At 71.7% G+C, this 55117-nt stretch carries 58 protein-coding genes and 3 tRNA genes (2 of these 61 running past the window's edge); 32 read left to right on the top strand and 29 right to left on the bottom strand.

Annotated elements, in window-relative coordinates; translation table 11 throughout:
- Both ACFYPS_RS22995 and ACFYPS_RS22990 read right to left on the bottom strand, forming a co-directional pair.
- Positions 1-173, bottom strand: the 5' end (the start) of a protein-coding gene (locus ACFYPS_RS22995; RefSeq protein ID WP_354967032.1) for an acetolactate synthase. It extends 1450 nt beyond the left edge of the window; only the first 173 of its 1623 coding nucleotides appear in the window; the start codon lies at positions 171-173; its stop codon lies beyond the left edge, outside the window.
- A 115-nt stretch (positions 174-288) separates the two neighbouring features.
- Positions 289-1062 carry an enoyl-CoA hydratase/isomerase family protein gene (locus tag ACFYPS_RS22990; protein WP_387326907.1) on the bottom strand — a complete coding sequence of 258 codons (774 nt, stop codon included), beginning with the start codon at positions 1060-1062 and terminating at the stop codon, positions 289-291.
- Positions 1063-1160: 98 nt separating this feature from the next.
- Between ACFYPS_RS22990 and ACFYPS_RS22985 the strand changes: the two genes are divergently transcribed.
- The 4 genes from ACFYPS_RS22985 (at position 1161) to ACFYPS_RS22970 (ending at position 3429) form a co-directional block, all read left to right on the top strand.
- The gene (locus ACFYPS_RS22985; RefSeq protein ID WP_354967034.1) at positions 1161-1640 is read left to right on the top strand and encodes a DUF6232 family protein; all 480 of its coding nucleotides are present in this window, start codon (positions 1161-1163) and stop codon (positions 1638-1640) included.
- A gap of 143 nt (positions 1641-1783) precedes the next feature.
- A complete protein-coding gene (locus ACFYPS_RS22980; RefSeq protein WP_387326905.1) occupies positions 1784-2266 on the top strand; it encodes a DUF6232 family protein in 483 nt (160 codons plus the stop codon).
- Positions 2263-2634, top strand: coding sequence for a hypothetical protein (locus ACFYPS_RS22975; RefSeq protein ID WP_354967036.1), 372 nt, complete (start codon positions 2263-2265; stop codon positions 2632-2634). The genes ACFYPS_RS22980 and ACFYPS_RS22975 overlap by 4 nt, the downstream gene beginning before the upstream one ends.
- A gap of 66 nt (positions 2635-2700) precedes the next feature.
- On the top strand, positions 2701-3429 hold the full coding sequence (locus ACFYPS_RS22970) for a hypothetical protein (protein WP_387326902.1): 729 nt from the start codon (positions 2701-2703) through the stop codon (positions 3427-3429).
- A gap of 128 nt (positions 3430-3557) precedes the next feature.
- Here the strand turns inward: ACFYPS_RS22970 and ACFYPS_RS22965 are convergent, their stop codons facing one another.
- Together ACFYPS_RS22965 and ACFYPS_RS22960 are read right to left on the bottom strand one after the other, a co-directional pair.
- Positions 3558-4454 (bottom strand): ribokinase, encoded by an 897-nt coding sequence (locus ACFYPS_RS22965; protein ID WP_354967038.1) that lies wholly within the window; start codon positions 4452-4454, stop codon positions 3558-3560.
- A 23-nt stretch (positions 4455-4477) separates the two neighbouring features.
- A complete protein-coding gene (locus ACFYPS_RS22960; RefSeq protein ID WP_354967039.1) occupies positions 4478-5320 on the bottom strand; it encodes an ABC transporter ATP-binding protein in 843 nt (280 codons plus the stop codon).
- Between the two features lie 131 nt (positions 5321-5451).
- Here ACFYPS_RS22960 and ACFYPS_RS22955 point away from each other — a divergent pair, with 131 nt between their 5' ends.
- Positions 5452-6459 carry an ATP-binding cassette domain-containing protein gene (locus ACFYPS_RS22955; protein WP_354967040.1) on the top strand — a complete coding sequence of 336 codons (1008 nt, stop codon included), beginning with the start codon at positions 5452-5454 and terminating at the stop codon, positions 6457-6459.
- On the top strand, positions 6456-7469 hold the full coding sequence (locus tag ACFYPS_RS22950) for an ABC transporter permease subunit (protein WP_354967041.1): 1014 nt from the start codon (positions 6456-6458) through the stop codon (positions 7467-7469). Before ACFYPS_RS22955 ends, ACFYPS_RS22950 begins: the two co-directional genes overlap by 4 nt.
- A gap of 121 nt (positions 7470-7590) precedes the next feature.
- Here ACFYPS_RS22950 and ACFYPS_RS22945 read toward each other — a convergent pair whose 3' ends face one another.
- Positions 7591-8766 carry an ROK family transcriptional regulator gene (locus ACFYPS_RS22945; protein ID WP_354967042.1) on the bottom strand — a complete coding sequence of 392 codons (1176 nt, stop codon included), beginning with the start codon at positions 8764-8766 and terminating at the stop codon, positions 7591-7593.
- A gap of 166 nt (positions 8767-8932) precedes the next feature.
- On the opposite strand from ACFYPS_RS22945, the gene ACFYPS_RS22940 reads away from it, so the two are divergent.
- A complete protein-coding gene (locus tag ACFYPS_RS22940; protein WP_354967043.1) occupies positions 8933-10387 on the top strand; it encodes a glycoside hydrolase family 3 N-terminal domain-containing protein in 1455 nt (484 codons plus the stop codon).
- A 254-nt stretch (positions 10388-10641) separates the two neighbouring features.
- Here the strand turns inward: ACFYPS_RS22940 and ACFYPS_RS22935 are convergent, their stop codons facing one another.
- Both ACFYPS_RS22935 and ACFYPS_RS22930 read right to left on the bottom strand, forming a co-directional pair.
- Positions 10642-11304, bottom strand: coding sequence for a GNAT family N-acetyltransferase (locus ACFYPS_RS22935; RefSeq protein WP_354967044.1), 663 nt, complete (start codon positions 11302-11304; stop codon positions 10642-10644).
- Between the two features lie 71 nt (positions 11305-11375).
- A complete protein-coding gene (locus ACFYPS_RS22930) occupies positions 11376-11855 on the bottom strand; it encodes a DUF4396 domain-containing protein (protein WP_354967045.1) in 480 nt (159 codons plus the stop codon).
- Positions 11856-11991: 136 nt separating this feature from the next.
- On the opposite strand from ACFYPS_RS22930, the gene ACFYPS_RS22925 reads away from it, so the two are divergent.
- Positions 11992-12189 (top strand): DNA repair protein, encoded by a 198-nt coding sequence (locus ACFYPS_RS22925; protein ID WP_354967046.1) that lies wholly within the window; start codon positions 11992-11994, stop codon positions 12187-12189.
- 115 nt (positions 12190-12304) lie between these two features.
- Positions 12305-12820 (top strand): hypothetical protein, encoded by a 516-nt coding sequence (locus ACFYPS_RS22920; protein WP_354967047.1) that lies wholly within the window; start codon positions 12305-12307, stop codon positions 12818-12820.
- A 10-nt stretch (positions 12821-12830) separates the two neighbouring features.
- Here ACFYPS_RS22920 and ACFYPS_RS22915 read toward each other — a convergent pair whose 3' ends face one another.
- Together ACFYPS_RS22915 and ACFYPS_RS22910 are read right to left on the bottom strand one after the other, a co-directional pair.
- Positions 12831-13562, bottom strand: coding sequence for a Clp protease N-terminal domain-containing protein (locus ACFYPS_RS22915; protein ID WP_387326894.1), 732 nt, complete (start codon positions 13560-13562; stop codon positions 12831-12833).
- A gap of 127 nt (positions 13563-13689) precedes the next feature.
- The gene (locus ACFYPS_RS22910; RefSeq protein ID WP_354967049.1) at positions 13690-14154 is read right to left on the bottom strand and encodes a carboxymuconolactone decarboxylase family protein; all 465 of its coding nucleotides are present in this window, start codon (positions 14152-14154) and stop codon (positions 13690-13692) included.
- A gap of 146 nt (positions 14155-14300) precedes the next feature.
- Between ACFYPS_RS22910 and ACFYPS_RS22905 the strand changes: the two genes are divergently transcribed.
- Positions 14301-15167 (top strand): sigma-70 family RNA polymerase sigma factor, encoded by an 867-nt coding sequence (locus ACFYPS_RS22905; RefSeq protein ID WP_354967050.1) that lies wholly within the window; start codon positions 14301-14303, stop codon positions 15165-15167.
- Positions 15168-15265: 98 nt separating this feature from the next.
- Positions 15266-16093: a DUF72 domain-containing protein gene (locus tag ACFYPS_RS22900; RefSeq protein WP_354967051.1), complete on the top strand. Its 828-nt coding sequence runs from the start codon at positions 15266-15268 to the stop codon at positions 16091-16093.
- A 14-nt stretch (positions 16094-16107) separates the two neighbouring features.
- Here ACFYPS_RS22900 and ACFYPS_RS22895 read toward each other — a convergent pair whose 3' ends face one another.
- Positions 16108-17937 (bottom strand): glycoside hydrolase family 15 protein, encoded by a 1830-nt coding sequence (locus tag ACFYPS_RS22895; RefSeq protein WP_354967052.1) that lies wholly within the window; start codon positions 17935-17937, stop codon positions 16108-16110.
- 144 nt (positions 17938-18081) lie between these two features.
- Here ACFYPS_RS22895 and ACFYPS_RS22890 point away from each other — a divergent pair, with 144 nt between their 5' ends.
- The 3 genes from ACFYPS_RS22890 to ACFYPS_RS22880 all read left to right on the top strand — a co-directional run bounded on the left by ACFYPS_RS22890 (position 18082) and on the right by ACFYPS_RS22880 (position 19553).
- The gene (locus ACFYPS_RS22890; protein ID WP_354967053.1) at positions 18082-18504 is read left to right on the top strand and encodes a VOC family protein; all 423 of its coding nucleotides are present in this window, start codon (positions 18082-18084) and stop codon (positions 18502-18504) included.
- Between the two features lies 1 nt (position 18505).
- Entirely contained in the window at positions 18506-19057 is a 552-nt protein-coding gene (locus ACFYPS_RS22885; protein ID WP_387326889.1) for a YdeI family protein, read from the top strand.
- Between the two features lie 82 nt (positions 19058-19139).
- Positions 19140-19553, top strand: a complete 414-nt coding sequence (locus ACFYPS_RS22880) for a nuclear transport factor 2 family protein (protein WP_354967055.1) — start codon at positions 19140-19142, stop codon at positions 19551-19553.
- Here ACFYPS_RS22880 and ACFYPS_RS22875 read toward each other — a convergent pair.
- Complete coding sequence (locus tag ACFYPS_RS22875) at positions 19550-20281, bottom strand: hypothetical protein (RefSeq protein ID WP_387326885.1); 732 nt, start codon at positions 20279-20281, stop codon at positions 19550-19552. The genes ACFYPS_RS22880 and ACFYPS_RS22875 overlap by 4 nt on opposite strands.
- A complete protein-coding gene (locus ACFYPS_RS22870) occupies positions 20230-20658 on the bottom strand; it encodes an FUSC family protein (RefSeq protein ID WP_387326882.1) in 429 nt (142 codons plus the stop codon). Before ACFYPS_RS22870 ends, ACFYPS_RS22875 begins: the two co-directional genes overlap by 52 nt.
- A gap of 206 nt (positions 20659-20864) precedes the next feature.
- Here ACFYPS_RS22870 and ACFYPS_RS22865 point away from each other — a divergent pair, with 206 nt between their 5' ends.
- Both ACFYPS_RS22865 and ACFYPS_RS22860 read left to right on the top strand, forming a co-directional pair.
- Entirely contained in the window at positions 20865-21365 is a 501-nt protein-coding gene (locus ACFYPS_RS22865; protein WP_354967059.1) for an HIT domain-containing protein, read from the top strand.
- A gap of 254 nt (positions 21366-21619) precedes the next feature.
- On the top strand, positions 21620-22636 hold the full coding sequence (locus ACFYPS_RS22860; protein WP_387327033.1) for a J domain-containing protein: 1017 nt from the start codon (positions 21620-21622) through the stop codon (positions 22634-22636).
- A 1303-nt stretch (positions 22637-23939) separates the two neighbouring features.
- On the opposite strand, the gene ACFYPS_RS22855 is transcribed toward ACFYPS_RS22860, so the two are convergent.
- Positions 23940-24015, bottom strand: a tRNA-Lys gene (locus tag ACFYPS_RS22855).
- Between the two features lie 187 nt (positions 24016-24202).
- Between ACFYPS_RS22855 and ACFYPS_RS22850 the strand changes: the two genes are divergently transcribed.
- Positions 24203-25465 (top strand): Ig-like domain-containing protein, encoded by a 1263-nt coding sequence (locus ACFYPS_RS22850; RefSeq protein ID WP_387326879.1) that lies wholly within the window; start codon positions 24203-24205, stop codon positions 25463-25465.
- Between the two features lie 251 nt (positions 25466-25716).
- On the top strand, positions 25717-27003 hold the full coding sequence (locus tag ACFYPS_RS22845; RefSeq protein ID WP_387326876.1) for an Ig-like domain-containing protein: 1287 nt from the start codon (positions 25717-25719) through the stop codon (positions 27001-27003).
- Between the two features lie 137 nt (positions 27004-27140).
- Here ACFYPS_RS22845 and ACFYPS_RS22840 read toward each other — a convergent pair.
- Together ACFYPS_RS22840 and orn are read right to left on the bottom strand one after the other, a co-directional pair.
- Positions 27141-27213, bottom strand: a tRNA-His gene (locus ACFYPS_RS22840).
- A gap of 111 nt (positions 27214-27324) precedes the next feature.
- The gene (orn, locus tag ACFYPS_RS22835; protein ID WP_354967990.1) at positions 27325-27915 is read right to left on the bottom strand and encodes an oligoribonuclease; all 591 of its coding nucleotides are present in this window, start codon (positions 27913-27915) and stop codon (positions 27325-27327) included.
- 72 nt (positions 27916-27987) lie between these two features.
- Between orn and ACFYPS_RS22830 the strand changes: the two genes are divergently transcribed.
- The gene (locus tag ACFYPS_RS22830) at positions 27988-29256 is read left to right on the top strand and encodes a glycosyltransferase 87 family protein (RefSeq protein ID WP_387326873.1); all 1269 of its coding nucleotides are present in this window, start codon (positions 27988-27990) and stop codon (positions 29254-29256) included.
- Positions 29257-29377: 121 nt separating this feature from the next.
- Here ACFYPS_RS22830 and ACFYPS_RS22825 read toward each other — a convergent pair whose 3' ends face one another.
- The 4 genes from ACFYPS_RS22825 to ACFYPS_RS22810 all read right to left on the bottom strand — a co-directional run bounded on the left by ACFYPS_RS22825 (position 29378) and on the right by ACFYPS_RS22810 (position 33602).
- The gene (locus tag ACFYPS_RS22825) at positions 29378-30346 is read right to left on the bottom strand and encodes a hypothetical protein (RefSeq protein ID WP_387327031.1); all 969 of its coding nucleotides are present in this window, start codon (positions 30344-30346) and stop codon (positions 29378-29380) included.
- A 150-nt stretch (positions 30347-30496) separates the two neighbouring features.
- The gene (locus tag ACFYPS_RS22820; RefSeq protein ID WP_387326870.1) at positions 30497-31237 is read right to left on the bottom strand and encodes a YcnI family protein; all 741 of its coding nucleotides are present in this window, start codon (positions 31235-31237) and stop codon (positions 30497-30499) included.
- 17 nt (positions 31238-31254) lie between these two features.
- On the bottom strand, positions 31255-32919 hold the full coding sequence (locus ACFYPS_RS22815; protein WP_387326867.1) for a copper resistance CopC/CopD family protein: 1665 nt from the start codon (positions 32917-32919) through the stop codon (positions 31255-31257).
- A gap of 47 nt (positions 32920-32966) precedes the next feature.
- Positions 32967-33602, bottom strand: a complete 636-nt coding sequence (locus tag ACFYPS_RS22810) for a zf-HC2 domain-containing protein (protein WP_387326864.1) — start codon at positions 33600-33602, stop codon at positions 32967-32969.
- 107 nt (positions 33603-33709) lie between these two features.
- Here ACFYPS_RS22810 and ACFYPS_RS22805 point away from each other — a divergent pair, with 107 nt between their 5' ends.
- Genes ACFYPS_RS22805 through ACFYPS_RS22790 form a run of 4 tightly spaced genes read left to right on the top strand, consistent with a single transcriptional unit; the run spans position 33710 to position 36639 of the window.
- Positions 33710-34300: a sigma-70 family RNA polymerase sigma factor gene (locus ACFYPS_RS22805; RefSeq protein ID WP_354967985.1), complete on the top strand. Its 591-nt coding sequence runs from the start codon at positions 33710-33712 to the stop codon at positions 34298-34300.
- A gap of 32 nt (positions 34301-34332) precedes the next feature.
- Positions 34333-34857, top strand: coding sequence for a MauE/DoxX family redox-associated membrane protein (locus tag ACFYPS_RS22800; RefSeq protein WP_387326861.1), 525 nt, complete (start codon positions 34333-34335; stop codon positions 34855-34857).
- A complete protein-coding gene (locus ACFYPS_RS22795) occupies positions 34850-35566 on the top strand; it encodes a DsbA family protein (protein ID WP_387326859.1) in 717 nt (238 codons plus the stop codon). Before ACFYPS_RS22800 ends, ACFYPS_RS22795 begins: the two co-directional genes overlap by 8 nt.
- Positions 35563-36639, top strand: coding sequence for a hypothetical protein (locus tag ACFYPS_RS22790; protein WP_387326856.1), 1077 nt, complete (start codon positions 35563-35565; stop codon positions 36637-36639). Before ACFYPS_RS22795 ends, ACFYPS_RS22790 begins: the two co-directional genes overlap by 4 nt.
- Positions 36640-36650: 11 nt before the next feature.
- Here the strand turns inward: ACFYPS_RS22790 and ACFYPS_RS22785 are convergent, their stop codons facing one another.
- Genes ACFYPS_RS22785 through ACFYPS_RS22770 form a run of 4 tightly spaced genes read right to left on the bottom strand, consistent with a single transcriptional unit; the run spans position 36651 to position 39335 of the window.
- A complete protein-coding gene (locus ACFYPS_RS22785; RefSeq protein ID WP_387326853.1) occupies positions 36651-37409 on the bottom strand; it encodes an energy-coupling factor ABC transporter ATP-binding protein in 759 nt (252 codons plus the stop codon).
- Positions 37406-38176, bottom strand: coding sequence for a cobalt ECF transporter T component CbiQ (gene cbiQ, locus ACFYPS_RS22780; RefSeq protein WP_074317458.1), 771 nt, complete (start codon positions 38174-38176; stop codon positions 37406-37408). The genes ACFYPS_RS22785 and cbiQ overlap by 4 nt, the downstream gene beginning before the upstream one ends.
- A gap of 17 nt (positions 38177-38193) precedes the next feature.
- Positions 38194-38622 carry a PDGLE domain-containing protein gene (locus tag ACFYPS_RS22775; protein ID WP_354967980.1) on the bottom strand — a complete coding sequence of 143 codons (429 nt, stop codon included), beginning with the start codon at positions 38620-38622 and terminating at the stop codon, positions 38194-38196.
- Entirely contained in the window at positions 38619-39335 is a 717-nt protein-coding gene (locus ACFYPS_RS22770; RefSeq protein WP_354967979.1) for an energy-coupling factor ABC transporter permease, read from the bottom strand. Before ACFYPS_RS22770 ends, ACFYPS_RS22775 begins: the two co-directional genes overlap by 4 nt.
- Before the next feature lie 194 nt (positions 39336-39529).
- Between ACFYPS_RS22770 and bcp the strand changes: the two genes are divergently transcribed.
- The 4 genes from bcp to ACFYPS_RS22750 all read left to right on the top strand — a co-directional run bounded on the left by bcp (position 39530) and on the right by ACFYPS_RS22750 (position 41329).
- A complete protein-coding gene (gene bcp / locus ACFYPS_RS22765; protein WP_354967978.1) occupies positions 39530-40006 on the top strand; it encodes a thioredoxin-dependent thiol peroxidase in 477 nt (158 codons plus the stop codon).
- A gap of 31 nt (positions 40007-40037) precedes the next feature.
- Positions 40038-40634 carry an HNH endonuclease signature motif containing protein gene (locus ACFYPS_RS22760; RefSeq protein WP_354967977.1) on the top strand — a complete coding sequence of 199 codons (597 nt, stop codon included), beginning with the start codon at positions 40038-40040 and terminating at the stop codon, positions 40632-40634.
- A tRNA-Leu gene (locus ACFYPS_RS22755) sits at positions 40625-40698 on the top strand. The genes ACFYPS_RS22760 and ACFYPS_RS22755 overlap by 10 nt, the downstream gene beginning before the upstream one ends.
- Positions 40699-40792: 94 nt before the next feature.
- Positions 40793-41329, top strand: coding sequence for a GNAT family N-acetyltransferase (locus ACFYPS_RS22750; RefSeq protein ID WP_354967976.1), 537 nt, complete (start codon positions 40793-40795; stop codon positions 41327-41329).
- 4 nt (positions 41330-41333) lie between these two features.
- On the opposite strand, the gene ACFYPS_RS22745 is transcribed toward ACFYPS_RS22750, so the two are convergent.
- The 3 genes from ACFYPS_RS22745 to ACFYPS_RS22735 all read right to left on the bottom strand — a co-directional run bounded on the left by ACFYPS_RS22745 (position 41334) and on the right by ACFYPS_RS22735 (position 44140).
- The gene (locus ACFYPS_RS22745) at positions 41334-42338 is read right to left on the bottom strand and encodes an expansin EXLX1 family cellulose-binding protein (RefSeq protein ID WP_354967975.1); all 1005 of its coding nucleotides are present in this window, start codon (positions 42336-42338) and stop codon (positions 41334-41336) included.
- Between the two features lie 145 nt (positions 42339-42483).
- Positions 42484-43302 carry an MOSC domain-containing protein gene (locus ACFYPS_RS22740; protein WP_354967974.1) on the bottom strand — a complete coding sequence of 273 codons (819 nt, stop codon included), beginning with the start codon at positions 43300-43302 and terminating at the stop codon, positions 42484-42486.
- Positions 43303-43306: 4 nt separating this feature from the next.
- The gene (locus tag ACFYPS_RS22735; protein ID WP_354967973.1) at positions 43307-44140 is read right to left on the bottom strand and encodes a class I SAM-dependent methyltransferase; all 834 of its coding nucleotides are present in this window, start codon (positions 44138-44140) and stop codon (positions 43307-43309) included.
- Positions 44141-44278: 138 nt separating this feature from the next.
- Here ACFYPS_RS22735 and ACFYPS_RS22730 point away from each other — a divergent pair, with 138 nt between their 5' ends.
- Positions 44279-45364, top strand: a complete 1086-nt coding sequence (locus tag ACFYPS_RS22730; RefSeq protein ID WP_354967972.1) for an LCP family protein — start codon at positions 44279-44281, stop codon at positions 45362-45364.
- A gap of 109 nt (positions 45365-45473) precedes the next feature.
- Here the strand turns inward: ACFYPS_RS22730 and ACFYPS_RS22725 are convergent, their stop codons facing one another.
- From ACFYPS_RS22725 to ACFYPS_RS22715, 3 genes are all read right to left on the bottom strand, one after another.
- Positions 45474-46931 carry a sugar transferase gene (locus ACFYPS_RS22725; protein ID WP_354967995.1) on the bottom strand — a complete coding sequence of 486 codons (1458 nt, stop codon included), beginning with the start codon at positions 46929-46931 and terminating at the stop codon, positions 45474-45476.
- Positions 46932-47282: 351 nt separating this feature from the next.
- Positions 47283-48068 carry a glycosyltransferase gene (locus tag ACFYPS_RS22720; RefSeq protein WP_354967971.1) on the bottom strand — a complete coding sequence of 262 codons (786 nt, stop codon included), beginning with the start codon at positions 48066-48068 and terminating at the stop codon, positions 47283-47285.
- 667 nt (positions 48069-48735) lie between these two features.
- The gene (locus tag ACFYPS_RS22715) at positions 48736-50709 is read right to left on the bottom strand and encodes a hypothetical protein (protein ID WP_354967970.1); all 1974 of its coding nucleotides are present in this window, start codon (positions 50707-50709) and stop codon (positions 48736-48738) included.
- A gap of 144 nt (positions 50710-50853) precedes the next feature.
- Here ACFYPS_RS22715 and ACFYPS_RS22710 point away from each other — a divergent pair, with 144 nt between their 5' ends.
- The 4 genes in view from ACFYPS_RS22710 to ACFYPS_RS22695 are tightly spaced (at most 19 nt apart) and all read left to right on the top strand, a layout consistent with a single transcriptional unit that may run on beyond the window.
- A complete protein-coding gene (locus ACFYPS_RS22710) occupies positions 50854-51705 on the top strand; it encodes a MurR/RpiR family transcriptional regulator (RefSeq protein WP_354967969.1) in 852 nt (283 codons plus the stop codon).
- Positions 51706-51724: 19 nt separating this feature from the next.
- On the top strand, positions 51725-53374 hold the full coding sequence (hutU, locus tag ACFYPS_RS22705) for a urocanate hydratase (RefSeq protein WP_387326842.1): 1650 nt from the start codon (positions 51725-51727) through the stop codon (positions 53372-53374).
- A gap of 11 nt (positions 53375-53385) precedes the next feature.
- Positions 53386-54606 carry an allantoate amidohydrolase gene (locus tag ACFYPS_RS22700; protein ID WP_387326839.1) on the top strand — a complete coding sequence of 407 codons (1221 nt, stop codon included), beginning with the start codon at positions 53386-53388 and terminating at the stop codon, positions 54604-54606.
- On the top strand, positions 54603-55117 hold the 5' portion of the coding sequence (locus ACFYPS_RS22695) for a formimidoylglutamate deiminase (RefSeq protein WP_354967994.1). The gene runs 841 nt beyond the window's last position; only the first 515 of its 1356 coding nucleotides appear in the window; it begins with the start codon at positions 54603-54605; its stop codon lies beyond the right edge, outside the window. Before ACFYPS_RS22700 ends, ACFYPS_RS22695 begins: the two co-directional genes overlap by 4 nt.

Below are 55117 nucleotides of genomic sequence, written 5' to 3'. Positions count from 1 at the left end.
AAGACGGCGGACTGCTCGTGCCGGACGTCGTAGATCGGGAAGCCGGTCTTGTGCGCGGCGTCGTAGAGCGGGAAGACGTGCCCGCCGGAGAGGGTGAACATTTCGCGCACCCCGTGCGCCCGCAGCGCCGCGAGCGCCAACTCCCCGCCGTGACCTTCGACCCGCTCCGTCATCGCCGCTCCCCTTCGTCGCTTCAGACCGGAGGCCCACGCTACTGGCCGGTAGGCAGAATGTGAACCGTTCTCGGCTCACCGTCGGGGCGGCGGCACGGACCGCGGCCCCGGCCGGTCAGCGGCCCGTGAAGCCCGGCTTGCGCTTCTCGACGAACGCCGCCATGCCCTCGCGCCGGTCGTCGGTGGCGAACAACGCCGCGAAGAGCTGACTCTCCCAGGCCAGGCCCGAGTTCAGGTCCATGTCCAGGCCACCGTCGACCGCCAGCTTCGCCGCGCGCAGCGCCTGCACCGGCCCGGTCAGGTACGGCTTCACCAGCGCGACCGCCGCCTCGTACACCTCGGCTGCCGGGACAACCCGGTCGGCCAGGCCGATGCGCAACGCCTCCTGCGCGTCCACCATCCGCCCGGACATGATCAGATCCTTGGCGCGGGCCGGGCCGACCAGCCGGGCCAGCCGCTGGGTGCCGCCGGCGCCGGGGATGATGCCCAGCTTGATCTCCGGCTGGCCGAGCTTGGCATCCTCGGCCACCACCCTCCAGTCGCAGGCCAGGGCCAGCTCACAGCCACCGCCGAGGGCGTAACCGGTGATCGCGGCGACCACCGGCTTGGGGATCCGGGCGATCGCGCCGAGCGCGCTGGACAGGTCCGCGGCCCGGTCAGCCATGTCCACGTAGGACATCTCGGCCATCTGCTTGATGTCCGCGCCCGCGGCGAAGACCTTCTCCCCGCCGTACACGATGACGGCGCGGACCTCCGGATCGGCGGTCGCCGCCGTCGCGGCGGCGCGCAACTCCTCCTGCACCTGGGTGTTGAGCGCGTTCATCGGCGGCCGCTCCATCCGGATGGTGCCGATGCCGTCCTTGGTCTCCAGCCGAACGAACTCGCTCACGCTGCCCTCACTTCCTCGTCGAAGTCGCGTGCCAACCTTACGACCCGGCTCGTTGGGGTAAGTAGTCTGGTGTCAGCCCCGCGGGCGGGAGTCCAGCCATGATCACCTATTACGACGACAGGTCGGTGCAGGTCACCTCCACCGCCGTCCGAGTGGACGGCCGCAGCTACGCGCTGGCCGACATCACCATGATCTGGCACCGCCGGGGCAGCCGCTCCTGGCGGGTGCTCGTCGGGCGGGGTGCGATCGGCGCCGCGCTGGCCGGTCCGCTGGTCGCGGCCGTGCTCGGCATCGCCGTGGCCGTCTGGCTGCACCGCTCGCCCACCGTGACGATCGCGATCGTCGGCGCGTCCGTGCTGGTGGGGCTGGCCGTCGGCCCGATCGCCGACTTCCTCTTCGAACACCTGGACCGCTCGTACGCCCGGGGCAGCCGGCAACTGGAAATCTGGGCGCGCTGGCGCGGCCAGCCGGTACGACTGCTGCGCACCGGCGACGCACTGCGCTTCGGTCAGATCTACCGGGCGGTGCAGCGCGCGGTCGAACGCAACCACCCCGCCCGCCCGGCCACCCGCCGATAACGGCCAACCTAGAACGAGATCTTGGACAGTTACCGTTCGGCGTGGACGGTAACTGTCCAAGATCTCAGCCGATCGACCGTCGGCGCTGTCGCTGGCCGCCGTCGACGCGCTGCCGGGTTGCCGGCGGGTGGTTAGGCTTGGTGATGACCCTCTATTACCGGGACGACGCGGTGCAGGTGACCTCGGAGTCGATCCGGGTGGGTGGTCAGGTCGTCGCACTTCCCGACGTGACTTTCGTCTGGCACGCACGCGGCCCGAAGACGCTCGCGGTACGCGGCCGGGTGCTCGGTCGCGGAGTCCTGGTCCTGCTGCTCTCCCTGCCCCCGCTGGTCGCGCTGGTCTGCGTGCTCTCGCTCGCCTACACGGCGCAGGACCGGGGCAACTGGAAGATGGCGCTGATCATCCTCGCCGCCTGTGCGGTGGGGGCGCTGGCGTTGACCCCGTTTCTGGAAATTCCGCTCGGCTGGCTGGACCGCTCGTACGAGCGCGGCAGCCACGTGCACGAGCTGTGGATACAGCACCACGGGCGGGAGCAGTTGATGCTGCGCACCCCCGACGCGTTACGGTTCGGGCAGATCTACCGGGCCGTGCAGCGCGCCGTCGAGCAGCAGGGGGAGCATCGATGACCAGTCGCCGTGGCGAGGCCGCCGCCCTGGCCGGGCTGCTCGCCGCGGCCGGCGTCACCCACCTGCTTCGCCCCGGCGTCTACGACCCGATCGTGCCGCGCGCGCTGCCCGGCCCAGCCCGCTTCTGGACGTACGCCAGCGGTGTCGCCGAGCTGGCGGTGGCGGCGGCCGTGGCGCACCCGGCCACCCGGCGCTCCGGTGGTCGGGCCGCCGTCGCGCTCTTCATCGCCGTGCTGCCGGCGAACGTGAAGATGGCGGTGGGCTGGCGGCACCGGCGTCCGACGAAGCGGGCCATCGCCTACGGCCGGGTACCGATGCAGGCGCCGCTGATCTGGTGGGCGCTGCGCGTCGCCCGCACCGACCGCTGACGCCGGAACCGGCCGCCGTCGAGCGCCGTCGGGCGGTTGTGGTGCGGGCGGCGCACACTTGATCCCATGGCGATTCCCCTCCCCACACCCGCCGCGGTGGTCGGCCTGACCCGCTCCGCCCTCGACCAGACGCTCGGCTCGGCCGCCTCGCTCGCCGCCGTGCCCGCCCGCGCGTTCGCGGTGCTGGACGGGGTGGAGGCGCTGCTGGCCCGGATCAACGGCGTCGTCGATCGGATCGAGACGACGTTGGACCGGACCGACCAGGTGCTCACCGACGCCGAGACGGCGGTCCGTGAGGTGGCCGTGATCAGCGCCGCCGCGACCACCGCCATCGACACCGCCACCGAGGTGGCGACGGCCGCGGCCGTGGTGGTCCGGGAGGCCGATCAGGTCGCCCGCCGGGCCGGGACGGTGGTCGCCGAGGCCGAGACGGTCGCCGGCCGGGCCGCGGCCACCGTGGGCACCGCTTCCGAGGCGGCGGCCACGGCGGCCGAGTTGCTGGCGGCGTACGAGCCGGCACTGCGGCGGGCCGCGCCGATGGCGGGGCGGTTCGTCGGGGAGCTGAGCCACGAGGAGGTCACCGCGGCGATCCGCCTGATCGACGAGCTGCCCAAGCTCAAGCAGCACCTGACGGCGGACATTCTGCCGATCCTGGCCACCCTGGACCGGGTTGGACCGGACCTGCACGATCTGCTCGACGTCACCCGCGACCTCAAGCTCGCCGTTGCCGGTATCCCGGGCCTGGGCATGCTGCGCCGGCGGGGCGAGAAGCTCAGCGACGATCTGGTCGGCTGAGCCTCGCCGGCCCGCCCGGTCAGCAGTCGCAGGTGATCGACGCGCGTGGCGCGGTCAGGTCGTCGAACTGGGCGCCGAACCTTTCGCACCGGGGCGGCGGCCGACCGGCCAGCGTAGCGCGGGTGGGCTCAGCCCGGGGCGTACAGCTCGTCGATCTCGGCGCGGCGGGGCAGCGCCACCGAGGCGCCGAGCCGGCGGACGCAGGCCGCGCCGGCCGCCGACGCCCAGCGCACCGCGTCGACCAGGTCGCGTCCCTCGCCCCAGCCGACGGCCAGCGCGGCGGTGAACGCGTCGCCGGCCGCGGTGGAGTCGACCACGTCGACCCGGACGGCGGGCACGTGCACCTCGGTGCCCTCGCGGTCGACGTACCAGGCGCCCTCACCACCGAGGGTGAGCACGGCCCGGGGCACCAGGTCGAGCAGCGCCCGTGGCTCGTCCCGACCCCGGCCGGTGAACGTCTGCGCCTCGCCCTCGTTGACGACGAGCACGTCCACCGCGGCGAGCAGCTCCGGTGGGAGGTCCCGGGCCGGGGCGGCGTTCAGGATGACCCGGGTGCCGGCGGCGCGGGCGGCCACCGCGGCGGAGGCCACGGTCTGCACCGGGATCTCCAGCTGGGCGATCAGGACATCGGCCCCGCGTACCGTGGCCAGTTCGTCCTCGGTCAGGCCGGTCAACGCGTCGTTCGCGCCGGGGGTCACCACGATGGCGTTCTCCCCCTGCGCGTTGACCATCACCAGCGCCACCCCGGACGCGCCGTAGACCACCCGCAGTTGGCCGGTGTCCACGCCGGCGGCGGTAATGCGGGCCTTGAGGGTGACGCCGAACGCGTCGGAGCCGATCGCGCCGAGGAAGGCGCTGGAGGCGCCGGCCCTGGCCGCGGCGACGGCCTGGTTGGCGCCCTTGCCGCCGGGCACCATCACGAAGTCGGTGCCGAGCATCGTCTCGCCCGGCCGGGGCAGCGCGGGCGCCATCGCGACCAGGTCCATGTTGGCGCTGCCCACCACGACCACCCGGGTCTGCGGCACGGTCACCTCCGCCCTGCCGGCGCTCAGGCGGCGCGAGCGGTGTAGCGGTCGCCGGACCGCTCGACCACCAGCGGCAGGCCGAAGGTCTTGGAGAGGTTGTCGCCGGTCAGCGTCTCGGCGAGCAGGCCCTGCGCGACCACCCCGCCCTCCCGCAGCAGCAGCGCGTGGGTGAACCCCGGTGGGATCTCCTCCACATGGTGGGTGACCAGCACCAGGGCCGGGGCGTCCGGGTCGTACGCCAGCTCGGCCAGCCGGGCTACGAGGTCCTCCCGCCCGCCGAGGTCGAGCCCGGCGGCGGGCTCGTCGAGCAGCAGCAGCTCCGGGTCGGTCATCAGCGCGCGGGCGATCTGCACCCGCTTGCGCTCACCCTCGGAGAGGGTGCCGTAGCGGCGCTCGGCGAGACCGCCGATGCCGAGCTGGCTCAGCAGCGCCCGCGCCCGCGCCTCGTCGCCGCGGTCGTAGCTCTCCCGCCAGCGGCCGACCACCGACCAGGCGGCGGTCACCACCACGTCGCTGACCCGCTCGTCGGCGGGCAGGCGCTCGGCGAGCGCGGCGGTGGAGAGCCCGATCCGGGTACGCAGCTCGTTGACGTCGGTGCGGCCGATCCGCTCGCCGAGCACGTGGGCGACACCGGTGGTGGGGTGCAGCCGGCCGGCGGCGAGGTTGAGCAGGGTGGTCTTGCCGGCCCCGTTGGGACCGAGCACCACCCAGCGCTCGTCCAACTCGACCCGCCAGGTCAGATCCTGCAGCAGGGCGGTGCCGGACCGGCGTACGCCGACGCCGTCGAGGCTGACCACCAGATCCGGGTCCACGGGTGCGGCGGCAGGCGCGGCGTTGGCAGCGCCGGGGATCAGGTCACCAGTCACCGGACCATCCAACCACGCACCGCCGTGGTGCCCCCCATGGGCGGCGCCCCGGTCATAGGGTGAGGCGCCGTGTCGTTGATCACCACACCCGGAGGACGGCCCATGCCCCGTCGAGGTACGGAGCCGCGCGGATGAGCGCGGTCATCGAGATCGAGGGTCTGCGCAAGACCTTCCGCAGCCTGCGGAACGGCCGGAGGGTCGCGGTTGACGGGTTCGACCTGCTGGTCGAGGCGGGTCAGATCCACGGGTTCCTGGGTCCGAACGGTTCCGGCAAGACCACCACCCTGCGTGCCCTGCTCGGCCTGGTCCGGGCCGACGGTGGGCGGATGAGTGTGCTCGGTGAGCCGTCACCACAGCTGCTGCCGCGGGTGGCCGGTCGGGTCGGCGCCATCGTGGAGAGCCCGCAGTTCTTCGGCAACTTCACCGGGTACCGCACGCTGCGGCTGCTGGCCAGGGCCGGCGGGGTGCCGATCGCGCGGGTGGACGAGGTACTGGAGACGGTGGGCCTGCGCGACCGGGGCGACGAGCGGGTGAAGGGCTACTCGCTGGGCATGAAGCAGCGACTCGCGGTGGCGTCCGCACTGTTGAAGGACCCGCAGTTGCTCATCCTGGACGAGCCGGCGAACGGGCTGGACCCGGCCGGCATCCGGGAGATGCGGGACCTGATGCGGGCGCTGGCGGCGGCCGGGGTGACGGTGCTGGTGTCCAGTCACATCCTGGGCGAGATCCAGCTGATCTGCGACCACGTCACGATCATTTCCCGGGGCCGGCGGGTGGCGACCGGCCGGGTGGACGAGGTGCTGGCCGGCCACGACCGGCACGAGTTCCTGGTCCGGGTGGCCGAGCCGGAGCGCGCCGTGGAGCTGCTGCACGAGGCCGAGCTGACGGCGAGCGTGGATGGCGCGGCGCTGGTGGTGGGCAGCGTGACCGACCCGACGGTGATCAGCCGGGTGCTCGGTGAACAGGGGCTGTGGGTGGGCGAGCTGACCCCGCTGCGGCCGGATCTGGAGAGCGTCTTCCTGGAGCTGACCGGCGCCGGCGGCCATCCGTCGGTGCCCCGGCAGGTGGACGACTCGGGGCTGCCGCCCGGTGCGGGCGATGCTGTGATCGATCTCGACGTACGGGGAGTGGACGCGTGAACCTGGTCCGTGCCGAGGTGGAGCGGCTGTCCGCGCGTCGCTTCGTGCAGCTCATGGTCGTCCTGCTGGTGCTGGCGTTCGGCGTCACCGCGGCGACCACCCTGGCCGGCTCGCACAAGCCGAGCGCGTTGGAGCTCAGCTCTGCGCGGAACCAGGCCGCCGAGGCGCGGCAGAGCATGGAGAACGAGTACCAGCAGTGCCTGGCCCGACAGAACGGGCTCCCGTCGAGTGACAGCGAGCGGTACTACCCCTCCGACTGCTCGGAGATCGACCCGACGCTGCGGGACCGGCTGCCGATCGCCGCCGACTTCCTCCCCGGAGTGTTCAGCTTCGCCCAGCAGGCCCGCCCGCTGCTCTACTTCCTCATCGCGTTCCTGGTGCTGTTCGGGTTCCTGGTCGGGGCCTCCTACATCGGCGCGGACCTGAATTCCGGCGGCGTGGTGAACCTGCTGCTCTGGCGGCCGCGCCGGATGACGGTGCTCGGCGCGAAGCTGGGCACCCTGCTCGGCGCGGTGCTGGCGCTGGCCCTGGTGGCCTCGGTGGTCTATCTGGCCACGTTCTGGGTCATCGGGCAGACCGCCGGGCTGGGCGGCCCGCTGGGCGGTGACTTCTGGCGCTCCCTCGGGGCGGTGCACGGCCGCGGCCTGGTGCTGGTGTTGCTGGCCAGCGCGCTGGGCTTCGCCATCGCCACGCTGGGGCGGCACACCTCGGCGGCGCTCGGCGCGGTCGCCGCGTACGCGGTGGTCTGGGAGCTGGGCGCCCGGCTGGTGCTGGAGATCGTCGACGCCCGCCGCCCGGACCAGCTGATGCTCTCCAGCTACATCGGGGCGTGGCTCAGCGGTGAGGCGCGGTTCTACGACAGTCAGCTCTGCTCCGGCACAAGAATGGGCATGTACTGCGAGGGTTTCTACTCGCTGACCTGGGCGCCGTCGCTGGTGGTGCTGCTCGTGCTCACCGGCGGGCTGACCGCGGCGGCGTTCGCCGTGTTCCGTCGCCGCGACCTGATCTGAGTCGCGGCCCGGGCCGTCCGCGCTGGTCGGGCGGCCCGGCAGGCCGGGGGTGGTCACGGCAAGAGCTTGCAGCATGCCTGCCAGCGGTGAAATATTTCTTCACATGACCGCTCCAGCGGGCTCAGCCGACGGTGGAGCCGAACACCTCGTCGCGGACGGCGTCCAGTGCGGTGCGCAGCGCACCGCGCAGGATCGGCTCCTCGGTCAGCCCCGTGGGCACCACCCGGGGCCGCACCAGGGTGATCGCTGCGACCTCGTGCTGCACCCGGTCGGCGAGCGCGGCGCAGCCGGCCTGGCCGACCTCCCCGGCGAGCACGACCAGCGGCGGGTCGAGCACCACGCAGGTGCTGGCCACACCGAGCGCGAGCCGGCGGGCGAGTTCGTCGAGCATCGGGGCGCCGGCGTCGCCGGCCGCGACGGCCGCGCGGACCGCGTCGGCGGCGTCGGTGTCCGGGTAGCCGTGCTCGCGTGCCACCGCGCGCACCGAGTCCCCGCCGATCAACTGCTGGAAGGCCGGCTTGGCGCGACGGGAGACGTCACGCGGGATGGGCGCCCCGGGCACCGGCAGGTAGCCGATCTCACCGGCCGCGCCGCTGCTGCCGTGGTGCAGCCGCCCACCCAGCATGATCGCCAAACCGACGCCGGCGCCCACCCAGACCAGCACGAAATCGGCCAGCCCCTGCGCGGCGCCGGACTGCGCCTCGGCCACCGCGGCCAGGTTGACGTCGTTCTCGAAGACCACCGGAGTGTGCAGGTCGTCGCGCAGGGCGGCGAGCAGGCCGCTGTGCCAGCGCGGCAGGTTGAAGGCGAAGGTGATGTCGCCGGTGTGCGGGTCGACCAGACCGGGCGTGCCGAGCACGATCCGCCGTACGCTGCTCAGCTGCGCCTGGGCGCTGCTCGCGGCCTGCACCACGGCGTTGTGCACCACGCCCACCGGGTCGTCGGTGTCCCGGGTGGACTGTTCCACCCGGCCGATCACGGCACCGGTGATGTCGGCGCAGGCGGCCACCACCCGGTCCGGCCCGACGTCGACACCGACCACGTGTGCGCTGCCCGGGCGTACCGCGTAGAGCTGCGCGTTCGGGCCGCGCCCGCCGGCCTGCTCACCGACCCGGGTGACCAGGCCACGCTCCTCCAGTCGCTCGACCAACTGGGAGGCGGTGACCTTGGACAGCCCGGTCAGCTCACCGAGCCTGGCCCGGGTGAGAGGCCCCCGCTCGAGGAGCAGTTCCAGCGCGGCACGGTCGTTGAGCGCCCGCAACAGGCGGGGGGTGCCGGGCAGCCGGGTCGCACTCATGCCACGTCCTCTAGTTTTAGTAAACTTTGCTAACTGTAAACCGACCTGCGAACGGGTAGCCGTAGCGTATCGGCCACCCGGAGGCGGAGCGCTCGGCCGACCCGGCAGGGCGACGACCACCGCCGGTACGACATTCGTACCCGTGGGCACCGAAGGGGGAGATCACGTGGGGCTCGATCCAGGACTGCGCCGGCTCGCGCTCGGCACGCTGCTCGCCGCGTACCCGGGACCGGTCCCCCCGGACTGGGCCGTCGACCTGGTGTCCGACGGGCTGGCCGGGCACACCCTGTTCGGCACCAACGTGCACGACCCGTCCCAGGTGGCGGCGAGCACCGCCGCGCTGCGCGCCGGCCGGGCGGACGTGTTGATCGCCATCGACGAGGAGGGTGGCGACGTGACCCGGCTGGCCCATGCCACCGGCAGCCCGTACCCCGGCAACGCCGCCCTCGGCGCGATCGGCGACGTGGCGCTCACCCGACGGGTCTACCAGGCGATCGGCACCGAGCTGGCCGACCTCGGCATCAACGTCAACCTCGCCCCGACGGTGGACGTGAACAGCGCCGACGACAACCCGGTGATCGGCACCCGGTCGTTCGGCGCGGACCCGGTGCGGGTGGCCGCCCACTCGGCCGCCGCCGTGGCCGGCCTGCAGGCCGCCGGTGTCGCCGCCTGCGCCAAGCACTTCCCCGGCCACGGCGCCACCGTCACCGACTCCCACCACGAGTTGCCCACCGTGGACGTTCCACTGGCCCTGCTGCGCCAGCGGGACCTGCCGCCGTTCGCCGCGGTCGTCGCCGCCGGGGCGCGCGCGGTGATGACCGCGCACATCCGGGTGCCGGCGCTGACCGGCACCGGTCCGGCCACCTTCAGCCGGGCCGTCCTCGTCGACCTGCTGCGCACCGAGTACGGCTTCACCGGCACCGTCATCACCGACGCGCTGGAGATGAAGGGCGCGGCAGTGGCGGCCGGCGGCGTGGGCCCCGCGGCGGTGCGGGCCCTGGCGGCCGGCGCCGACCTGCTCTGTATCGGCGCGAAGGTCGACGCGGAGCTGGTCGAGCGGGTGGTCACCGAGATCGTCGACGCGCTCACCGACGACCGTCTGGCCACCGCCCGCGTCGAGGAGGCGGCCGGCCGCGCCGCCGCGCTCGCCGCCTGGACCCGGACCGCCGGCGAGACGCCGGCCAGCCCCGAAACCGATCTGGGGTACGCGGCGGCGCGCCGGGCGGTCCAGGTGGACGGGATCCTCACCGGCCTGGGCCGGCCGCTGGTGGTGCAGCTGCACACCGAGTCCACCATCGCCGAAGGGCGGGTGCCCTGGGGCCTCGGCCCGCACCTGGACGGTGTGCAGGAGATCCGGGTGATCGCCGCCGAGACCGACAGGGCGACGCTGCGCGAGCTGGCCGGTGACCGGCCGATCGTGCTGGTCGGGCGGCACCTGCACCGGCTGCCCGGCGGCCCGGAGCTGATCGCCGGGCTGGCCGCGGAGCATCCGGTGACCGTGGTGGAGATGGGCTGGCCCGCGCAGTGGCGCCCGGCCGGCGTACGCGCCTTCGTCACCACGTACGGCGCGAGCCACGCCAACGGTCGGGCGGCGGCAGAGGCACTCGGCCTGGCGGGCTGAGGCAGACCAATCTGCACTCTGCGTGACCACGCCTCACCGAGCACTCGATGAGCTCCGATCCAGGTCAAGTCCGCTATTCGACACTCCGAACCGACAGCTCGCACCTTGCACCGAGCCTGCTCGATACGTAGCGTGATCGGCACGTACCGGCCCGTTCACCGCGCGGCCGGTCACCCGTCAACCGGGACCTGGGGGAAGGTTGCGGACCGTGGGTCCGGCCCGGGATCCACGGTCCGCGCCCTGCGACGGCAGCCTCAGCGCGGATAGACCCCGTAGGCACGCCAGCCCCGGTCCGGGAAGCCGGCTGCCTCCGCGACCCGGGCCGAGGCGTGGTTGTCCCGCTCGTGCAGGTAGGTGGGCACCGCGCCGTCGTCGAGCACCCGCCGGGCCGCCTGCGCCGCCAGCCGGCGGGCGAGACCGCGACCACGCGCGGCGGGCACGGTGCCGATGGCCAGCTCGTGCCCGTACGCGTCGTGCCGCTTTATCCCGGCCCCGGCCAGGTAGTTGCCGTCCGGGTCGCGGACCACCAGCACCGGCCGGTCGAACAGCCGCAGCCAGGGCGGCAGCCCGGGGGCCGTCGACTCGGTCCACTCCCCCACGTCGGACAGCGGCGCGGGAGCCAGGGTCCACCGGAAGGGGCCGTCGTGCACGCACCAGTCGGGCAGCCCGACGGTCTCCGGCAGCGCCGCAAGCAGCCGGTTCGGCGTATGGCGGGCCAGAGCGCGGCTCGCCGCCAACCGGTCCGGCGGCACGGAGAGCACGGCGCTCTGCCCGGTGTCCACGGCGAGCGCCGGGCGCAGCCGGCCATCCCAGGCCGGTTTCGCCCGGCGGTGCGAGGCGATCACGTGCAGCCCCGCGGGGGCCGGCCACTGGCCGAGCCAGGTGGCCAGGTGCAGCTGGAGCCGTCGGTCGAGCACGTGCACCTCCCCCGTCAGCCGGCCCGTCGTGGATCACCGTACGCCGGGCGGCCTCGGCGGGCGGACGATCCCTACGACGCCGCCGGGGCGTTGGGGTGATGTCCGCCGTGGTGGTGCTGGTGCACCGCCGCGTGGCCCCTCCCGCGGACGATCAGGGCCCGGTTCACCGGCACCGTGACCACGAAGGCCACCGCCAAAGCGCCGGCCAGGCTGCCCCAGAACAGCGGGTCGGTGAGGCCGGCCCGCATGGCGCCCGGCACGGCGAGCATGACCCCGTTGTCCACCAGCTCCATCACGGCGATGCTGACCGTGTCGGCGACCAGGGCCACCCGGATCGCCCGCGCCAGCGGCAGGCCGGAACGGAGCACCGGGCGAACCGTCAACGCGTAGCCGAAGAGGAACGCCAGCGCGACGGCGAGGGCGATGGTGGCCAGGTCGGACCAGCCGAGCGCGGTGCCGACGACCATGCCGAGCACCTCACCGATGGCGCAGCCGGTGAGGCAGTGCAGGGTCGCGGCGATGGCCAGACGGGTGGGATTCGCGTTCTCCATGCTCGGCATCGTATACCCCTAGGGGGTATCAAATCCAGCGACGCGGATCACTTCGCCACGACCCGGAACCAGTCAGACTGATCGACCGTCATAGGTATTTCCATACATGGACACCTTTGTTTGGGACGGTATGGTCATGCCGATTCAGCCGAACGACCGCTACCAGCAGGACCCCGAGCGACTCTGGCGGGCAGCGGAGGCCGCCGGACGTTTCCCGGCCCAGCCGCGGTACCGCGGGACCCGCACGACGGGTGTCGCGCGGGCCGTGCCGTGGGCGGTGCTGAACAAGTTGCCGGCCGGCAGCTCCAGCCGGCGAGGCCTCAACACCCGCTGACCCGGTCCGCACCCGGTTGCGACACACCCGGGCCGTCCAGCGCTGGCATTCGCACACCTGTCGGGTAATTTCTTCTGGTCCGGCACCCCGGCCTACGACAGGAGAAGCTCCGCGCATGGGCAAGAAGACGATCCACGTCTCCGACTTCACCGGTACGGTCCTGCAGGACGACGACGAGGTGGTCCGCGTCGTCGTCCTGGAGCACCCGGACATGGTCGCCGGGCCCGTGCAACTGGACGCCACCCCGGCCGAGGTGGAGAACATCGACGACGCCGCGCTGGACGTCGCGGTGGTCGAGATCCACGACCGGCACGGCGACGGCGAGCCGCGCCGGGTGGTGCTGACCGCCAGCGAGTTCGACGCGATGGCGACCGACGTGCCGATGGCGCAGCTGCTGAAGACGGCCGAGCGGGTCCGCCCGCCGAAGGCCCGCAAGAGCGCCGAGAGGATCGACTACGGCACGCTGGAGCACGCCGGCAAGCCGCACCGGGGACGGGTCACCGAGGAGGAGGCCCGACTGGTACGCGAGCAGCTCGACGAGGTCAACAAGCGCCTCGCCGACGCGGGCGTGCGCCAGATCGACCCTGCCGATCCGGAGCACGCCCTGCGTTACGGCTTCCCGACGCCCTGATCGCGGGAGGTCACTTCTGCGCGACGGCCGCGGCGAGGGCGGCGGCCAGGTCGGCCTCGACGGTCGCCTTCTCCAAGCCGAGGTCGGTCAGCACACCCGCGCCATCCTCCTGCTCCAGCAGGGCGAGCAGGATGTGCTCCGTGTCGATGTAGTTGTGCCCGAGCCGCAGCGCCTCCCGGAAGGTCAGCTCCAGGGCCTTCTTGCCGCGCGCGTCGTACGGGATGAGGTCCGGGACCTGGTCGGCCGGGGGCGGTAGGGCGGCACCCACCGCCTCCCGCACCGCCTCCGGGGAGGCGCCTCGACCACCCATCACCTTGGCCGCCAGCCCGTCCGGCTCGGCCAGCAGGCCCAGCACCAGGTGTTCGGGGCCGATTTCGGCGTGGCCGCTGGCGCGGGCTTCCTCCTGCGAGGCGACCACGACGTTGCGGGCCCGGGTAGTGAACCGCCCGAAGCCGGCGTTCGGGTCGAGGGCCGCCGCGTCGGTCGAGGCCTTCGGCACGAAGCGCTTCTGCGCGGCCTGCTTGCTGACCCCCATGCTGCGGCCGATGTCGGTCCAGGAGGCGCCCGAGCGCCGGGCCTGGTCGACGAAGTGACCGATCAGGTGGTCGGCCACGTCACCCAGGTGGTCGGCGGCGATCACCGCGTCGGTGAGCTGGTCGAGCGCGTCGGTGTGCGCCTTCTTGATCGCCTGGATCAGGTCGTCGAGGCGAACCGGATTGGTCATCTGGAGAGGATCCGTCATGCGTCAACCATAGGTTGACGCATCCTCATCGTCAACCTCAAGTTGACGACCAACGCACCCTCGACCACCTGATGCTCGGCAGCCGCTCGGCGACTGCTGAGCATCAGGCGATCAGGCTCGGCGTCTGTCAGCCCCAGTTCTGCGGGGCCAGCTGCCGCGTGGTGACATTGATCCGGTTGAAGAAGTTGGTCGTTGCCACCCAGAGCACGATCGCCGCGAGCTCCTTCTCGCCGAAGTGCCGTGCCGCCTCAGCCCAGATGGCGTCGGGCACAGCGTCGGCCTGGTCGGCGAGCCGGGTGGCGGCCTCCGCGAGCGCGAGCGCCGCCCGCTCCGCCTCGGTGAAGTACGGGGTCTCCCGCCAGGCGGCCACCGCGAACAGCCGCTCCTCGGTCTCCCCCGCCTTCCGGGCGCCCCGGGCGCCGGCGTCGACGCACGGGCCGCACCCGTTGATCTGGCTGGCCCGCAGGTGCACCAGCTCCAGAGTGCTGCCCGGCACCCCGGCCGAGTGGGCGGCCCGGTAGAGCAGGTTGATCGCCTTCACGGCGTCCGGCAGCAGACCGGCGGGGTTCTGGATGCGCGGTTCGATGATCATGTCGGTCGTCCCGTCTTGTTAGGCTGCCCGGCGTGCGTCGCGGTACGACGTCCCCGGCTGTCACTGGGATGTCGGCCGGCACGTCGCTGGTGTGACAGATGTGGCGGCGGTCACAGGACGCCCAGGTGCACGGGGGTGGGAAGGTCATGATCGAGGCGGATCTGCTGGCCCGGCGCTTCGAGGAGAACCGCTCGCGGCTACGGGCGGTCGCCCACCGCATGCTGGGCTCCGACGCGGAGGCCGAGGATGCCGTCCAGGACACCTGGTTGCGGCTCAGTCGCGCCGATGTCGCGGGCATCGACAACCTGCCCGGGTGGTTGACGACCACGGTCGGCCGGGTCTGCCTGGACCGGCTGCGAACGCGCACCGCCCATCCGGAGCAGCCATGGGACACCGCCGCACCGGAGCCCGACCCGACCGACGCCGCCCCGGTCGACCCGGAGCGTGCGGCCATGCTGACCGAGTCGGTCGGCCGGGCGCTCCTGGTCGTCCTGGACACCCTCGCGCCGACCGAACGGTTCGTGCTCGTCCTGCACGACATGTTCGCGGTCTCGTTCGAGGAGATCGCCGCGGTGGTCGACCGCAGTCCCGCAGCCGTCCGCCAGATCGCCAGCCGGGCACGCCGCAGGGTGCACCAGGGCGGCACGGTTCGGGAGACCGACCCGGCCCGCCAGCGGCAAGTGGTCGAGGCCTTCCTCGCCGCCTCGCGTGAGGGCCGCTTCGACGACCTGGTCAGTCTGCTCGACCCGCACGTCGTGATGCGCGCCGATCCGGTGGCCGCGAGCATGGGTTCGGCCGCCGAGACGCACGGCTCGGCCGTCATCGCCGGCTTCTTCAACGGCCGCGCCCAGGGAGCGACGCCGGCGTACGTCGACGGCCTGCCAGGGGCGGTCGTGGAGCGCGGCGGAGGTGTCCGGCTCGCGCTCAGCTTCATCGTCACCGACCGGATCATCGGCATCGAGGTGGTGGCCGACCCGGCACAGCTCGCGACGCTCGACCTGGTCGTCGGATAGGCCGAGCGGCGGCAGGTGGGCGCGTCGTTTACCGTGGGCTCCGGTCTGGCGGTTCACCTGGGAAGGGGGCGGCTGTGCGTCTACACGTGGGATGCGCGATGTGGACCCACAGGTCGTGGCAGGGCCGTCTGCTGGCGCATCCCCTTCCGCCACAGGAGCGCCTACGGCACTACGCCAGTTGGTGCGACGCGGTCGAGGGAAACACGACGTTCTACGCGACTCCGGCCCGGGACACGGTGGCGTCCTGGGCCGCGCAGACGGATCCCGACTTCCGGTTCGTCCTGAAGCTCCCCAAGATCGTCACCCACGAAGGCCGGCTCACCGGTGCCGACGAGCCGCTGCGCGCCTTCCTGGACGCCATCGAGCCGCTCGGCCCACGCGCCCATGCCCTGTGGATCCAGTTGCCGGGGTCGTTCTCGCCCGCCGACGTCCCGACCCTGAGCCGCTTCCTGAGCCGGCTCCCCCGGTCCCACCGGTACGCCGTCGAGGTCCGCCATCCCGCGTTCTTCACCGACCCCCGCGCGACGCGGCTCCTGGTGGAGACCCTCACCGCCGCGGCCGCGGAGTGGGTCCCCTTCGACACCACCGCGTTCTTCGCCAGCCCGCCCACCAGCGACGCGGAGCGGGACGCCTGGCTCAAGAAGCCCCGGGTGCCGCTCCGTTCGCTCGCGCTGACCGACCGTCCGATCGTCCGCTACCTCGGCCGCGACGACACCACGCGGACGGTTGAGGGGTGGCAGCGCTGGGTCGACGTCGTCGCCGGATGGCTCCGCGAGGGGCGCTCGCCGACGATGTTCGTCCACACCCCGGACAACGCCGACGCGCCCGTGCTCGCCCGCCGCTTCCACGATGAGGTCCGAGCGCGCGTACCGGAGCTCGACGCGCTACCCGAGCCGATACCGGTCGAGCCCCTGACCCTGTTCTGACCCGGCGGTCGTGGTCATTGCTGATCGTCGAGGAGACCGTCGAGGTGGACCGCCGTGCTGATCAGCGAGAGATGGCTGAACGCCTGCGGGAAGTTGCCGATCTGCTCACCGTCGGGGGCGATCTCCTCCGAGTAGAGGCCCAGTGAGCTGCTGTAGGTGAGCATCTTCTCGAAGGTCAGCCGTGCCTCGTCGAGCCGTCCGGAGTCCGCGAGGGCCTGGACGTACCAGAAGCTGCACATGCTGAAGGTGCCCTCGGTGCCCGCCACGCCGTCCGGCGAGGCGGTCGGGTCGTAGCGGTAGACGAGGCTGTCGGAGACCAGTTCGGCGTCCATCGCCCGCAGCGTCGACTCCCACATCGGGTCGGTCGGCGAGATGAAGCCGACCGTGGGCATCGCGAGCAGCGACGCGTCCAGGATGTGCGTGCGGTAGTGCTGCACGAACGCGCGACGGTCGGTGTGGAAGCCGCGCGCCATGACCTGCTCGTAGATGGCGTTGCGTTCGGTCGTCCAGCGGGTGGTGTCGCCGGGCCGCCCGAGGCGGTGCGCGAGGCGGATGGCGCGGTCGAGCGCCACCCAGCACATCATCCGCCCGTAGGTGAAGTCCTGCCGGCCGGACCGGGTCTCCCAGATGCCGTCCTCGGGCTGGTTCCAGTTCTCGCAGAGCCAGTCCATCAGCCCTGCGGCCTTCCGCCACCCCTCGTGCGGGGCGATCAGCCCGTTCCGGTCGGCGAACTCCAACGAGTTGAGCGCCTCGCCGTAGATGTCGAGTTGCAGCTGACCCGCCGCGTCGTTGCCCACCCGCACCGGCGCCGAGCCGCGGTACCCCTCCAGGTGGTCCAGCACCTCCTCGGCGAGGTCCGGTGAGCCGTCGATCCGGTACATGACCTGCAGGGGCACATCGCCGTTCGTGGCGTCGCGGATGCGCGCCTCGAGCCAGAACAGATACCTCCGGGCCTCGTCGGTGAAGCCCAGGCCGAGTAGCGCGTACACCGAGATGGACGCGTCCCGGACCCACGTGAAGCGATAGTCCCAGTTCCGCGGCCCGCCGACCTGCTCCGGCAGCCCCGCGGTGGGCGCGGCGACCAGTGCGCCGGTCGGGGCGTACGTCATCAGCTTGAGCGTCATCGCCGACCGCTCGACCATCTCCCTCCAGCGGCCCGTGTAGCGGGATCCGCCCACCCACCGCCGCCAGAAGTCGCGGGTCTCGGCGAGCAGTTCGCAGGCCTCGTCCGTGCTGATCGCTCGGGGCGCGTGCGGGCAGGCGGTATCCAGGACCACGCCGCCGACGTCCCCCTCGTGCAGCGTGTACACCGCGGACACACCCTCCCCGTCGCGCCGGATGTCCCTGGCGTCGACCAACCGTTCCGTGTTCTTGAGAGGGGTGAGGGTGAGGGTGAGAGTCGAACTGCGGAAGACGTCGCCCTCCGGGTGCACTTCGAGCTCGTACGAATCGCGCCCGTAGTTGAAGCGGGGGCGGCAGTCGAAGCGGAACGGCATGCTCCCCCGGACCATCCGGATCAGCCGGACCAACCGGTGCCGGTCGGTGACCTGCTCGCCGGTGACGGGCATGAAGTCCACCACCTCGCCCACACCGTCGGCGCTGTGGAAGCGGGTGATCAGGATCGCCGTACCGGGCAGGTAGAGCTGTTTGCTGGTGTACGCGATGCCGTCCGGTGAGAGCTGGAAGTGGCCGCCCTTGCGGCGGTCCAGCAAGGCGCCGAAGAGGCTCGGCGAGTCGAAGCGCGGCGCGCAGAACCAGTCGATCGTGCCGTCCTTGCTGACCAGCGCTGCGGTCTGCAGATCACCGATCAGCCCGTGCTCCCCTACCCCCGGATAGCCTTCCACGCTGGTCCCCCCCGGAACGCCGACGGCGGCGACTACCCGGGAAACGGCGCCGGCACACATCCGCCTGTGCCCGTCATTGCGGAACCGCAGCTTCCGCAATCGTCGATAGCGTGGCCGCAGAACCCATCGACGAGGGGACACCTGATGAGCCTGCGAGGATTCGCCACGCTCAACATCTGGGCGGACGACGTGGCAGCGGCGACGGCCTGGTACGCGGAGTTCCTGGGCATCGAGGCCTACTTCCTGCGGGCCGGCCCCGACGGACGCCCCGCCTACACCGAGTTCCGCATCGGCGACTACCAGGCAGAGCTGGGCATCATCGACCGCAGGTACGCGCCGCCTGGCACGACCGGGCCCGGCGGCGCCGTCATGCACTGGCACGTCGACGACCTGCACGCCACCGTCGAGCGACTGCTGGCGATGGGCGCGACGGAGTACCAGCCGATCACACCGCACGGGGACGAGGGGTTCGTCACGGCCGCGGTCGTCGACCCGTTCGGCAACGTGCTGGGCGTCATGAACAACCCGCACTACCTCGACGTCCTCTCGTCCAGGAAGCCGGCGTGACGTGGACGTGCTCGACTTTGCCGACGCCATGGCATGGGAGTCCTGGCTCGCCGCGCAGCACGACGTGCGGGGCGAGGCGTGGCTGCGGATCGCCAAGCGGCACTCGGGGCTCCCCTCGATCACCATCGTGGACGCGCTCGACGTGGCCCTCTGCCACGGCTGGATCGACGGTCAGCGCAGGGGCCTCGACGACGTGTCGTTCCTCCAGCGGTACTCGCGCCGCCGGCCACGGAGCTCGTGGTCGCAGGTCAACGTGGCGAAGGTCGAGGCACTGACGGCGGCCGGGCGGATGCGGCCCGCGGGCCTCGCGGAGGTCGCCGCCGCCAAGGCGGACGGACGGTGGGAGGCAGCGTACGAAACACAGCGCACCGCCGCCGTCCCGCCCGATCTCACCGCCGCGCTGGCCGGCGAACCCCGTGCGACCGCCGCCTTCGAACGGCTCGGCCGCTCCGCCCGGTACGCCGTGATCCTGCCGCTGCTCAAGGCTCGCACCCCGGAGACTCGGGCGAAGGTCCTGGCTCAGGCGATCGCGCGGCTGGCGGCTCAGGAGTAGGCCGTGTGGCTTCCCCGGGGATGTCAGTGGTCCCTGATATCACTGCGGTGACGCGGGATACCGGTTGGCGGAGGAGACGTTCGTGGACACTCGGAAGTTGGCCCAGCGGTGGGCCCGGACCTGGACCGAAGCCTGGCCGATCCGGGACGTCGAGGCGATCGCCGCCCTGCAGAGCGAGGACGGCGACCACTGGGCCTCGATGTTTCGCCCGTACCGCGGGCGTTCTGGGCTTCGGACCTACCTGAAGGAGTGCTTCGCCGAGGAGACCCGCCCTGCGGAGGTGTGGTTCGCCGAACCGCAGGTCGACGGTGACGTGGCTGCCGTGGAGTACTGGTCCGTGATCTACGTCAATGGTCAACCGACGACCATCTCCGGCTGCACGGTGTTGCGCTTCGACGAAGTCGGGTTGGTGGCGGAGGCTCGCGACTACTCGCACGTCAAGGAGGGTCACCACGCACCGCCCGCCGGCCTGTTCGGGGCAGCCCCTGCCGTTTAGTCCGGCTCGTCCCCATCCACCGCCCGCCTGACCAGCTCTGCCGCTTCCTCGGTGTCCAGCCCGCTGGCGATGAGCAGCTCATGTGCGGCCGTCCGAAACTCACCGACGGCGATCAGCCCGGAGTAACCCAACCGGTGGGTGTGCGGGCGGTCGAAGTCCGACGACCGTCCCTGCGCCCGCCCGGCCAGCTCGACGGCCCGCAGGATCTGCCCGCGCGAACGGTGGGGCTCGTCGTCGGCGCGAATCGTGCACCTCAGGGCCTGCGCGCGGTCGGCCAGCAGGTCGATGGCCGCCGGCAGCTCCTCAGATATGGGTTCATCGTCCTTCAGGGCTGTCGTGAGTCGCCGTGCGACGGACCGGCTGCTGTGCAGGCTGCGCTCCAGATGCCGGACGGCCTGGGTATAGAAGGCCAGGGAAGTGCGGTCGCGCCAGCGTAGTGGCGCTAATCGCACCACCTCCTGGGCGGCGGCGAGCCCCTCGTCCAGCGCGTTCGGCCGGGAGTCGAGGTTCCGCAACCGGCGCAGGCTTCCCTGGGCCTCATCAAGATCACGGGCGCGTACCGCGCCTGCCAGGTCGCGCAAGGCCGCCATCCCCGGATCGAGGACCGGTTCGGCCAGCCGCTGCACCGTCCGTTGCGGGTGGATGGGCACCAACAGCAGACCAACGGCCAGCCCGATCAGCCCCCCGACCGCGGCGTCGACGAAGCGGGGGATGGACAGTTCACGCACCGGCGGCTCCAGGGTGGCGATGAGCACCGCGGTACCGCCGGCCTGGGTGAGCAATGAGCCACCGCCCTTGAGCAGATGGCGACGACGATCGCCAGCACGACGACCACCCCGGTCTGCCAGGGCCCGATGCCGAACAGCGGCATGAGCGTGTCACCGACGGCGAGCCCGAGGATCAACCCGGCCAGCAGCTCGATCGTGCGCCGCAGGCGTGTTCCCATCGCGGCGGCCACGATGCCGACCGCCGTGGTCGGCGCGAAGAGCGGGCTCGAATTGCCCAGGAACCGGTACGCCACGAACCAGGCGATCGCCGCCGCGATGCCGGCCTGCAGGGCGAGCAGACCGAACAGGCGTAACCGCCAGACGCGGGCGCGTACCAACTGCTGCCCCCGCTCCCGCAGGCGAGCGAACGTCCGGCCAGCACGCGACCGCCCGTTCGGTGCCGGGTCGACGTCGGCTGTCGGCTCCTGGTTCGCGGCACGCGCGCCGTCTACCCACCGCGCACGAACCTATCCGGCGTACAGGGGCGGTCCGGTGGTCCTGCGACGCCTTCCTGGTACCTGGCGCCGGATCTTAGGCTGCCCAGGTGGAGGGCCAGCCGGCAAAGACAGCATTTGACGTTGATCGGTACGAGCGTCGCGTCCGCGACGGCCCCTGCTTTGTCTGTGCCCTCGTGGCGGGCCATCCCGACTATCGGCACCACGTCGTCTACGAGGACGACACCGTCATCGCCTTCCTCGCTCGCGACCCGACGTTGCTCGGTTACTGCCTCGTCGCGCCGAGGCAGCACATCGAGAGCTGGGTACGGGACGTGCCACAGGAGGACTTCCTCCGCTTCCAGGGCATCGTGTACGCAGTCGCCACAGCGCTCGCCGCGACACTGCCCACGGAGCGGATGTACTCCCTGAGCCTCGGCAGCCAACAGGGCAACGCGCACCTTCACTGGCACCTCGCGCCGCTGCCCCCGGGCGTGCCCTACCACCAGCAGCAGTTCCACGCCCTCATGGCCGAGAATGGCATCCTCGAAATCGACGACAAGGCGCAGGCAGCCCTCGCTCGAGACATCCGCCGACACCTCAGTGCCTGAGGTCGGTACCAGCTCGGCCGCGGCCAGGCCTGTCCCCGCACGGCCGTCCGGTACGACATGCCACCGGCAGCGCGGGACGAGCCCACGCCGCTCAGCCGCACCGCCGCCAGGCTCACCAGCCCGCACCGTAGGACCAGCCCGCGATTGGACACCTGCAACGGCCGGGCAGGGCAGGGCAGGGCGGTATGTATCGACAATTGCTGTTAAGATCACCGGGCACGCGCCCCGAGTGTTCATAAGATCCGGTGGATATCATGTTCCCTGACGGCCAGGATCCGTACGCGCTTCTCGGCGTGACACGCGAATCGTCGGTCGCGGAGATTCGGGAGCGCTACCTCGTTCTCGCGCAGATCTGGCATCCGGACAGGCATCAGTCGAGCCCTGCAAAGGTCCGGGAGGAAGTCACCCGGCAAATGCAGCAGCTCAACGCGGCGTACAAGCAGCTAACAGCTGTCCACACCGGCGCCCGTCAGGACCGCGAGCGCCAGACCCGGGAACGCCAGGACCGCGCGCGCGACACCCGCGAACGCCAGGACCGCGAACGCCAGAAGCGCGAGAGTCAGAAGCGCGAGGGCCAGAACCGCGAACGCGAAGCCCGCGAACGTGAGGACCGGGAACGCGAGACGCGCGAACGCGAAAATCCCAGAGCACAGTGGACGCACCCGGGATTCCCGGCGGCGGGCCAGTTGGACACCTCAACGAATCCGCGTTCAACTATTCACCCGATTGCCATCACACTTCGATCCGGCGAAAGGGGATACACGCTTCGCGCACACCTCGACGACAAACAGACCGACGCGGCATTCCTCGGCGCCCAGAGTCGCCTGCTCCTATTCAGATCCGCAGAGTCCATGCGTAAGTATGTGGCCAGGACCGACGCCCATGAATTGGCCACCATCAAGGGGTGGGACAGCTTCCTGGACGGTATGGGCACAACTGCGACGGAGCCTGACGATGAACACAGCTTCAACTTCGACCTCATCTCCTACAGCCTGAGGTTTCCGCCTGCGCAGTGGGTCCCGACATTGTTCATCGCCAACCGTGATCTCATTCGAGAGGTCTCGGAGGCGTTCGAGCTCGACGATGTGCTGAAGCAGCTGGCCGTGGGTTCGCCCCTGGACTACCTCGACGACCTGTTTCGTGTCGTTGACAGACCAGTCGCCGGCTGGGGCGCCCGTCGCCAACTCGCGTCCCTCCAGGGCGGGCGGTTCAGCGGTGTGTGGCGGGGAGCGATCGGCGGAATCGAAGAGCGCGTCCAATGGCTACGTTGAACTGACCGAAGGTCCCGGCCCACGGGGCGAACGTCATCCTGCGGCCCAAGCCTGCCCCTCCCGACGTTGCGCAGATCTTGGCTACCGCCCTTCCCGGCGGGCGGGACAGTTGGCATGGAGCCCGATACCTCTGAGGCATACATATGACTCTGAGGTATAACGCGCACTGTCGACCACGCTCCGGGCCCCGCCTCGTCAGAACAATCGACTGAGGCTCGGCTGCCCGCACCCGCCGACCCCTGGCGGATCGCCGGGTCCCAACCCGCCGGGAACGGGCTGCTGAGGCTCGCCCGTTCGCCCGCCCTCAGATCGCACGGACGTTCGTGGTCAAGTTGGCAGGCGCTCGCTGAGCCTGGGGCGGGGTGATGGCGCGTACGAGTGACACCGCTGCCGTCACTCACCCGAAACGACATCTGGGCACCCACCCGTGAGGGGGAATGCCCAGATTATTGCTGGTGCGCCGCCAGGGACTCGAACCCCGAACCCGCGGATTAAGAGGCACACACTCAGCGATGACCGTCGCCGCTTGGCCCCGGCTGTCGTGACGGTCGAGCCCCGTCTGTGGCTGGTGGAGCGGGCGTCGGTTGCTGTCGCCGTTGCTGTCGGCACGACCTGCGCATTATGCTCGCCGGTTTGGCTGCTTGCTTGGCTGCTCGGCGGGCCTGACGCCTCGATTACAAGCTCTGTGCACTCCATCCGGGCATGTGTGCTTCGCCCGCGACCTCGGGCGACGGTCCGCGGCCGTCTGCTTTGTGGGCGTCCTCGTATGAGCTGGTTCCTCGGCTGGCTGTGCGGGTTCCACCCTGCCATCTTTCACCGTTGCTGTCGCCAGCCACTGAAGGCGCCCGCTAGTGCAAGTGGCCAGCCGCTCACCATGCCGGCATACTCTGCTGGTGCCGACACCTCCAAGCCCCGACAGGTTGAGCCCGGCTATCTCGACCGTCTGGATCTTTCACGGCGAAAATGCTCGATTCGCCTCCGGTGTGTTCCTGTCCCGACGCGCTCACTTGGGCCGCGCAGCATCGGCTGTCCGGCATCGTGAGCGAGTACCCGACTGGGATCGGCTGCTACGACCAGGCCGTGATGACCGGCCACTTCCGACCAAGCAAGCCGCACCATGGGACACCGGAACACGTCGCTGGCTTCTCACCCGCGCTTGGCCACGTGCATCTGACCGATGGCATCCCGGACTAGGCCGGGTGATGGTGCTGACGGGTGACACCGTTGCTGTCGGCGTTGCTGTCATTCACCCCCAAACGACATCTGGGCACTCACCCGTGAGGGTGAATGCCCAGATTATTGCTGGTGCGCCGCCAGGGACTCGAACCCCGAACCCGCGGATTAAGAGTCCGCTGCTCTGCCAGTTGAGCTAGCGGCGCTCGTCGGCAACGGAGAGAACATTAGCACCCCGCCGAGCCGGGCTCCAATCCGGTTGCCCGGGTCCCCCCTTCGGTCGAGCTTACCGGACAGAAAGGGTCAAATCGTCCAGCGGGTCCACGACGGGGGCGTGCGCCGACGTCCTCATACGGCACGATGTCCGCCAGGTACGCGAGAACAGAGGTGGGGATGGCACGGTTCACGCGAGCCGGGGCGGTGGTGGGCGCTCTGACCCTGGTGGCGTCGCTGGCACTGACCGGATGCGGCGACGAGCAGAAGAACCCGGAATTCGTCGGCGGGACCGGGCCGAGCGCGAGCGCCGAGCCTGGCACGGCGGAGCCGACGACGCCGGCCGCGCCGAGCGGGCCCGCGCTAGCGCTGAGCCCGGGCGACGGCACGAAGAACAAGCCGGTGAGTACGGAGATCAGCGCGAAGCTCCCGGACGGCGCGAAGGTGTCCACGATTACCCTGACCGCCGCGGGCGGCGGCACGGTCGCGGGCAAGCTGCGCACCGACGGCTCCGCCTGGGTGCCGTCCGCCCCGCTGAAGTACGGCACCAAGTACACCGCCACGGTGACGGCGACCGGGGCCGACGGGACGAGCAGCCAGGGCACCAGCAACTTCACCACGATGGCCCAGCCGAAGTCGACCATCGGGTCCGGCCTCTACCTCTTCGACGACAAGAGCTACGGGGTGGCCATGCCGGTGGTCACCGAGTTTCACCCGGGCATCCCGAAGAAGGACCGGGCAGCGGTGCAGAAGCGGATGTTCGTCCGCACCGACCCGCCGCAGCCCGGGGCGTGGCACTGGGTCGACAACGGCACGCAGGCCTACTACCGGGCGCCGGAGTACTGGCAGCCGGGTACCACCATCACCGTACGGATCGCGCTGGCCGGCGTGCCGCTGAGCAACGGCCGCTACGGCGACGTCGATCGCAAGGCCACCGCCGAGATCGGCCGTTCGTTCGTGATGAAGGTCGACAACGCGACCAAGAAGATGTCGGTGTACGAGAACGGCGCGCTGGTCCGCACCGTGCCGGTGAGCCTGGGCAAGAGGAGCACCCCTTCCTCCAGCGGCACGATGGTGGTGATGGAGAAGAAGGAGTCCACAACCTTCGACACCCGCGACGACCCGGACCCGGCCAACCGCTACGTCACCGAGATCGACTTCGCTCAGCGGCTCACCTGGGGTGGCGAGTACATCCACGCCGCACCCTGGTCCGAGCACGTGCAGGGTCGGCAGAACGTCTCGCACGGCTGCGTCAACGTGTCGATGGCGAACGCCCGGTGGCTGTTCAGCAAGACCCGGATCGGTGACCCGATCACGGTGAAGGGGACCGAACGCAGGCTCGCCGCCGGCAACGGCTGGACGGCGTGGAGCCTGAGCTGGTCGGAGTTCGTCAAGGGCAGCGCCCTGCCGGTGCCCAAGGGAGGGTCCGGCCCCGCGCTCTGAGCCGTCCGGCGACCCACGCCGGCCCGTGCGACCGTACGGGCCGGCGCGTACTCTTTGCACTGCCCGCGGCGCGACGGCGCCCGCGGCGACCCCTCAGTCCCGGCACGGAGACGAGCCCGGCTCACGAATCGCCGGATTCTAACAAAATTCCGGCATCATCGTCGGCGTGTTCCGGTTCACCCTCGGCAACCGGGACCGGTCCTGGTGCGTCAGTAGGACGATGGGTCAGGGACCACGACTGTGAGGGAATCATGCGAGCTAGCCACGACCAGCTGATCCGGCCCGGTGGGCGACGCCGCGTATTCGCGGCGGGGCTTCTTGCCGTAGCACTGGCCTTCACCTCCGCCTGCACGGATAGTGACGGCGGCAAGCCGTCCTCGTGGCAGGGCGGCAGCGAGAGTCCGGCGCCGAAGGCGGCGGCGACCATCAGCGAACCGGCGACCGACGCCAAGGACGTGCCAGCGTCCACCGGCATCACCTTCACCACGACGGACGCCGTCGAGACCGCCGTCGAGCTCAAGGACGCGGCCGGCAAGGCGGTCGAGGGCACCCTCGCCGCCGACGGCAAGACGTGGCTGCCGGCAGGGGCACTGGAGTACGGCACGAGCTACACCGCCACGGTCACCGCCACCGGCGACGACGGCCGTCCGGCCACGGCGACCAACACCTTCACGACCATGGCCAAGCCGGGCAAGCAGGTGCGGGTGAGCAGCTTCCTCGGCGACAACCAGGTCGTCGGGGTCGGGATGCCGCTGATCGTGAAGTTCAGCCGGGCCATCGGAGAGGACTACCGCGACGACGTGCAGCGCCGGATGACGGTGACCTCGACGCCGGCCCAGGAGGGCATCTGGCACTGGGTCAGCCCCACCGAGATCCGGTACCGGCCGAAGGTGTTCTGGAAGGCCAACAGCAAGGTCTCCTACCGGGTGCAGGCCGGCGGCCTGCCACTGGGTGACGGCTGGTACGGCCGCGCCGACCTCACCGTCGACGTCAAGATCGGCGCGTCGCTGATCATGACGGTGGACAACAAGACCAAGCGGATGACGGTGACCCGGAACGGCTCCGTGGTGAAGACCATCCCGGTCAGCCTGGGCAAGAAGAGCACCCCGTCGTCCAGCGGCACCATGGTGGTCATCGAGAAGCTGCGCAAGACGGTCTTCGACACCATGGAGGAGCTGGGCCCCGAGGAGGGCTACCGCACCAAGATTGATTTCGCGCAGCGGCTCACCTGGGGCGGGGAGTTCATCCACGCCGCACCCTGGTCCGAGGGCCAGCAGGGCAGTGTCAACGTCTCACACGGCTGCGTGAACGTGTCCATGGCCAACGGCGACTGGCTGTTCAAGAACACCCAGATCGGCGACCCGATCACCGTCAAGGGCACCGAGCGGAAGCTTCAGAACGGCAACGGCTGGACCGACTGGAACATGAGCTGGGACGAGTACGTCAAGGGCAGCGCGCTGCCGTACGAGCCGCCCGCCGACCCGGACACCTCACCGACCCCGGAAGCCGGCACCCCGACGCCCACGCCGACCGCCTGAGCAGCCCCAACGACGAAAGCCCCCTCCGCGACGGAGGGGGCTTTCGTATGTGGGCCGATCCACGCATGACCCTTTGATCTTCGATCTCCCAAACGGCTCAGGCCCCCTCATCGGAGGGGGCCTGAGATCCACTGCTGGGTGACTGATGGGAATTGAACCCACGACAACCGGGACCACAACCCGGTGCTCTGCCAACTGAGCTACAGCCACCATGCCGCCGTCGCCCGGTGAATCGCCCCGGGCGGGGTGCGGACCAATAATAGCCACACCGCCGTCGACCCCGTCCAGCGGGTTCCCGGCTCCCCCGGGCTTCACCGCGGGTCAGAGGTCGGCGGCGATTCCCTTGGCGGTCTCCACGTCCGGGCCGGGCAGCGGCACGAAGATGGTCCGCCGGTAGTACTCCAACTCCCGGATGCTCTCCCGGATGTCGGCCAGCGCGCGGTGCGCCAGGCCCTTCTGCGGCTGGCCGAAGTACACGCGGGGGTACCAGCGGCGGCACAGCTCCTTGATCGACGACACGTCGATCAAGCGGTAGTGCAGGTGCGCGTCGAGGCGGGGCATGTCCCGGGCGATGAAGCCGCGGTCGGTGGCGATCGAGTTGCCGCAGAGCGGCGCGGTACGCGGATCCTTGACGAAGCTGCTGACGTACTCCAGCACCCGGTCCTCGGCCTCGGCCAGTGTCACCGGCGAGCGGCGCACCTCCTCGGTGAGGCCGGACTTGGCATGCATCGTCCGGACGATCTCCGGCATCGCGTCCAGCGCGGCCTCATCGGCGTGGATCACCACGTCGACGCCATCACCCAGCACGTTGAGGTCAGGATCGGTGACCAGTGCCGCAACCTCGATCAGCTTGTCCCTGCCGAGGTCCAAACCGGTCATCTCACAGTCGATCCAGACGAGGAGATCAGCCACCGGGACAGCCTACGCGCCGCCCACGACCCGCGGCTGCGCGCTCTCGACGGAGCAGCCCGCTAGGGTTTCGGAGTGCCAGCCGAATCCGTCGTACCGCCCGCCGTCACTGACGACGACCCCGGCGGCCGTACGGTTCGTCGCCTGGTCGCGGTGGTGGCGCTGATCGCCGTGCTGCCGGCGCTCTACCTGCCCGGTCTGGTGCACAACTTCTTCGACCTGAAGATTTACATGTCCGCGATGGACTGGTGGACGGCGGGAAACCCGCTCTACGACTACGTCCAGCCGGATCGGGTGCAGGGTGAGCTGTATTTCACCTACCCGCCGTTCAGCGCGCTGCTGCTCTGGCCGTTCGGGCTGATCCGGCTCGGCGTCACCGTGGCGATCTTCACGGTGCTCACCGTGCTGGCCGTGGTGGTGACCACGCGGTGGCTGGTGCTGCCGGTGATCGCCCGGCACAACCTGCCCCGGACGTTCACCCTGACCGTCGCCGTGCTGCTGGTGCTGGCGGTGGAGAGCACCCGCGAGACGATCACCTTCGGGCAGATCAACATGCTGCTGGTCGTGCTGATCCTGGCCGACCTGCTGTTCGCGGTGCCGCAGGCGCGGCGCTGGGCCGGGGTCGGAATCGGGCTGGCGACGGCGCTCAAGCTCTTCCCGGGCATCTTCATCGTGTACCTGCTGGCCACCCGCCGGTGGCGGGCCGCGGTGGTGGCGAGCGCGACCGCGGCGGCGGCGACCCTGCTGGCAGCGGCGGTCGCGCCCGGCGACTCGTGGCGCTTCTGGACGCAGGAGCTGTGGGACAACGACCGGGTCGGCCGCACCGACTACGTCGGCAACCAGTCGCTGTTCGGCCTACTCAGCAGGTTCACCGCACCAGAGAAGCCGGACCGGCTGCTCTGGCTGCTGGTGGTCGCCGTGATCGCCGGTTACGGGCTGTGGCGGGCCGCCCGCGCGGCTCGGGCCGGTGATCGGTTGACGGGGCTGACGTTGACCGGCCTGGTCGGCGCCCTGGTCAGCCCGATCACCTGGACCCACCACATCTACTGGTTCGTGCCGGCGGTGGTGCTGCTCGCGGACGCGGCGTTGAGTGCCGACCGCCCGGACGAGGTACGCCGACGTCGGTGGTTGGTCGCACTCGCGCTGGGCACCGCCGCTGTGATCATCTACGGGGTGGTGACGTTCCAGGACTGGGGTACGGAACCGGTCCGCACCCATGACCCGGTGGACTTCGTCGTGCAGAACGTCTACGTGCTCCTCAGCCTGCTGCTGCTGGTGACGCTGCCGGTGCGGGCGGGCCGCCGCGTGGAAAAGTCGCACCAAATGGACAGATCTCCCCAGTAGCGACCATCGGCGCTAACCTGGTCTCATCTACCTCAAGCGTCGCTCGGGTAGCACCGATCCCCCGGTGAGGGTGGCCCTCCGCGTCGGCAGCGCGGAGGGCCACTCGCCGTTTCGTCCACCGTCACCGGCTGGGCCGTCGGCCCGGAGTGGCCGGCGGCCAGGCCAGACTCAACGCCACCTCCGGTGGACGGGGCAGTCGGGCCGGCGCCTCCAGGTCGGCGAGGGTGCTCGGCCGGGCCGGTTCGATCGCCGACCTCGGCCGCTCACCGGGCCCGGAACCGACCGGGGTGAGTTGCCGCCCGGCCGGCAGGGACCACGCCACTGGGGCGTCCCCGACGGACGGGCCGCCCAGTCCACTCAACGAGCTGACCCCGAGCCGGCCGGCGAGCACCGGCACCTGGTCCGGCTCGACCACGAAGACCACCTCGCGCGGGCGTGGCGGGCGCAGCAGGAGCACCGCCGCTCCGACCACGAGCAGCACCCCGACCGCCAGCAGCCCCCAGGTGGCCGGGGTGGTCCAGCCGGCCCGCAACTCGGCGCGCAGATCCAGGGCCAGGTCGCCGGCGCCGTCGGGTCGCATCACCACCAGGCTCATCGGCGCACCGGCCAGGTCGTCCGCACTCCACTCCAGCGAGCCGATCCCCTCGCGTACCCAGAACGGGCGACCGAGCGGGGTGACCGGCCCGGCGGTCGGGGCGTCGGTGGCCGGGCCGGCCGGGTCGAGCCGGACGGGCAGCGGACCCCGCGCGAGCGCCACCCGCCGGACCGTGGCGTGCGGCACCGGTTCCAGCCAGCGGCGTACCTCGGCGGTGGGCGCCAGCCCCACGAAGGCCGGGCCGTCCGGCGTGCGGGCGTCCACTCGCAGCCGGGTCTGCGCGGTACGCGCGAACGGCGCCTCCTGGCGCAGCAACCGGTCGAGATCGGTGACGACCACCGCGTGGCCGGGCGTGCGGACCGTCTCGAACCGGGCGGCGAAGGTCCCACCGGGGTCGGCGTGCCGGGTCACGAGCCAGAGCGCGCCACCGGCGAACAGCACCGGAATCCCGATCACCAACAGCAGCACTCCGGCGATCCCCCGCACGAAACGCATTCGCACCGTCCCCCTCCGTAGCCAGATACCCGGCCGACCTTACCGACGTACACCGTCTGATCAGGGGATATCCGCAGCACGGTCGGTCCCGTTCCCGGAAAGCACGCTGGCCCGCCGGAATCCCGGCGGGCCAGCGGGTGTGCGGTGGGGTCAGGACCTGGCGGCCGGCTCCCGACGGGTCCGGGCGAACGCCAGCCCGCCCAGCACCAGACCGGCGATGCCGGCGACCAGACCGGCGATGCCGAGGCCGACCGCGATGCCCTCGCCCTCGTCGTCGTCATCGTCGGCCGGCGCGCCGGCCGCGTTGGCGGACGTGGCGGGCGCGGCCGACCCCGAGGGCGCGGCGGCGGCCAGGGTGAGCACCGGCGCCGGGTTCTCCGGCTCCTCGCCGCCCGCCGCGGGCTCGTCGATCCATCGCGACACATTGCCGTCCGAGTAGGTCTGCAGGGTCTTGAAGACCATCGAGTCGACCTGCGGGAGCGGCCCCATCGAGACCGGGAACTCCTGGAACTGGCCCGGCTTCACACCCGCGTCACCCGTGGCCGTCCAGGTGAGCTTGGCGACCGCCTCGGTGATCGGGGTGCCGTGCACCTCGATCGGCGGGTCGACCTTGCGCTTCTCCACGGCCACCGTCCAGCCCGGCACCGGCATCGTCGACACCGAGCCGACCGGGGCGTTCTCCGGCAGCACGACCTCCACCTTGGTGGTCGACGCGGTGTCGCTCTCGTTGGGCACGCGGAACGCCACCCGGGCGTAACCGCCCTGGGTCGCCTCCTTCGGATTCACCGTGACGTGGGCGGAGGCCGGCCCGGCGAAGCCGAGCACGGCGGTCGCGACGGCGGTGAACGCCAGGGCGGTGGCGGCGGTTGCGGTACCCCGGAGACGGGTCATGGGTTTCGGGAGCCTCTCTAACGGATGGGCACGGTGGCGGTCACCGTGGCCTGGTCGATGTCGGACGTGCGAACGGTGATCTTCAATTGCCAGTCGCCGGCCGCCGGCAGGCTGACGTCCCCGTAGGCGTGGTTGTCCGTCAGCGGCAGCAACGGGACCTCGATCGGCTCGATCCCGGCCGAGGGCAGCGCGGCGGTCGCCCGCCACTCCGCCACCGGCTGCGGCTGGTTGTCCTTGGTGTACGCGTACAGGTGCATCGAGTTGTTGCCCCGCTGGGCCGGGTCCAGCTCGACCTGGAGGGAGAAGAGCGGGCTGGACAGGGTGGTGGAGAAGAGACCGGCCTGCGTGCCGGACGGCTCGGCCACGGCGGTCCGGGCGGGCGTGGTCTGCACCAGGGTCGCGGACAGGCCCAGCACCACCACGGTGACTGCCAACTCCACCAGGACCGCCCGGCGCACCGGCACGGGCCGCTGCGCCGCGGTGCGCCGGCGCACCAACTGCCGGGAGTACGCGGCCACGGCGATCACCAGCGCGAACAGCCCGACCTTGGCCAGCAGCAGTCGCCCGTACGTGGTGTTGAGCAGGGCGTCGAAGGTGGCCACCTCGATCAGCGCCTGGACGGTGCCGGCCAACAGCAACGCCGAGACGGCCAGCGCCGCCCAGCGGGACCAGATCGGCAGGATCGCGCCCAACTCCCGCTCGTCGGCCTGGCGCAGCAGGAAGCCCGCGAGCATCAACAGGCCGCCCAGCCAGACGGCCATGCTGCCCAGGTGGACGGCGTCGACCACCACGGAGACCGCCGGGGCCGGGGACGCCGCCGGGTGCCCGGCCAACGGCCAGGTCAGCAGGGCCGCCCCGCCGAGCACGGCCAGGATGATCGCGTCGGTGCGCCCGGACGGTCTGGCCAGCAGCGGCCGGAGCAGGAACGCCGCGGCCGCCAGCAGGCCGAGCCGGACCAGGTGGGCGGTGCCGAAGGCGCTGCCGAACACGCTGCCGAACCCCTCGCCGGTCACCTCGAAGAGGCCGCCGCCGGCGGTGTAGGGCACCTGCAGCCACAGGTCGGCGAGGGTGGCGAAGGCCACCAGACCGAGGCCGGTCCAGGCCAGCCGCGCCGGTCCCCTGCGCGACAGCCGGCGTGGCCACAGCGCGGCGAGCACCAGCGCCGGCCCGACCAGCAGCACCAGGCCGGCGTACCCGAGGAAACGGGCCACCTTCACCGCGTTGCCGACCACCGGGTTGGCCCGGCTGTCGTCGCCGGAGTCGACCGGCGGTGTCGAGGGTGCGCCGACCGAGTAGGTGAACGCGCCGGACACCGGATGGCTGTCCGCGGAGATCACCCGGAAGCTGACCAGGTAGGTGCCGCGCTCGCCGGCCGGATCGACCGGGATGGACACGGCGGCGCCGTCGAAGCTCGGCTCACCCCGGTCGGCCCGGGAGCCGTCCGGCGCGATCACGCGGATCTTGCCGGGAACCTTACGTACCGACTCGCTGAACGTGAGGACCACCTCGGCCGGCGCGCTCGGCACCACCGACGAAGCGGCCGGGCTGCTGCTCTGCAGCACGGCGTGTGCGCTGGCGGGAGTGGCCGGGGCGATCAGGAGGAGGACGACGGTGACCAGAAGGCCGGCGGTGGCGGCCAGCCGAGCGAGCCAGCGGCGGGGGGCGACAGTCATGCTGGCCATGCTCGCCGACGGGAGTGGATCTCGGCGACCCGAGTCCGGTGAGTCATTCACCCGCGCCCTGCCGCCAGCACCGGCGTGAGCGGCCGGTCATCCCCGCCGGTACGAACCAGCGCCCACAGCAACCCCGCCTGCACCACGGCGGCAAGGTGGCCGACCTCGTGCACCAGCGCGGTGGTCGAGTTGGCGATGTCCACCACGCTGGTGCCGGCCAGGCAGACCGCCAGCACCAGGGCCACCGGCAGGAAGGCCCGGGCCCTCTCGGGCCGCCAGGCGGCCAACGCGAAACCCACCGCCAGGGCAACGTCGAACGAGGCCATCTCCCGGCTGGTGTGCGGGTCCACCGACACGCCCAGCCCAGCGAGGAGGATCGGCAGCGCAATGGCCAACTGCGCCACCGCGGCCACCGCCACCGCGATCCGCAGCACCTGTCGGCGGGCCCGCCGGACGGCGGCCGGGCTCCGGTGGGCGGAATCGGCGGCGACCGCGGCCAGCACCGCCGCGGTGAGGTCGGGCACCTCCACCGGCTGCACCCGGACCAGCCGGGTCACCTGCTCGGCGCGGGCCAGCCAGGCGTGGCAGCCGGCGCAGGTCGCGGTGTGGGCGTCCAGCGCCGCCGGGGACGCCTGCGGGTCCTCCCCGTCCAGGCGCGCCGACAGCGCCGCGCGTACGTGGTCGCAAGTCATGACGGGGTAGTCGGCCCAGGGCGGGGAAAAGTTCCCGACGTGGCGCAGAACATCCAGGGGCCGAAGGGCTCTGCTGTCGCGCCCGGCGCCGCGTAACCTGGTTTGTCGTGATCCCCGTCCCGCGTGACACCGGTGCCGCCGGTCCGGCCGACCCGGCCGATGGCGGCGCCCGGGATCCGGCCACCGAGTGGGCGTTGACCGCGCGCGGCGGCGACCCGACCGCCCAGGCCGCGTTCGTCCGGCTGACCCAGGTCGAGGTCTGGCGGTTCGTCGCCGCCCTGGTGGACCCGGACAGCGCCGACGACCTGACGCAGGAGACGTACCTGCGGGCCTTCCGGGCGCTGCCCGCGTTCGAGGGTCGCTCCAGCGCCCGTACCTGGCTGCTCGGCATCGCCCGGCGGACCTGCGCCGATCACCTGCGTACGGTGATCCGCCGACGTCGGCTCGACGAGCGGCTGGCCGCGAACGCGTACACCGACCGCCCGCACCCGGACCCGGCCGGGCAGCTCGGCGCCGCCGACCTGGTTGGCCGGTTGAGCGCCGAGCGGCGGGCCGCGTTCGTGCTCACTCAGCTGCTCGGCCTGTCGTACGCCGAGGCCGCCGCCGTGGAGGGGGTGCCGGTGGGCACGATCCGATCCCGGGTCGCCCGGGCCCGCGACGATCTGGTCGAGGCGGTCGGCGACGCCCTGACCGGCTGAGCCGGGAACTTCCGGCGGAGACGGGACGACCAATGACCGTGACAGCACCTTCCGGCCACGTCGGTCGCTGGGCCACCGCCCGGCCCTGGCTCGGCATCGCGGCCCGACTCGGCCTCGCCGCCGTCTGGCTGATCGCCGGCGCGTCGAAGGTCGGCGACCTGGCCGCCTCCGGCCGGGCCGTGAACGCCTACCAGGTGCTGCCGTATGACGTGGCGACCGCGGTCGGCGCCGCGTTGCCCTTCGTCGAGCTGGCGCTGGGTGTGCTGCTGCTGCTCGGTCTGGCCACCCGGCTCACCGCCGGTGTCTCGGCCGCGCTGCTGGTGGTCTTCATCGCCGGGATCGCCTCGGCCTGGGTGCGTGGCCTGGCCATCGACTGCGGCTGCTTCGGCAGCGGCGGGCAGCTCGCCGAGGGGCAGGCACCCAGTTATCTCCCGGAGATCCTGCGCGACCTGGGATTCTTGGTGCTAGCCGGCTTTCTGCTGATCTGGCCACGTACGCCCGTTTCGGTGGACGGGTGGCTGTCCGGTGAACCCGCCGTGGAGGACGAGGATGAGTAGTCGCAAGGGGCAGCGGGACGCGGCCCGGGTTGTCCGCCAGCAGCTGGCCCGCGAACGGCGGCGCCGCCGCACCGTCTGGGTCTCCGCCGCCGCGGTCGCCGTGCTGGTCATCGCCGGCCTGATCGGCTGGGGCGTCTGGTCCAGCCAGCGCTCGGACGACTTCACCACCCCGCCCGGCGCCAACGCGGACGGCACCGGCATCGTCACCGGTGGCGGGCCGGTCACCGTCGACGTCTACGAGGACTTCCTCTGCCCGGCCTGCAAACAGTTCGAGCAGACCAGCGGGGCGACCCTGGAGCAGTTGGTGACCGAGAACAAGGCGAAGGTCGTCTACCACCCGGTGGCGTACCTCAACCGCTTCTCCACCACCGAGTACTCCACCCGCTCCTCGGCCGCCTCCGGCTGCGCCGCGGTTGGCGGCAAGTTCCGCGAGTACGCCAAGGCGCTCTTCGACAGGCAACCGCCGGAAGGCAGCGCCGGGCTCACCGACGACGAGTTGATCGACATCGGCGCCGGCGTGGGCCTCGACCGGGGCTCGTTCGGTGGCTGCGTCAAGGACAACACGTACCGGACGTGGACCGAGCACGTCACCGACGAGGCCAGCCGGGGCGACGTCACCGGCACGCCGACCATCCTGGTCAACGGTCAGCCGCTCGCCGACCGCAGCCCGCAGGGTCTCACCGCGGCCGTGGCGGCGGCCGGCAAGTGATCCGTACCCTGCTGGCCCGCGCCGGCCTGGTCGCCACCGCCGCCTGCGCGGCCACCCTGCTCACCGCGGCACCCGCCGCCGCGCACGGCGCCGACGCCCCGGACGCCACCGACTACCGCACCCGGACCACCGGCGTCGCCCCGGCCCGGCCCGGGCTGGAGGTACGGGTGGTCGAGGCGGGCGCCCGGCTGGAGCTGACCAACCGCACCGGCCGCCCGATCGAGGTGATCGGCTACTCCGGTGAGCCGTACCTGCGGATCGGCCCGGACGGGGTCTTCGAGAACACCCGCTCCCCCGCCACGTACCTGAACCGCACCATCGCCGGGGACACCACGCTGCCCGCCGAGGCGGACCCGGCGGCCACCCCCTCCTGGCAGCGGGTCGCCGAAGGAACCACGGTGCGCTGGCACGACCAGCGCGCGCTGTGGCGGGAGTCGCAACCGCCGGACGCGGTACGCGCCGCGCCGGACCGCGAGCACCGGGTCCGGGACTGGACGATCCCGCTGCGCGACGGCGGCGACCCGGCGCAGATCCGCGGCACGCTGGACTGGCTGCCGCCGCCGGACGCGTACACCTGGTGGGCGGTGACCATCGTCGGGCTGCTCGCGGTGGGCGCGCTCGGCCTGCTCGCCGCCGCCGCGCCGACCGGCGCCCGGGCGCTGTCCGCCCTGGGCGTGCTGCTGATCGCCGGCGGCGCCGTCGCCGTGCTCTACCCGGTGGGCCGGGAGCTGGACGCCGGCGCCCAGGGCGTGGGCGGAGTCCTGGTGGGGCTGCTGTCCGGGCAGGTCTGGTCGCTGCTCACCGGTCTCGGCGCGATCGCCGCCGGTTGCTACGCGCTGGCCCGCCGCCCGGCCGCCGACTTCGCGGTGGCGCTGGCCGGGGCCTGCCTGGCACTCTTCGCCGGGGTGGCCAACGCCGCGGTGTTCGCCCGGTCCGTCGCGCCGGTGCCCTGGCCGGCCGAGGTCGCCCGGGTCATGGTGGCGCTGGTGCTGATCATCGGCGCCGGCGCGACCACCGCCGGCGTCCTGCGCCTGCACGCCGCCTCCCGAACCGCCGCCGCCGCCCGGACCTGACCCGCCGCCGGTCAGGGGCGCGGAGCGAAGCCGTACGGCAGTTCCAGGCGGTGGCGGGCCAGGAGCGTCGAGTCGGCCAGCAGGTCCAGCGTGGGGGCGTCGGCGACGATCCGGCCACCATCCAGGATCACCGAGCGCTGGCACAGCTCCGCCGCGTACGGCAGGTCGTGCGTCACCATCAGCAGCGTCACCGGCAGCTCGCGCAGGATCTCGGCCAACTCGCGCCGCGCCGCCGGGTCCAGGTTCGACGACGGCTCGTCCAGCACCAGGATCTCCGGGTGCATGGCGAGCACGGTGGCCACCGCCACCCGGCGGCGCTGCCCGAAGGAGAGGTGCTGCGGCGCCCGGTCCCGGTGCTCACTCATCCCCACCGCGGCCAGCGCCTCGTCCACCCGGGCGGCCAGCTCCGCCCCGCGCAGGCCCAGGTTCGCCGGCCCGAACGCCACGTCCTGCGCCACGGTGGGCAGGAAGAGCTGGTCGTCCGGGTCCTGAAAGACGATGCCCACCCGGCGGCGCACCTCGGACAGGGTGGCCCGGTCCGGCGTCACGGTCAGCCCGCCGACGCTCACACTGCCCTCGGTCGGAGTGAGGATGCCGTTGAGGTGCAGCACCAGCGTGGTCTTACCGGCGCCATTGGGCCCGAGCAGCGCCACCCGGTCCCCACGCGGCACGGTCAGGTCCACCCCGTGCAGGGCGACATGCCCATCCGGGTACGCGTACCGAACGCCACGTACGTCCAGCGAGACAGCGGTCTGCACGACACCGATCATGTCAGCACGACGGCGGTGGCGGCGATGGAGGCCGCAACCACCGGCACGGTCGCCGCGACCAGCCACTGACCGGCGGTCGCCGCACCGTCGCCCTGCCACACCTCGGGCATCCGCCCGGAATAGCCCCGGGACAGCATCGCCAGGTAGACCCGCTCGCCGCGTTCGAAGGCCCGCAGGAACAGCGCCCCGATCCCGGCGGCGAAGCCCCGCAACTGCCACAGGAAGCGCGGATCGTCACCCCGGGAGATCCGGGCCACCCGCATCCGCCGCGCCTCGCCGACCAGCACGTCGAGGTAGCGCAGCATGAACGTGGCGATCTGGGTGAGCACCTGCGGGCAGTGCAGCCGGTCCAGCCCGACGATCAGGTCCCGGGTGGTGGTGGTCGCGGCGAGCAGCAGCGAGGCGAGAACGCCCAGGGTGCCCTTGGCCACGATGTTCCACGCGCCGTGCAACCCGTCCTCGGACAGCCGCAGGCCCAGCACGTCGACCCGCTCGCCGGCACCGAGGAACGGCAGCGCGACGGCGAACAGCACGAACGGCAGCTCGATCAGCGCCCGGCTGAGCAGCCACCGCGGCCCCACCCGGGCCAGCGCCGCCACCGCCGCCACCAGCAGGGCGTACGCGCCGAAGGCCCAGAACGCGGCGCGCGGGGTGGCCACCACGGCGACCGTGAAGACCACCATCGCCACGATCTTGACCTCGGGTGGGAGCCGGTGCACCGGCGAGTCGGACTCCCGGTACAGCACGTGCCCGTGACCGGCACCCATCCGCGTACTCCCCTTGCTCAGCCGGCCGCGCCGGCGCGGGACGTGGCCGCGTCACCCTCGGCCGGCGTCGCGCCCTCGGCGGGCGTCGCCGTGTCGCCCTGGGTCGCCGTGCCGCCACGGCGGCGCAGCAGCCAGAAACCTCCGGCGCCGATCGCGAAGGTGACCAGCACGCCGAGCACCCCGGAGAGGCCGGTGGAGAGGAAGCTGTTCTCCACGCCGCGCACCCCGTAGTCGGCGAGCGGGCTGTCCCCCAACTCGTGATCCCGGGCCTGCTGGGCCGGGCAGTTGCCGCCGACGATGTTGTCATCGGCGTCGACGGTGCACCCCTTCAGCAGCGACGAGTCCAGCCCGTCCGGGTGGGACGAGGCGTAGTTGCTCACCACCCCCGCCAGCAGCAGGGCGACCAGGAGGCCACCGGCCAGGAAGGCCCACGAGCGGTTCTTCATCGGACACCTCCGACGGCCGGAACGGTGGGTACGGTCGCGGGACGCAGCCCGCGCAGCGCGTAGACGAGATCGGGGCGCACCTTCGCCACGGTGACCACGGTGGTGGCGGTGATCAGACCCTCGCCGATGCCGATCAGCAAGTGAGCGCCGGCCATCGTGCCGGCCAGGCCGGCCAGGTTGCCGCCCAGGTCGGTGGTGCCGCCGAGCCAGTACTGCAGGACGAAGCCCTGGGATGCGACCACCACGCTGAGCATCGCGGCGACGAACCCGGTGACCGCCAGGCCGGCGGGCGTGCGGGGCAGCACCCGCAGCAGCACCGCGATCAACACGTACGCCGCGGCGGTGCCGAGCAGCGCCATGTTGGTGATGTTGAGCCCGAGCATCGCCACGCCCCCGTCACCGAAGATCAGCGCCTGCACGACCAGCACCACCGACACACAGAGCGCGCCGACCCACGGGCCGACCAGCATCGCGGCGAGCGCACCACCGAGCAGGTGGCCACTCACCCCGGCCGTGAAGATCGGAAAGTTGAGCATCTGGACGGCGAAGATGAACGCGGCCACCAGGCCGGCCATCGGGGCCAGGCGGTCATCCAGGTCGCGCCGGCCGCGCAGGACGCAGCCGGTGAGCGCGGCCAGGGCGAGCGCCGCGAAGACCGCTGCGACGGGACCATCGATGATCCCGTTCGAGATGTGCATCGCCAGGGTTTCCACGCGACCTCCCACGCGTCAGCGGACCCGTTCGGGCCGGCGGGGTCAGCCTATTTCCCAAACCTCGTTGTTGCCATACCTTGGCAACAAGGCATGTCCTTGATCACCATTTCGGACTGGGGTCACCGACCGTCGGCCGCGAATGCTCGGCGCGTCGCCTGCGGCGGCACCGGCGAGCCCGGCGGTATCGTCGGGCCATGACCGCGCCCGACCGTCTCTCCCCCGGTGACCCCGCACCCGAGTTCACCCTCCCCACCGACAACGGTGACCAACTCGCCCTGGCCGACCTGCGAGGCCGCAAGGTCGTCCTCTACGCCTACCCGGCCGCGATGACCCCCGGCTGCACCAAGCAGGCCTGCGACTTCCGCGACTCGCTCGCCTCCCTCCAGGCCGCCGGCTACGAGGTGGTCGGCATCTCCCCGGACAAGCCGGAGAAGCTGGCGAAGTTCCGCGACCGCGACGCGATCACCTTCGCGCTGGTGTCCGACGCGGACAAGGCGGTGCTCACCGCGTACGGCGCCTACGGCGAGAAGCAGATGTACGGAAAGACCGTGACCGGCGTGATCCGCTCGACGTTCGTCATCGACGCCGACGGCAAGATCGAGCGGGCGCTCTACAACGTCAAGGCCACCGGGCACGTCGCCAAGCTCCGCCGCGACCTCGGCCTGGACTGAGACTGTCGCACCGGGCCGTCACCATCTGTGGGTGGTCAGATACAAGTACACGCCCGAGGCTTTGGCCGCGGCGGCCGCCGCCGCTCGCAACATCACCGAGGTGATGCGGCTGCTCGGCATCCGAGTCAGCGGCGGCTCCCACGCGCACATCAGTCGGCAGCTCAAGCGCTTCGGCGTCGACACGTCCCACTTCACCGGCAGCGTCCACAATCGGGGCGTGCGTTGGCGGCGGATGTCGCCCGAAGATCTGCTCGTGGTGCTGCCCGAGGGCTCGCGCCGGATCCCGGGCGTCCGCCTCAAACGCGCCCTGGCGACGATCGGTCTGCCCGAGAGCTGTGAGGTCTGCGGCGTTGGATCGACGTGGCAAGGGGGCAAGCTGACCCTGCACGTCGATCACATCAACGGGGACTTCCTCGACAACCAGCCGCAGAACCTCCGGCTACTGTGCCCCAATTGTCACAGCCAGACATCCACTTACGCCGGCCAGCGACGACCCGCTCACGTCGAGCCCGAGGTGGTCTACGATCCTGACGCTGTCACTCCAACCGGCTTCCGGATAGGCAGACGCCTGCCTCGTCGACAAGAATGGCCATGGACGCTGGTGGAGTACAGCATCAAGGGGCCGTAGCCCAACGGCAGGAGGCATACGGTTTAGGTCCGTACCAGTGCGGGTTCGAATCCCGTCGGCCCCACGTCTTCGTCGCGAGACGAAGCACCTCAGCTCGATCAGAGGCCCCTGTCGTGCATGTCACGATCACGGGCCGACACCCTGGTCGCGGGGTCAGGATGGCGGGCGTGAGTCTGCGCTTCGTCCTCGATCCCGACCTCACCCCGCAGCTGCGCGCCGAGATCGTCGCCCTCTGGGTGGACGTCACCAATGCCGGCGGCGCGGTCGGCTTCGTGCCCCCGGTCACCGCGGCCGACGTCCGCGCCACCGCCGACCCGACGTTCGCCGGCATCGCCGACGGACCGGACCGGCTGCTGGTCGGGTACGCCGGCGACCGGCTGGTGGCCGTGCTGATCTTCTGCGACAACCGGTTCCCTCTCAAGGCGCACTGGTGCGTGCTAAAGCGCGTGATGATCCACCCGGACACCCAGGGCGCCGGCTACGGCTCGGCGCTGATGCGCGAGGCCACCCGGCTGGGGCGGGAGTTGGGTTACGAGGCGCTGCACGTGACTGTGCGGGACGGGCTGGGGCTGGACGGGTTCTACCGCCGCCTGGGGTACCGGGAGATCGGTCGCCTGCCGGGTGCGCTGCGGGTGGCGCCCGGTGACGACCGGGACGAAATCCTGATGTGGCTCGACCTAAGGCCGGCCGACTGAGCGGTCAGCTCGCGCACCAGCGGGCCGAGGCCCCGGCCGGTCGGGTGGTCGGCGGGTCGGCCACCGCGGTGGCCGGCGTGCTCGCCTTCGCCACCTCGGCCGGGCGGCGGGCGGGCGTCGGCGTACCCGCTGGTCGGTTGGCGGACGGCCGGGCCGACGCGGGCGGACGGGAGTTGGCGGGCGCCGCGCCGCGCCCGTACATGCGGACTGTGCTGGTCTGGACCTGGCCGGGCGCCATCCGGATGCCGGCGACGGTCGCCCGGTTCCCGTACACGTCGCTCACCCGGATCGTGAACGGGCCGGCGCCGGCGCCGGAGGCGATCAACCAGTAGTTGTAGTCCTGCCGTGTGGCTGACTGCCACGGGCCGCTGTCACGCTGCCGGACCTCCACGGCGCGCAGCGGGTTGCCGTGGTTGCCCACCCGGACGGCGAACCAGAACTGCGACGCGCCCTCCTTGATCCGGAAGGTGAGCGGGCCGGGTAGTGGCGGGTTGACCACCGCGCGGTAGGTGACCGGAACGAGGCCCTGGACCGGGTCGGCGATCCGGGCGAACGCCTCGCGGGACAGGTCGAGGTGCCCGGGTTCGCACTCCGGGCACTGATCCATGATCAGGACGCGGACGCTGCCCTTCGGGCCGGTCACGTCGAGGAACCCGCCGCAGGCGGCGCCGGCGGCGTACTCCGTCGGTCCGAGCGCGACGTAGAGCCGGTTGGCCGGGGCTGCCGGGTTCGAGCAGTTGCCGCCGGCACCGTTCGAGTCGTAGAAGGTCGCCTTGCCGCTGTGCGTGGCGGTGCCGGTGGGCGGCGCGGCGAGCGCACGGCCGGCGGCGCAGGCGGGGGCGGAGCCGGAGCGCAGCGCAAGGGTGAGCCCGAGCACCGCCGCGAGGACGGTGACGCTGGTGGCGACCAGCCAGGGGATGGGGCCGGACGAGGGCGTGGGCCGGTCGTCCGGAACCCGGTCGAGGTCGATGTCGATGTCGACGCCGCCGGGAGCGCTTCCGTCCGTCACGACGCGATGCTGCCCGAACCGTCGTCGGCCGGACAAGCCGGCTAAGCGAAAGCTAAGACAGTGTCGACGGACGGTGATCGCTGCGCTCCCGCAACAGACCTGCGGTCAGACTCGCCACCGCCAACCCGGGGCGGTCGGCATCCGGTCAGGCGTCGATGACGACCGGGGCGCCGACGATCATCGGTCCACTGTCGACGGGCACCAGGTGCAGCCCGAAGAGGAGTTTCTGTTGGACGTTGCGGTACCGGCCGAGGGTGCGCAGCGGCTCCTTCGTGCGTACCCCGGTCTCCTGGTCGGTCGTGGTCACCACGCAGCGGTCACACGGCCCGGCGGCACGGAACCGCAGGTCGCCGATGCGCAGCGACCGGCCGGCCCAGTCGTCCTCGGCCCACGCAGGGGCTCCGTCGACCACCAGGTTGGGCCGGAACCGGGCCATCGGCACCGGCTCCTCCCCGGCCTCGGCGAGCCAGTCGTTGAGCGCGTCGAGGGAGGCGGCGTTCGCGAGCAGCAGTGGGTAGGCGTCCGCGAAGCTGACCTGGGCACCGGTGTCGTGTTCGCGATCTCCGGCGGCAAGGTGTCGGGTCGGCCGGGCCAGCCAGACCAGTCGGACCGGCCGGCCGAGCAGCGCGCCGAGCCAGGCGTCGGCCACCGGCCCGCCGGGTAGCGCGGGGACCGGGATCTTCCGGCTGCGGAAGGTGCGCACGGCGACCGGGTCTCCGCCGGCCGGCTCGGGCACGTCGAGGTCGGGTTGCCCGCCGGCGCGCAGCGAGAGGCCGCCGGGATGAACCGTGGCGCGCAGGTCGACCAGCCGGGTGGTCTCCCGCTGGGTGACGCCGACGCCGTCGGCGTCCACCACCATCCAGCGCCGGTCGCCCGCCAGGCCCCACGGATGCACCAGGGCGTCGTCGTGGTCGAGCCGGTGGCAACCCTTGACGGGGTACGTGTGGATCGAGGTCAGCCGCACCCGGCTACCATGCCACGCCGATGCCGTCCCCGGGGTACCAGTGGTTGGCGGGGCTCTCCCGGTAGGCGAGGAACCGCCGGCCGGTGCGCTCGGCGTGTTCGGCGAGCACGTTGGTGCTGGTGACGTTGTCGGTGAGCAGGATCGCGCCGGGGGCGAGCTTCGACTCCACCGCGTCGAACTCGCGCTTCTCGTGTGCCCGGCTGTGGTCGCTGTCGTGCAGGAACAGGTTGACCGGGCGGTCCAGAGCACCGATCGAGGCGATCGAGTCGCCGATCACCAGGTCGACCACCTCGGACCAGGGAGCGGCGTGGGCCAGGTAGCCGGCCTCGGGGTTGATGTCCAGCGAGGTGACCCGGCCCGGGTGGCCCTCCTGCGCGTTGCGCAGCAGTGCCGCGGCCAGCACACAGCTGCCCAGGCCCTTGTCCACACCGGTCTCCACCACGTGCGCCGGGCGGGTGGCTCGGACCATCGCGTACCAGCCGATTCGGCGGGCGTAGCGGACCTGTTTGTCGGCCAGCCCTCGCCGGGCGGAGCCCGCGGTGGCCCGCTCGATGTGCTGCCGCAGCGGCTGGTCGGACTCGATCTCGTCGAACCAGCCGCGGACCTGCTTGACCGGGCGGTCGCAGGCCACACTGACGAACCAGGCCAGGTGGTGGCGGCTGAGCTTGGTGAGCTCGTAGGTGTAGTTGTGGTGCTCCCGGGAGGTGACCAGCCAGCGGGCCGAGGTGCGCAGCACCTTGGCGTCGTGCCGGGCGACCCGCGCGAGCCGTTTCGGGAAGGCTGCGACGGGCGCGAGCCGGGTACGGGCGATCGCCCGTCGGAGCTTCGTTGCGTCCACCGGAGCTTCTTATCAGGCCGACGCGCCGTGCGGCAGAGGAAGTTGCCATTGAGTTCGGTCGACAGTTCAACCCGACGGCGGGCGGCGCCGACCGGACGAGGGTACTCGGGCCGCAGGCCGGGTGAGTAGCATCGCGCCATGCCACGTCACAATGAGACCGCGCAACCCGGCGCGTACTACTCGACCGGGACTGCGGGCCAGCCACAGCGGGTGGACGACGGCGAGCCGGTCGGCCCGCAGCCACCCCAACGACGCCGCTGGCGGCGGATTCTCCTGATCAGCCTTCTGGTGGTGACGCTGGTGGGGGGTGGAGCGGTCATCGCCGGTGGCCTCTACCTGCGCTCCGTCGAGGGGGGCATCGATCGCGTGGACGCGTTCGACGGCGTGCCGGAGGAGGGTCGCCCGCAGGCGACGGTCGAGGGCGCGATGAACATCATGATCCTGGGCAGCGACTCGCGCGACCCGGAGAAGACCTCCGGCTCGCGGACCGACACGATCATCCTCGCCCACCTGCCGAAGGACCGGTCCAGCGCTCAGCTGATCTCGATTCCCCGGGATACCTGGGTGTCGGTGCCCCGATCCGCGAACGGCAACAACGGCGGTCGGGATGCCAAGATCAATGCCGCGTACGCCTGGGGCGGGATTCCGCTGATGGTGCAGACCGTGGAGAAGTTCACCGCGGTACGGGTGGACCACGTCGCGGTGGTCGACTTCGCCGGGTTCAAGGAGATCATCGACGCGCTGGGCGGCATCGAGGTCAACTCGGAGAAGCAGTTCACCTCGATCCACGCGCCGTTCCGCACCTTCAGCAAGGGCATGCAGCGGATGGACGGCGAGGCGGCGCTCGACTACTCGCGCCAGCGCAAGCAGTTCGCCGACGGTGACTTCGCCCGGATCCGGCACCAGCAGCAGGTGATCAAGGCGATCATCGACAAGGCCTCCTCCGGTGGCCTCCTCACCAACCCCGGCAAGCTGAACTCGTTCCTCAAGGCCACCTCGAGCTCGGTCTCGGTGGACAAGGAGCTGTCCCTGCTGGAGACGGCGAACCAGATGCGCGGCGTCCGCGGCAGCAACCTGACCTTCGTCACCAGCCCCACCAAGGGCACCGGCCGGATCGGTTCGGAGAGCGTCGTCCTGGCCGACACGAACCGGGTCAAGTCGTTCTACGACGCGGTGCGCCGGGACGCTGTCCCGGACATCATCGCCGGCGCGAAGAAGCCATAGGTTCTCTCGCCCGGCAGGGCGCCGTCCCCGGACCGCGGAGGCGGCACCACGAACAGCGACGGGCGGTGGCCAGGAGGCCACCGCCCGTCGGCGTTCCACGGATTCGGGATCAGTACGCGCCCCGCCGGGCCAGCACGACGCTGGCCGTCTTCCACAAAATGGCGAGGTCGTACACCAGCGACCAGTTGTCCACGTAGTGCAGGTCCAGCCGGACCGCGTCGTCCCAGGTCAGGTCCGAGCGGCCGGAGATCTGCCAGAGGCCGGTGATGCCCGGGCGCACCAGCAACCGCCGGCGCACGTCACCGCGGTAGTCGTCGTCCTCGGTGGGCAGCGGGCGCGGGCCGACCAGCGACATCTGCCCGCGCAACACGTTGATCAGCTGGGGCAGCTCGTCCAGGGAGAGCGCCCGCAGGTGCCGGCCGATCGGGGTGACCCGCGGGTCGTCCTTCATCTTGAACAGCAGGCCGTCGCTCTCGTTCCGATGCTGCAGGGCGGCCAGCCGCTCCTCCGCGTCGGTGTACATGGTCCGGAACTTCCAGACCTTGAACGCGCGGCCCTCGTGGCCGATCCGGGTCTGCCGGAACATCACCGGCCCCGGGTCGGTGAACCTGATGGCCAATGCGATGGCGAGCAGCACCGGGCTCAGCAGCACCAGACCGACCAGCGCGGTGACCCGGTCGAGCACGGTCTTGACCAGCAGCGACAGGCCGGAGATGGTGGGTTCGTCCACGTTGAGCAGCGGGAGGCCCTCGATCGGCCGGACGTGGATGCGCGGGCCGGTGACGTCGGTGACCTGGGGGACCACCACCAGGTTCAGGCCGGTGCCCTCCAACTGCCAGGCGAGCTTGCGAAGCTCGTACGACTCCAGACTGGCAGGGCCACAGACCGCGATGGTGTCCGCGCCGAGCTGCTGGACCAATGGCACCAGGTCCCAGCCGACGTAGACCGGCACCGGAGCGTTCACCCGCTCGCCCGGCCGGGGGTGGTGTGGCAGGTGGATGGCGACCGGGTGCAGCCCGGCTCCGTAGTTGCGGGTCACCACCTCGTGCAGCGCGAGCGCGTCGGAGAGCCGGCCGACCAGCAGCACCTTCTGCGAGGCCCGCCCGCTGCGTCGGATCCGGCGCAGCACCACCCGGGCGGCGAAGCGAGCCACCAGGGTGTAGAGCAGCAGGCAGATGATGATGGCGGCGACCGTCGCCCGGGACAGGTCCTTCTTGAAGCCGAGTGCGAGGAACGAGACCGTGGCGGCCATCGCGAGGTTGGCCCGGGCCACCCGCTTGAGTTCCTCGGTGCCTAGCCCGAGTGCACGCTGGTCATACGCCCCGGCGGCGACGAGCAGGATCAGCCAACCCAGGGGGACGCCGATGTTCGCCACGAGGGTGAAGGAGCTGATGTTCCCCAGCACCCGCTGGTCCCAGAAGCCGGCGTCGGCCTCGTCCAGCAGGGCGACGACCGTCCGGCTGGCGGCCAGGGCAACGAGGGCATCGAGCAGGACCAGCCAGGCCACGTAGCGCCGACGCCAGTTGGCCCGTGGCGCGACCGGACGCGCGAACACCGACCGGGCCATGCCGTTGGAAGGTGGCGTGATGACCCCCAGGTCGGGGTCGAACCTCGGCGTCTGCTGTGGCGTGACAGCCGAGAGGAACTGAGTGTGCGCGGACACGACCTTCCTTTCCCACATCGCCCCCGACGGGAGATCGCGACGTGCACCTTATGCGTCCGTGCGGTGCCCTGCCTAGTGGCGATTCGGGCGCTGCTGTTGTGGTCCGACCAGTCCTTCGCGAAATCGCACCACGCCGACAGCTCCGGGATCAGAGCGTCATGAGCCGGCTTCTCGCGGTGCCGATCGCTCGGCGTCGAGGCGGTAACCACGGAGCCGTTCCATGCGTTCGACGACGCCGTCCCGTGCCGGGGCGGATCACCGCCCGGCGGCCGTGACCAACCATTTGCCGATCTCACTCACCGCACGCACCGCCACGACAACGAGGGCCAGCCCCGGAACACGTGGACGGCTGTACATCTTGATCATCTTGCGCCAGGCGACGAGACCGGCGATGCGCCGCCGGCTGATGCTGCCGCTGTGCCGATGGAATCGAACGATCGGCTCGTCGAGTCGCTGCAGGTGGACCCCGTTACTGAGGGCACGCAGGACCAACTCGACATCCACCTTGATGGACATCTGCTCGTCGTACCCGCCGAGCTGTAGCAGCAACTCACGGTCGATGGTCATGCCGGAGTGCTTGAAGGGCAGCCGGGGCCGAGTCAGCACGGACCGGAGCATCCGACGCGCATCCGGGTACGAGGGGAGCCTGATCACCTTCGCCGAACCGCCGACGATCTCCTCGTAGTCGGTGTAGACCCAGCGCGCACCCGTTTGAGCAAGGAAATCCTGCATCCGGGCCAGACCGTCGGGGGCCAACTCGTCGTCCGAGTCGAGCACGGTGACGAACCGGCCGCGGGCGATGCGTAGGGCAGCGTTGCGCGCGGCGCTGATCCCCGTCGGCTTTTGCTGGACGAGGCGGATCCGCCGGTCGGCAAGCAGGCCCGCCTCGGCCAACCCGTCCCGAACGGGTACGGCCGAACCGTCGTCGACCACGATGAGCTCGAAATCGTCGAAGCTGCCGGCGAGCACACTCTGGATGGACTTCACCAGGAGCTCGGGCCGGTCCCGGACAGCGATGCAGACGGAGATCGCTGGGGTCACCTGGTCTGCTGCCCGCGTCAGCGGGAGGGTCGAGGCGCCGACGGCCGGCATCGAGGGCACCGTGGGCCCGTCGATCATCGGCTGCGGGGGCCCGTGCTCGGAGGGGAGGGTGCTGCCAGCGGAGTCACGCGCGGAAGGGGGAGAGTATGCGGGGTGGTTAGTCACGGACGGCGGCCGTTTCGCAGCCCGCCCGTACTACCTGGGCCGCCCAGCACGCCAACCCCGCCGGTCCACAAGACACAACGATCCGACCCGCCCATCTTCGCCACCCCCATGAAAAGCCACCATTCGCAGCGATTTCAGCGACGCGTTCGCAGGACTTCCCTCGATCGACGACAATGAAGATCCATCGCGCAACAAGACGGAGTATAACCATCGCCGCACCGCCACACCATCACCTGTCAGGCGGCCGGATGTCGATCGAAATCGCTGTCCCTACAAGGGATTTACCTGGCCACCGCTCAGATCCACACGGGCTGAACGCCCCGCTGAGGCCGGCGAACCACGGGGCCGTTCGGTGGGAATCGAGTCAACCGAACATCTGATCTTTGGGTGGGCATGAATTTTCGTGGGCTGGTGAATGACCAATGAGGGCGATCACTGAGACGGATCATCAGCACTTATTCCCATGTGTCCGATCCGGCGAATTTGTCCCGTCACCGGCCACTCAGCGGCCGCGACGACGGACGAGCATCACGACCAGGACGACAAGGGCGATGAGCAACACGGCCGCGAACCCGACCAGCACGAAGACGAGGGCATCCGACTGCGCCCGCGACGCGTTCTCCAATCGCTGGCGCTCGGCGGCGTTCTGCCGGTAGGCCTGCGCGAGCACGTTGGCGGGTGACGCCGCCGCGGCCTTCTCAAGCTGCGTGACGGCGCCCGACGAGTCGCCGCCGAAGTACGCGTCCAGCCCGCTGCGGTAGAGCTTGTCGGAGTCACCGAGTGCGTTGCCGATGCCGGCCTCGGTCAGCAGCGTGGCGATCGTCGACGCCGGCAGCACCGCCCGGTTGGCACGGTCCGGTCGCGCCTGATCCTGGTAGATCAGCCCGGCGACCCGGCCCGCGGGATCGAGGGCGATACCCCCGTGTGACACCGTGCCGAGGTCCTCGTTGACGAGGTAGATCGAGACGGGTCCGCGCTGGCTCGTACCGGTGATCGTCACCAGCTTCGACTGGGGACGGTAGGTGGCGTTGCGGAAGACGACATCGGTGGTCGTGAAGGCGAGGATGCGTACCGAGGCGTCCTCCGCGAGGCTGGCGGACGGGTTGAGTTCCACCGCGGGCAGGCCGCCCTGGGCGAGCTTGATCAGTGCGGTGTTGCCGCTGTCCTCGGGCAGGCTCCGGACGACCTCGGCCGGGATGGCCGGCTCCTTCGTCACGTTGCCCGTGCCGGTGTTGAGCTGGCCGTACACCGCACTGGTCGGCTCGGTGCCCGGTTCCACACCAGTGAACCGCACCTTGCCGAGGTTGGCCGCGATGTAGGTGGAGATCTGCGGGGCGGAGAGCTTCTTCTCCTGCACGAGCAACCTGGCCAGCGCGTCGACGGCGAGCCAGCGGGCGTGCTCCTCGGTCGGCTTGACGCAGGACCCGTTGGTGACGGCGTGGCCGTCAGGAGTCACCACGAAGCCACTGCACCGACGGATGAAGGAGACGGGCTGGGGGTGCACCAGGGCGTTCGTCCTGGTGTCCCGGACGTACCCGGTGAAGACCGCCTCGATGAAGACCAGCGACGGCGCGGCGACCGCGAGGGCGCGCTCCTCCGGGCTGTACAGAGTGGCCTGTGCCCACGGCTTCAGCCCCGGCTCGGCCGCGGCGTCACCCGGGGACGCCGTGACGATCGCCGTCGGCGGAGTGTACGGATCGGGCTGGTCCTTGCCGGCGATCGCCCAGATGGCCACGCCACTGCCCACAGCCGCCACCAGCACGAGCGCGGCCAGCCCCGCCCAGAGCCCGGTACGGCGCGGCGGCGGCTCCGACGGCTTGATGCGCCGGACCGGGGCGCCGAATGGATCGTAGGGCGGCGGATCCGCCGGAGCGGCGGACACCGGCGCGGGCGACTGGGGCGCGTCGGCGGCGGGCGGTGGGATCGGCGCGGGCGGCACGGTCGGCAGCCCGCCGGCGTGCAGCGCCCACGGCGCGAACGGTGCTCCGGACGTCGGCAGCGGGGCACCGGAGACGGGCTGCGGGGCGCCGGACACCGGCTGCGGCGGCGCGGAGAACTGCTGCGGAGGGCCGGACACCGACTGCGGCGGCCCGGAGACCTGCCGCGGCACCCCGGTGACCGGCTCCGTCGAGCCGCCCTCCTCGGTCGAGCTGCCCTTGTCCGTCGGCACCGGGTGGTACTCCTGCCCCAGTGCGCGGAACAGCTTCTCGGCGCCCTGGCCGGCCTCCGCCGGGTAGGCCGCCCACGGCTCGGCGGAGAAGAAGTCGGCGTACGCGAAGGCCTGGCCGCCCGGCCTCTGCGACATGGCGTTGGCAGTCCCGGCGAAGGCCTCGCGCCACCCCGGCGTGCTCGCGGCCACGGCGTCCAGCACCGCTACGGTCACGAACCGGCCCTGCTCGTCGATGGCAGCCCAGGCCTTTCCCACTGGGCAGGTGCCCAGCATGTGGGTGAACCGGTACGGGCCAACCGACTGCATGCGCACTCCTCTGCTCGACCGCCGTGCGGATCCTACAGAGGGGACGCTCGCCCGGTCGTCCACCGGTCGGTCCACCAACCGGTGGGTGGAACGTGCGGCGAGGAACGGTTGCCCTCTGAAAGTTTTCATGCATAGAGTCTCGGTGTGAATGAAGGAGCTGTCGCCGCGCCCACCGAGCGGGTGCTCGACCTGTTCCAGGGGGTGCGGCTCACCCCGACCCAGCGTCGGATCGCGCACTGCCTGGTGCAGCACGCCCCCGCCGTGGCGTACCTGTCCGCGGCCGAGGTGGCAGAGCTGGCCGGGGTCAGCCAGCCGTCGGTCACCCGGTTCGCCGTCGCGCTCGGCCACGACGGCTACCCCGCGCTGCGCCGCCGGTTGCGCGACCTCACCACCGCCGCGCCCGGCGGACCGGCGGACGCCGGCAACGAACTCCAGCAGGCCGTACGCGCCGAGATGGGCAACCTCGACCGCCTCGCCGGTCAGCTCGCCGACCGGGACCGGATCGCCGAGACCGGTCGGCTGCTCGCCGCCAGTCGCCCGCTGCCGGTGCTCGGCCTACGCGCCGCCGCGCCGCTGGCCGCGTACTTCGCCTACTTCGCCGCCAAGGTGCACCCGGACGTCCGGGTGCTCGACGACGGCGGCAGCCTGCTCGCCGACCGCCTGGAGCAGGCCGCCGAGGCTGGCGCCTCGGCGGTCCTGGCCTTCGTGCTGCCCCGCTACCCCCGGGAGACCCTGGACGCGCTGCGCGACGCGCGGGCCGCCGGGTTGACCGTGGTGGCGATCACCGACTCGCCGGTCAGCCCCGCCACCGAGCATGCCGACGTGGTGCTGCCCGCCGCGGTCGGCGCCCAGCTCGTCTTCGACCTGCACACCGCCCCGATGACCCTGGCCATGGTGCTGTTGCAGGCGATCTGCGACGCCGCGCCGGCCGACACCCAGCGCCGGCTGGAGGCGTTCGAAGCCTCCGCGGCCCGCCGTCAGTTGTTCCTCGGATGATGACCGGAGGAGACCCGAGATGACCCAGCACGTCCGTGCCGCACGGGGCAGCGACCTCACCGCCCGCGGTTGGCCGCAGGAGGCCGCCCTGCGGATGCTCATGAACAACCTCGACCCCGAGGTGGCCGAACGCCCCGACGACCTGGTCGTCTACGGCGGCACCGGCAAGGCGGCGCGGGACTGGCCGTCGTACCACGCGTTGGTCCGCACGCTGACCGACCTGCGCGAGGACGAGACGATGCTGGTGCAGTCCGGCCGCCCGGTCGGCGTGCTGCGCACCCACGAGTGGGCGCCCCGGGTGCTGCTGGCCAACTCCAACCTGGTCGGCGACTGGGCGACCTGGCCGGAGTTCCGCCGGCTGGAGCAGCTCGGTCTGACGATGTACGGGCAGATGACCGCCGGCTCGTGGATCTACATCGGCACCCAGGGCATCCTCCAGGGCACCTACGAGACGTTCGCCGCGGTGGCCGCGAAGCGGTTCGGGGACACCCTCGCGGGCACGCTGACGCTGACCGCCGGCTGCGGCGGGATGGGCGGCGCGCAGCCGCTCGCGGTCACCATGAACGGCGGCGTCTGCCTGATCGTGGACGTGGACCGGACCCGCCTCGACCGGCGCGTGCACGACCGCTACCTGGACGAGGTGGCCGACTCGCTGGACGACGCGGTCCGGCGGGTGCTGGCCGCGAAGCGGGACCGGCGCGCGCTCTCCGTCGGCGTGGTCGGCAACGCGGCCGAGGTCTTCCCGGAGCTGCTCAGCCGCGGCGTCGAGATCGACATCGTGACCGACCAGACCAGCGCGCACGACCCGCTGTCGTACCTGCCGGTGGGGGTGGAGCTGGCCGACGCCCGGGAGTACGCGGCGGCGAAGCCGGCCGAGTTCACCGACCGGGCCCGGGCGTCCATGGCGCGGCACGTCGAGGCGATGGTCGGCTTCCTCGACGCTGGCGCGGAGGTCTTCGACTACGGCAACTCGATCCGGGGCGAGGCGCAGCTCGCCGGCTACCAGCGCGCGTTCGACTTTCCCGGCTTCGTGCCGGCGTACATCCGGCCGCTGTTCTCCGAGGGCAAGGGCCCGTTCCGGTGGGCGGCGCTCTCCGGCGACCCGGCCGACATCGCCGCCACCGACCGGGCCATCCTGGAGTTGTTCCCGGAGAACGAGTCGCTGGCCCGGTGGATCCGGCTGGCGGGCGAGCGGGTCGCCTTCCAGGGCCTGCCCGCGCGGATCTGCTGGCTCGGGTACGGCGAACGGGACAAGGCTGGCGTGCGGTTCAACGAGATGGTCGCCTCCGGCGAACTCTCCGCCCCGCTCGTCATCGGCCGGGACCACCTGGACGCCGGCAGCGTGGCCAGCCCGTACCGGGAGACCGAGGCGATGGCCGACGGCTCCGACGCGATCGCCGACTGGCCGCTGCTCAACGCGCTGGTCAACACGGCCAGCGGCGCCTCCTGGGTGTCCATCCACCACGGCGGCGGGGTGGGCATCGGCCGGTCGATCCACGCCGGGCAGGTCTGCGTGGCCGACGGCACCGCGCTGGCCGGGCAGAAGATCGAGCGGGTGCTCACCAACGACCCGGCGATGGGCGTCATTCGCCACGTCGACGCCGGCTACGACATCGCTCGCGAGGTCGCCACGCGTACCGGCGTCCGCACCCCGATGACCGAGCAGTGAGGAAGGGCCCCTTGTTATCGGATTCTGTTGTAGAAGGGCCCCTTGCCAACAGGTTTCGGGAGCTGTGGGACGAGATCGCGCCGGTCGGGCGGGACGCCGGCAGCGGCGGCTACCTGCGCTACGCGTTGACCAAGCCCGAGCTGGAGCTGCGCAGCTGGTTCCGGTCCCAGGCCGACCGGCGCGGCCTGCCGGTCACCGAGGACGGCAACGGCAACCTGTTCGCCCACTGGGGTGACCCGGAGGCCGGGGACGCGGTGCTGACCGGCAGCCACTTCGACTCGGTGCCGCACGGCGGGGCGTACGACGGGCCGCTCGGCATCGTCAGCGCGTTCCTCGCCGTGGACGAGCTGCGGGCCGCCGGCGTCACCCCGGGCCGCCCGCTGGTGCTGGCCGCGTTCGTCGAGGAGGAGGGTGCGCGCTTCGGCGTACCGTGCCTGGGGTCGCGGCTGCTCACCGGGGCGCTGCCGGCGGAACGCGCGGCCGGGCTGCGCGACGCGGCCGGGGTGAGCTTCGCCGAGGCGCTCGGCGACCAGCCGGCGGGCGCCCGCCCGGACCTGCTGGGCCGGTTCGGCGCCTTCGTGGAGCTGCACGTCGAGCAGGGCCGCGCGCTGGACGAGACGGACGCTCCGGTCGGTGTGGCCAGCGCGATCTGGCCGCACGGCCGGTGGCGCTTCGACGTGGTCGGCGAGGGCAACCACGCCGGTACGACCCGGATGGCCGACCGCCGCGACCCGATGCTCACCTACGCGTTCACCGTGCTGGCGGCCAACAAGGAGGCCCGGCTGCGCGGCGCGCACGCCACCGTGGGCCGGGTCGCCGTCGAACCGAACGTCACCAACGCCATCCCGTCGAAGGTGACCGGCTGGCTGGACGCCCGGGCCGCCGACCCGGAGACGCTGACCGGGCTGGTCGACGCGGTACGGGGCAAGCTCGCCGAGCGGGCCCGCCGCGACGGTACGGCGGTGACGGTGACCGAGGAGTCGACGACCCCGCTGGTCGCCTTCGATGGCGGGCTGGCCGGCCGGCTGGCCACGCTGCTCACGGCACCGGTGCTGCCCACCGGCGCCGGGCACGACGCCGGGGTGCTGGCCGCGCACCTGCCCACCGCGATGCTCTTCGTGCGCAACCCGACCGGGGTGTCGCACTCCCCCGCCGAGGCGGCCACCGACGTCGACTGCGCCGCCGGCGTACGGGCGCTGGCCCGGGTCCTGGAGGAGCTGACATGCCGGTGACCCGCTGGCTCGCCGAGTACGCCTGGCTGCCCGAGTACGCCGAGCCCACTCCGGACGTGCTGATCGAGACCGACGGTGAGCGGATCACCGCCGTGACGCCGCTGACCGCGGGCAGCCGACCGCCCGCCGGGGTCGAGGTGTTCGCCGACGCCAAGCCGCTGCCCGGGTTGACCCTGCCCGGACTGGCCAACGTGCACTCGCACGCGTTCCACCGGGCGCTGCGCGGGCGTACCCACGGTGGCCGGGGCGACTTCTGGAGCTGGCGGGACCGGATGTACGCCGTTGCGGACCGCCTGGACCCGGACACCTACCTCGCCCTGGCCCGGGCGGTCTACGCCGAGATGGCCCTCGCGGGGATCACCTGCGTCGGTGAGTTCCACTACCTGCACCACCGGCCCGACGGCGGCGCCTACGACGACCCGAACGCGATGGGCGAGGCGCTGGTCGAGGCCGCCGCGCACGCCGGGATCCGGCTCACCCTGCTGGACACCTGCTACCTGACCGCCGGCGT

It is taken from the genome of Micromonospora sp. NPDC005087, assembly GCF_042872965.1.
GTDB lineage: Bacteria > Actinomycetota > Actinomycetes > Mycobacteriales > Micromonosporaceae > Micromonospora.
Note: the sequence above shows the minus strand (reverse complement) of the source record. Positions and strands in the feature narration are given on the sequence as shown.

Excerpts from the sequence above, each read along its gene's own strand:
- ACFYPS_RS22820 (WP_387326870.1), bottom strand. The coding sequence starts at position 31,237 with ATGACCCGTCTCCGGGGTACCGCAACCGCCGCCACCGCCCTGGCGTTC.
- ACFYPS_RS22730 (WP_354967972.1), top strand. The coding sequence starts at position 44,279 with ATGCCACGTCACAATGAGACCGCGCAACCCGGCGCGTACTACTCGACC.
- ACFYPS_RS22815 (WP_387326867.1), bottom strand. The coding sequence starts at position 32,919 with ATGGCCAGCATGACTGTCGCCCCCCGCCGCTGGCTCGCTCGGCTGGCC.
- ACFYPS_RS22795 (WP_387326859.1), top strand. The coding sequence starts at position 34,850 with ATGAGTAGTCGCAAGGGGCAGCGGGACGCGGCCCGGGTTGTCCGCCAG.
- ACFYPS_RS22850 (WP_387326879.1), top strand. The coding sequence starts at position 24,203 with ATGGCACGGTTCACGCGAGCCGGGGCGGTGGTGGGCGCTCTGACCCTG.
- ACFYPS_RS22980 (WP_387326905.1), top strand. The coding sequence starts at position 1,784 with ATGACCCTCTATTACCGGGACGACGCGGTGCAGGTGACCTCGGAGTCG.
- ACFYPS_RS22845 (WP_387326876.1), top strand. The coding sequence starts at position 25,717 with ATGCGAGCTAGCCACGACCAGCTGATCCGGCCCGGTGGGCGACGCCGC.
- cbiQ (WP_074317458.1), bottom strand. The coding sequence starts at position 38,176 with ATGGGTGCCGGTCACGGGCACGTGCTGTACCGGGAGTCCGACTCGCCG.
- ACFYPS_RS22915 (WP_387326894.1), bottom strand. The coding sequence starts at position 13,562 with ATGACGGATCCTCTCCAGATGACCAATCCGGTTCGCCTCGACGACCTG.
- ACFYPS_RS22930 (WP_354967045.1), bottom strand. The coding sequence starts at position 11,855 with ATGGAGAACGCGAATCCCACCCGTCTGGCCATCGCCGCGACCCTGCAC.
- bcp (WP_354967978.1), top strand. The coding sequence starts at position 39,530 with ATGACCGCGCCCGACCGTCTCTCCCCCGGTGACCCCGCACCCGAGTTC.
- ACFYPS_RS22910 (WP_354967049.1), bottom strand. The coding sequence starts at position 14,154 with ATGATCATCGAACCGCGCATCCAGAACCCCGCCGGTCTGCTGCCGGAC.
- ACFYPS_RS22890 (WP_354967053.1), top strand. The coding sequence starts at position 18,082 with ATGAGCCTGCGAGGATTCGCCACGCTCAACATCTGGGCGGACGACGTG.
- ACFYPS_RS22985 (WP_354967034.1), top strand. The coding sequence starts at position 1,161 with ATGATCACCTATTACGACGACAGGTCGGTGCAGGTCACCTCCACCGCC.
- ACFYPS_RS22920 (WP_354967047.1), top strand. The coding sequence starts at position 12,305 with ATGGGCAAGAAGACGATCCACGTCTCCGACTTCACCGGTACGGTCCTG.
- ACFYPS_RS22800 (WP_387326861.1), top strand. The coding sequence starts at position 34,333 with ATGACCGTGACAGCACCTTCCGGCCACGTCGGTCGCTGGGCCACCGCC.
- ACFYPS_RS22860 (WP_387327033.1), top strand. The coding sequence starts at position 21,620 with ATGTTCCCTGACGGCCAGGATCCGTACGCGCTTCTCGGCGTGACACGC.
- ACFYPS_RS22925 (WP_354967046.1), top strand. The coding sequence starts at position 11,992 with ATGCCGATTCAGCCGAACGACCGCTACCAGCAGGACCCCGAGCGACTC.
- ACFYPS_RS22945 (WP_354967042.1), bottom strand. The coding sequence starts at position 8,766 with ATGAGTGCGACCCGGCTGCCCGGCACCCCCCGCCTGTTGCGGGCGCTC.
- ACFYPS_RS22900 (WP_354967051.1), top strand. The coding sequence starts at position 15,266 with ATGTGGACCCACAGGTCGTGGCAGGGCCGTCTGCTGGCGCATCCCCTT.
- ACFYPS_RS22715 (WP_354967970.1), bottom strand. The coding sequence starts at position 50,709 with ATGCAGTCGGTTGGCCCGTACCGGTTCACCCACATGCTGGGCACCTGC.
- ACFYPS_RS22810 (WP_387326864.1), bottom strand. The coding sequence starts at position 33,602 with ATGACTTGCGACCACGTACGCGCGGCGCTGTCGGCGCGCCTGGACGGG.
- ACFYPS_RS22825 (WP_387327031.1), bottom strand. The coding sequence starts at position 30,346 with ATGCGTTTCGTGCGGGGGATCGCCGGAGTGCTGCTGTTGGTGATCGGG.
- ACFYPS_RS22975 (WP_354967036.1), top strand. The coding sequence starts at position 2,263 with ATGACCAGTCGCCGTGGCGAGGCCGCCGCCCTGGCCGGGCTGCTCGCC.
- ACFYPS_RS22750 (WP_354967976.1), top strand. The coding sequence starts at position 40,793 with ATGGCGGGCGTGAGTCTGCGCTTCGTCCTCGATCCCGACCTCACCCCG.
- ACFYPS_RS22725 (WP_354967995.1), bottom strand. The coding sequence starts at position 46,931 with ATGGCCCGGTCGGTGTTCGCGCGTCCGGTCGCGCCACGGGCCAACTGG.
- ACFYPS_RS22785 (WP_387326853.1), bottom strand. The coding sequence starts at position 37,409 with ATGATCGGTGTCGTGCAGACCGCTGTCTCGCTGGACGTACGTGGCGTT.
- hutU (WP_387326842.1), top strand. The coding sequence starts at position 51,725 with ATGACCCAGCACGTCCGTGCCGCACGGGGCAGCGACCTCACCGCCCGC.
- ACFYPS_RS22955 (WP_354967040.1), top strand. The coding sequence starts at position 5,452 with ATGAGCGCGGTCATCGAGATCGAGGGTCTGCGCAAGACCTTCCGCAGC.
- ACFYPS_RS22905 (WP_354967050.1), top strand. The coding sequence starts at position 14,301 with ATGATCGAGGCGGATCTGCTGGCCCGGCGCTTCGAGGAGAACCGCTCG.
- ACFYPS_RS22775 (WP_354967980.1), bottom strand. The coding sequence starts at position 38,622 with ATGAAGAACCGCTCGTGGGCCTTCCTGGCCGGTGGCCTCCTGGTCGCC.
- ACFYPS_RS22970 (WP_387326902.1), top strand. The coding sequence starts at position 2,701 with ATGGCGATTCCCCTCCCCACACCCGCCGCGGTGGTCGGCCTGACCCGC.